Raw genomic sequence first — 57,671 nt, 5'->3', positions numbered from 1 at the left:
ACAACATCCAAGTTCTTGACAAGCAAGGAAATGCTTTAGGGTCGGATTTTGCTATTGGTAATGGCATAAATACAATCGCACTGAGTTTTGAAAGTCAAAGAATTGCCATTGTTAATGCTGACAACCAAATAGAAGTTAGGGACTTTAACGGCGGGTTAATCAATCAACCTTTTGCCCATGAGGGATTTGTCCAAACGATTGCCATTAGTCCAGATGGTCAGCGGCTAGTCACTGCTACCAAATCAGGGATGCCTCAAGGTGGCGGGGATAGCATTATTAGGCTGTGGGATCTCAGTGGTACTTTATTAATGCGAATCAACCAAGCAGATGCTCTATTTCAAAATTGCCCCTATGATAATTGTTTTCTAATGTTTAGTCCAAGTGGCAAGAGTATTTTTAGCTATGACAGCTTAAATTCGACTTCCTTCCAAGTTTTACCAGGTAGATGGGATACTGTTTTAGATATTGCCTGTCGCCGCCTTCGTCATCATCCTATCCTGACTAATCCCCAAGATGAGATTGCCAGAAGTGCCAGGGAAACGTGTCAGAGTTATGCTCCAAGCTGGCAAGCCGAATGATTGAAAGAGGTGTTAATGCTTGGTCAAAGTATTGGTGATTTGGCGTTTGTTCTGTGGGCTAAGAAATAGAGCGATCGCGTCAGCTCGTAGTTGCGCTGTCTTCGCCGACAATTCATCTTATCGCCACACCAAAATACTCTATGCCATGTTTGGCGCTTGACCCAACTAAATCAGGAGCGTTTGTCCATTGCACTTCCTCCAGGAATCCCCCAAGTTGCTCAGGCAAAATACTCCACAGCCACGGTTCCCCATATACCTTGAGAATCCAAACCACAAGTCCCGTCCAAGCACCAGCATCGGGTTGTCCGTCCGCACCTGTGCCAACATAGGTAAAGGCAATCCGACTCCCGACACCTGTCATCGCCGCACATTGGCGAAACAACTCTTGGGGAGCTGGGGGAGACAGATACATCAGCAGACCTTCAGCGATGATCACGGTGGATGCGGTGGTGTCCCATAAACTATTAGTTTTGAGAACATCGACCAGTTTTCGTTGACCGAGATCCTCTGCCAACAAATAAAGATTATCTCTATCACCCATCCGTTCAATTCCCTTTGCCTTCAAGACGGCTGTGCCAGGATGATCAATCTCAAAAAAGTTAACCTCTGTAAATTCCGATGCCAGACGCCAACCCAAGGTATCATATCCGGCTCCCAAGACAAGAACCTGTGACGCCCCAGAACAAATCCCTTCCCTCACCTGACGTTCACAGAACGCTTTTCTCTGTCCAAAGGCTTCAAATTGTCCTTTCATCATCCAGTCAAATGCCTCGTACACCCAAACCATTCTGCGGGAACGAGACCATTGAACGGCAGTGGCACTAACCGCACCCGATGCTACCAGTAAATCTGCGGTCGCGTTGACAATTCCGGCTGGCAGTATCTTTTCCATTCCGGGCTTCGCGCCCAGAGTGACAATGTTCAGTGCTACCTTACGCGCTGTGTTACTGGGTTTGTCTTTGTACATTTATTTGAATTACCTATCAGAAAAATGATGCTCAAGATTGCTACAAGGCTAGTTGTCGAGATTTTTGAACGACCCGTTATTGGGTATAATTCCTCACGATTGTGCTTGTGATAGAGGTTTGATAAGATTGCACCTATATACTTTTACAGTATATTGTGTTGAGAATTATCAACTCTATCTTTTTGATATCCAATGTATCAACATAGGACAAAATCTGTCAAAATAGATGCAGTAGATGTTCCCATCAATGCCGTTATGCCCCCAACCCACATCCGATTTGATTGGGCGATTAAAAAATTACTGAGAAACAAAGCCAATTATGGTGTTTTGGCAGGTTTCTTGAGTGAGTTGTTGAGGAAACCAATTACGATTCAATCAATACTCGAAGGTGAAAGCAATCAACAAGCCGAGGATGACAAGCTAAATCGAGTCGATATTCTCGCGGAAAATGACCGGGGAGAATTAATTCTGATTGAAGTGCAAAACAGTACAGAGCAAGATTATTTTCATCGGATGCTCTACGGCACATCCAGATTAATTACCGACTTTCTGGAAAAAGGAGAACCTTACGGGAACGTCAAAAAAGTCTATTCAGTGAATATCGTCTACTTTTCTTTGGGACAGGGAGATGATTATATTTACCACGGGACATTAGAGTTTCGGGGGCTTCATTTAGATGATAAATTAGGTCTATCAATTAATCAGCGAAAGTTGTTTAATAGTCAAGATGTTTATGAGATTTTCCCGGAGTATTATGTGATTAAAGTCAACAACTTTAATGAGGTGGCTTCCGATACCCTAGATGAATGGATATATTTCCTGAAAAAGAGCCAAATTAAAGAAGAATTTACAGCCCAAGGGTTAGCGGAAGCGAAGGAAAATTTGCTTGTAGATAGCTTGAGTGAAGCAGAAAGAGCCAACTACCTGAGATTTATGGAAAATCGGCGCTACGAAATCAGTCTAATCGAAAGTTCACGCTCAGAGGGAAGATTGGAGGGTCTTGAAGAGGGACTCAAGGAGGGCATGGAGCAAGGTAAACAGCAGGAAAAGGTTAACATAGCCAGACTCTTAAAACAACAAGGGACTGATCTTGATACCATCACAGCAGCAACCGGACTGACTAGGGAAGAGATTGAGGAACTATGAACCAGCCCATCATTCAAGTTGATGCCTTCACCTGTACCCCGTTTACGGGTAATCCAGCCGCTGTCTGTGTTTTGTCGGCTCCCCAACCGGATAGCTGGATGCAGAATGTGGCACAGGAGATGAATCTGTCTGAAACTGCCTTTTTGGTTCCGCAAGAGGATGGGTTTAATCTGCGTTGGTTTACGCCGACAGTAGAAGTCCCCCTTTGTGGTCACGCTACCTTAGCTAGCGCCCATGTTTTGTGGTCAGAGGGTCATCTGTCCCCGGAGAAACCCGCCCGTTTTTATACCAAAAGCGGGATACTCATCGCCCAGCGTCAGGGTGAATGGATTGAGTTAGACTTCCCGGTGAATCATTCCCAACCCACAACAGTCCCCCCAAACCTTGCGTCAGCGTTAGGCGTACCGATTCAGTCCGTTTGGCAGAATTCTTTGGGCTATTTGGTGGAAGTGGAATCGGAAGAGATGGTGCGACATCTACAGCCCAATTTTGGTTTACTCAAAACTTTACCGATATCTGATGTTATTGTTACCAGTCGGACTGATTCGGGTTCGGAGTATGATTTTGTTTCTCGTTTCTTTGCACCGGGGTTAGGGATTGACGAAGATCCGGTGACGGGTGCAGCCCATTGTTGTCTAGCACCGTTCTGGCGCGATCGCATCCGTAAAAATGAGTTCTTAGCCTATCAAGCCTCTCATCGAGGCGGGGTAGTCAAGGTACGTTATACCGGGAGCGTTGGCGGAGCCTGTTCCGAAGGAACGTATCGCGTCATTCTGGGCGGACAAGCGGTTACTGTGATGCGGGGGGAATTGACGGAGTAATGCAGAATCAGTAGCGAGCAAGATGCTATAGCACTACGCACACACGTTAGGACAAAAGAAGAAAAATTTAAATCGCTCAACACCTCGGCTTACCTCGACTTCGCTCGGTAACACGCTCGGTGTTGACCCTGAGCGAAGTCGAAGGGTCAATCCCTTGATGAGTCAGTGTTTTTCTTCACTATTGCCCATTCCCTATTGCCCATTGCCTAGCGCGTAGCGCTATATTGCCTATTGCCTAGCGCTATATAAAGGAGAAGGCGCTTCTGCTTCCTGTTGCACTTGCAAAAAATCGCACAGAATCTTAGCCACTAAATCCGCCACGCCAAATCTCTTTTTATAGACTTCTAAATGAGCGTGGGGAATTGCTTCAAACAGGAAGCGCTGTTGGGGGAATAGAATCCGCTCAAAGTACCAATTGGGAATATCGGTGATCCGAATGATCTGAATCTGTTTACTGGTATTTGTATAGTAGCAGAGAATTCGATTGGTGTATTCAGTCGGTAAGGAATTAAGCATGAGAAGTGATACCACAGGAAGGAACTAATTATCGATGCATTAAGCCACAGTCCACCCCATCGAGGTGTTCAGCATAGGTGGCAAAGGGGGAAATGCCTAAAGGACAAGCTTTCCATTTTCCCTGTACAGCCACGCCTAGCTGTTGGCAGTGACCTCCCCAGCCTTTTTGGGGTTGATAGTGACCACAATGACGACAGATTGATACTGAAAAGTTGATGGTTCTCATGATTTGATTAGAATGGGTTGATTAAAAAATAATTCAATGAAAGCAGAAGGGAAAGAAGAGTATTGCCTATTGCCTATTGCCTATTGCCTATTGCCTATTCCCTATTCCCTATTCCCTATTCCCTATTCTCGAAATTGAAACCGTGGTAGGTATCTGACAATAAACAATTCATGCCTTCACGAATATACGATTCCAGGTGTAATCGCATCTCCAACGAATAATAGGGAAATGTATGCTTACTGCACAGTTTTTTGCCTTGTTTAACCGCAACAGCCTGGGGATCATTCGATAGTTTACACAAAACGTAGCATAGTAAGTCCTGGCGTAGGTTGGCACAGGTAAAAAAAATTCGGCAAAACTTGTTCGGATAAGCGTCTAAGGCGTTTTCAATTTCTTCTTGAATGACTTTCAAGAGGCGGGTTTCAACTGGCAAATTTTTGCTCATGGTTATAATTTCCAAATCAATTTAGGTGTTTAGGTTGTCACACAAGTCAAGGACATCGATTCAGTCGTTGAACTTTAACCCCAAAATTGTCTTGAATAGACACAGCATTTCCTGTCTATAAGTAGTCGGACAAAATTAAGGTTAACGATGGGAGTCGTCATACTCGCTTCCCGAAAAGAAGTAAGCTAAGTCTATCACAGCTTACAGCGTCCAGAATTTATGTCCAGGACTTTACTTACTAGATATCTTGTCATTCCTAACGGTAGTTATCTGAATCAATGGAAGACGTGTTTGGAGAACTTGAGCCAGTTGGTTGGGAATTCGGACAAAAATTGAAATGGGTTAATTAAATGAAAAATGATTTGGTTATAAAAACGGTAAAAGGATACTGTCGTTTTAGCCCTATTACCTCATGTTTAAACAGAAATCAATGCCATAATTCCAGAGACAACTGACTCAGGTTCAGCCAAGGCTCAAGCCATATTATCTTCAGAAATGGTTAGGGTGTGAGGACAAAATTGTTTGATTGTTACGCTCATGGGGTGGGCGCTTTCTTCGAGAAGATCATGCAGATAACCGTGCTGAGATGATTCAGCTTCTTGGATTGTGCCAAAGGGACCAAAGTAGTAAACACACCAAGGATGATCGGTAATGACTTCCAGCCAATAGGCTAATCCCAGTTTGGATAAGATTTCTAAAGACAGTTCTGTTTTTAAGTTCATATCATGATCATCTCCCTCAATGTGATTGGACGGCTGGTTAGCTAAAAGTTAAGCGGTTTCGGCGACAAACTCCTCAATCGCCTCCTGTAAGGCTTGAGTCATCTGGTTTACCGAGTCTTGAATCATTTGCAGATACTCTAACTGTTGATCGTCGCTCAGGTGATCCTGGGAGTCTTCCAGGAGTTTGAGGAAAATCTTGATCAGGAGCATCTGCTCTTCTAGCTCTTGGGAGATTTTATAGGTAAATCCGTACTTTAAGCGACTCAAGTTAGTTTGGCGGGATTCAGTGGCTCTTATCTGTTGTAAAAGTTGCATTTTATGAAAACCTACCTTCTCATTTTTCAAAAGTTTGTAAACTTGTAATCTTTAATCTGTCTTATACAGTACACGATCCCCGGAGATCGTCAAGGTTCTTGTCGATTCTTTTTGACTTTAATGTGTATGATTTAAATCAAAATGGTTTGCGTTTGTGCTTTTTTGCATAACTTAATTATTTGCTTGTTTTTTTTTTAAATGAATATAACAAGGTGATACTTTAGGTAAACTTATGCTAGGCTCTAGTTTGAGAAGCTTTATCCTAGTCTATAGGGTGATATATCAACATCGCGTTGAGATTTATGGTCAATATGTATAAGTTGGTATGATTTGGCGTGTTTTTTCTATATCACCTAAATCGGTAGCGCCAATCAGAGAACCGAATTGAGGTATCATTGAGTACCGATTTAGTCAGTTGAGGAGAACCAGATTGGATGTTGAGATGCACCTTGTCGCGTCCATTCAACATCAACAAAGGGATTATTGTATAGCAGTGTTACCGTTTCTTCAGAACTTCCCCGATCAGGATGCGATCGCTGAATCGGTAGTTAACAAGGGTGGAAGTGTGATATGGGTAAACGATCGCTTTCGGCAAATGCACAGGGTATCGTCCAAGCCAAAGAAGCCATGGCGCGGAAACAGTGGACTCATGAGGTACTGGCGAAAAAGGTAGGTATTAAGACTCGCCTATCCATCGGTAAATTTTTGGGGGGTTGTCCCGTTGAGCGACGGATTTTCATCGAGATTTGCTTGCAACTGGATTTATCCTGGCAAGAGGTGGCGACTCAGGTTCCAGAGGAGAGGCTATCCCCAGGGATGAATCCTTCGGCAAATCAGCCTGTTGAACTCAATGCCTTAGTTGCAGAGGTTCGTGCTTGCTGCCAGGATCAGATTCAGACTCAATTGGATACCGTGCCGTTATGGGATTTGCCGAAACCAATTTCCCTAGGGGATATTTATATTGATGTGGAGGTTTGGCAAAATATCCCCAACCGATGCTGGTTCGACTTGGCAGATTGGCGGCGACATTTTCAGGTGAATCGGGAGAGGGGTTATGAGTTGAGTCCGGATGGAACCTCTCCGGAACGAGAGTTGGCAATGGCGGTATTGGCTAGACAAACCCACCTGATTATAGGGGGGAAACCGGGAACGGGTAAAACTACGTTTTTGCAGTATGTGGCGACTCAGTGTATTCACGGTAAATTTGCGGTGGATCAGGTGCCGATTTATATTGAATTGAGGGATTTGGTGCAAGATGCCAATACTCTAAGCTTACTGGATTATATTTGCCAAGAGTTTAGCGATCGCGGTGTCTCTGGGGAAACGGTGAAAACCTTACTCCAGGAGGGGAAACTGCTGATTTTGCTAGATGGCTGGGATGAAATCTCCCCGTTGAGGCGTTTTTCCCTATTCAACAAACTGCGTTGGTTCTGTAATCGTTATGCTAAAAATCGCTATGTGATCACCTGTCGCACTGGGGTGGAATTGTATCGGTTTGGCGGATTTACTGAGGTGGAACTTGCCGATTGGACGTTGACTCAAATTAGTCATTTTGCCCGGAAGTACTTTGTGGCTTTGGCTGGTGTTAATTGGGAGAGGGGGTTAGCGAAAGCGACTGAGTTTGGGGTACAACTGGAGTATCCGGAAAACCGGACGATTCAGGACATGGCGAAAACCCCTCTATTACTTAGTTTCATCTGCCATGTCTTCCAATCCCAAGCCCGTTTTCCTCGCCAACAGGCTAGATTTTATCAGGAAGGATTGGATATTCTGCTCCAGAAATGGGATCACTCGAAAGGGGTTGAGCGAGATTCCCCTGAACAACCGTTGTCCTTGGTGAATCGGTTAAAGCTGTTGGAGCATCTGGGTTCCGTTACGTTGACTCAACATCAGTATTGCTTGAGCCAATCTCAGGTGGAACACTATATTGGCGACTATCTGCGAACAATCCCAGATTATCAGGAGGTTGATCCGGTTGGCTTACAGATACAGAGTCAAGGGGTTTTAAAAGCGATTGAATGTCACCATGGAGTATTGGTGGAGCGATCGCGGCGAGTTTATTCTTTTGCTAATTTGAGTCTTCAGCAATACTTCACCGCTAGAGAGTTTACCACGAAAACGAATCAGAACCCTGACGCGATCGCGGAATTAGTGACGCACTTGACCGAACAATCCTGGCGAGAGGTATTTTTATTCACCGTCACCCTATTGCGTCACCCTGAACAATTAATCCAGGCGATGAAACAAGGGGTGGATCAGTTATTGATACCGGATCTGCGATTAGGGCAATTCGTGAACTGGATAGATCATCAATCGGAATCTAGCCCATTATCCTACAAGTCAGCCGCCGTGCGTGCCTTTGATTTTGTCCTGGCTTTAATTTTGGATCAGGCGTTAGCCCAGACACTCGATTCCTATCGGCTTGAGCAACCTTTGCAAGCGCCACCGTTACAACAATTACCCTCTTGCTTATCCTTACCCCGAAAGTTGGACGTTGAGTTTATATTACCGGAGGCGTTAGCGTTTAAGGTGGCGGATTATTTGCCCAACAAGTCGTTTCCTGCGCCGTTATACCGATCGTTAATCCTGAACGCTACCTTGAATTATAGTCTCGCATTTAACCTAGCCCTTAACCCTGAGCATCTGGGTCAATTAGTGCGATCGCTCAATACTTTACTCCATCCCATGTTTGAGTGTCAATCTAACCTGGAGATGTTGAACCAATGGTGGTTTAATCATCGTCACTCTTGGATCAGACGAGTTGGCTTTTTAATGGGACAACATGACCAAGGGGAACATGATTGGCAGTTTAGCAGCAACCAGACGCGATCGCTGTGGGATTATTATGACGCTAATCAATTATTAGTGGATTGTCTAACCATCGCTGATGATCTCGATACTCAGGTGCAGCAAAACATTCAGGAGGAGTTATTTGTGTATCGGGAATAGGAAGATGGGGTGATGGGGTGAGGGGTGATGATTTAACCGTGAGTCAGGGCGGGTTTTGTACCAATGTTACTATCAATCGCGATAAGTGATTCCCTAAACCCGCCCCTACTATCTCACGCCTAATAACTGTGCCACAATGGGCAAAACCGCATTCGCGCGATCGCTATCCAATTCCTCCTCCTTTATCCCTGGTGTCTCAACTGAAGTTCCCCGTTTGACTCGTTCCCCCATTTGGCGACGTTCAGCCGTAGAAAAGCTGGCAAAGGTGCGACGTAATAAGGGTAATATCTCGGTAAAGGTGTTTCCTGGAAGCTGAGTAATCCAATCATCAATTATCTGCCACAAGGTATGGTCATGTACGAGTAACAATCCACTCCCCTGCAAAAACCCTTCAATCCAAGCCGCCGCTTGGGGAGGTTCACTAGCTTGAGACAGAGCAAATTCTAACCGACGGGAGGCGTCATTTCCCTTAAATACCCCAGCATCTAATAATAATCGACAACTTCGACCCGCGAGTAACCCATGCAGGTTGGCTTGATCTGCTAGTTGCCATAATACCTGTTGCCAGGATTGTTTATACTCCGAATTATTTAACAGGGAAATCGCATAATTCATTTGTTGGATACGCTGATCGATATGCTGCGCCGCTTCATCATCCAGAGACGCACAAGCTAGAGGTAAACCCAGACAAATCCGCGTCACCAATCCATCCACCACTGAGGTAATCATCCGAGTATCGGTTTGGCGGACATTGCCATAGCGTAATACCTGCGCCAATGGGGGTAACGCCTCCATTAATTGGGCGACATCTCGATTCAGGGTGGCTTCAGTTTGCAGGCGATGCATCACTTCGGGTAACGCATCGGGTAAGTTTGCCAATAAAACAGTTTCGACTAACTGAGTCAAACTGGGTAAAGCTTGAGCCTGTTGTGCCTGATTCCGGGCATAAGCCGTCGCTGCTGCATCAATCGTATTCCCCCAAATTCCGGCTTCGATGAGTTTAACCGCAAATTCTGGATGCCATTGCAGCCGCCATCCTTCTTTAAAGGTTCCTTTTCCCCTTGTCGATTGTCGTATCCCCCAAGGAATACCGAGTAAATTGAGACGATGGAGTAAATGCGATCGCGCTAAGTCATTTGTTTTGCGTAAATCCAGTTCATACTGTTTCTCGGTGGGATTGGCGGGGAGGCGTAAGCGTTTCTGCTGCTGCTGTAAATCTCGTTGTAAGGGAACCATGGGCGTCTCATCGGGAACTTCTCCCAATCGTTCACCCACAATCAGTTGGTCTTGAATTAACCGCATCGGCAGATCACTGCCAAAGCAGAGAACGGTTTGCGTCGCTTCATTTAACTCAAGCAAACCCGGTAACGAGCGATCGCGCAATGCTGCCAAAGATTCCGCTAACCGTACCGTTTCAATCATAAGGGCAGATGAGGCATCTAAATCCTCCTGACGCAATAACTGCGCCACCTTAATCAACCACCGAATCGCGATCGCTGATTGTTGATGGTTGAGTTTTGATATATGTCCTGACGTATCTGTAGGGGCGGGTTTAGGGACTTTCTTGTCGCGATTGATAGTAACGTTTGTACAAAACCCGCCCAAATGACCAAATTTTGATGGTGTAGGGGCGGGTTTAGGGACTCTCTGGTCGCGATTGATAGTAACGTTAGTACAAAACCCGCCCTGACTCAGGGTTGAGTCATCTCCCCCATCTCCCCCATCTCCCCCATCCTGATAACAATCCCACAAATGACCATACCAACCCGGCGATTCAATCCCCGCCCCATAGCCACTCTTAAATGCCAGTCGCCCATACGTCCACGGTATCCAAGTGGCTTCAACTTTAGTTTTCGCCAATCCCTTAAGCAACGCATTATCCGCTTTCGCCGCAGGCATATCCACCAATGCAGGGGCGTGCCATGCACCACAGACAACAGCAATGCGTTGAAATCCTTCTTTTTTCGCCGCCCGAATCTGTTTCCGCATATAGGCTTCCCGTTGCGCTTCCCTAGGATCATCTCTGGGGGGTACATCCTGACGCAACGCCGTCATTGCTTCTAAAATCGCTTCAAATACATCCGTACTCTCCTGGCGATGTTCAACTAACTGTTCCCACCAACGTTCCCCATCACTATACCCAGCAATTCTTGCTAAATAACCCAAAGGATCATAGTAAATCTCATCCTCTTCTCCAGCTCCCTCTGCTCCCTCTGCTCCCTCTGCTCCCTCTGCTCCCTCTGCTCCCTCTGCTCCCCCAGCTTCCCCTGCCAACTGATGCACCAAAGGCAAATCCATAAACCGTACCGGAATCCCTTGAGTTAAGGCATAATCAATCCCTTGCCATTCTGGGGAAAAAATAGCAAAAGGATAATACACTGCTTGTTGGGGTTGGTCGGGTCTATAAACCAATAACGCCACAGGCGGTTGCATCTGGGGATGAGTAACCAAAGGCAGCATCCCATCCCCATCCGGGGGACCTTCAACCAAAAGGATATCCGGGTTGAGACTATGCAGAGAATGATAGAGCGATCGCGCACATCCGGGTCCATGATGACGTATGCCAAAGATATGGATGCTCATTTTTTAGTCTGACTCCCCTGCATATAGCGTTTTTTTTGTCAAATCAGCCACGGATGGCGTTGCCAAAATTATGTCATTGAGATCGGCATGTAATATTTGTAGTGCTTGATCCTTAAAACTGCCCGATTGTTGGCTTAATCAGCTATTGGAGGATTTTTTGACTCAATTTATCGATAAAAGCGAATAAAAACCCAAAGTCTCATGTTTAATTTATCTTCACAAATCATACTACAGTCCCGGTACAACGGCAATATCAGGGTTTTCAGTTGTTTTTTAGGTGTTCACATTCCTTAACAGAAAATGTATCATTTGCGTTACTTGACAGATTTAAAAGGTTAACCGACAGACTATCAAGTTTTACTTATACTGATGTTCGCTAAAAACAGACAAGAAATAAGGGGATGTAGGGGATGTAGGGAATGTAGGGAATGTAGGGAATTTAGGGGATGTAGGGGATGTAGGGGATGTAGGGGATGTAGGGGATGTAGGGGCGAGTCGCTGCATATCGTTACCGGGAAATCCCTCAATTATCTCGACTCGCCCCACTATCGTTACCGGGAAATCCTCAATTATCTCGACTCGCCCCACTATCATTACCGGGAAATCCCTTAATTATCTCGACTCGCTGCATATCATTACCGGGAAATCCCTCAATTATCTCGACTCGCTGCATATCATTACCGGGAAATCCCTTAATTATCTCGACTCGCTGCATATCATTACCGGGAAATCCCTCAATTATCTCGACTCGCCCCACTATCGTTACCGGGAAATCCCTCAATTATCTCGACTCGCCCCACTATCGTTACCGGGAAATCCATTATTTCGTTGAGGAATTCTCATCGTTAGTTCACCCGTTGGCACGAATAACGTGGTGGGTTACGGCGAAGCGCCAATTAAAGGTTTGTGTTGTGAATTAATTACCGCCTAACCCACCCTACGAATTACGGTTGATATGGGTCTATAGGACGGCACATTTTCCCATGATATAAAAGTACCTAAAATCTCCCGAAAAGTCAAGGGCTAATTCGTTTTTTTTTAACTGAGATTAAGATTAAGTTCTGCAAATAGTCTTCAAACGCTGACGAATGATGAATGATGAATGACATAAGACAAATGACCAGTTAACCCTCCCCCTGATCCCGCCGCACTCGGTAGTAAATCGCCTTCACATTAGGACCAAAGACAATTTCCTCTTCATTTTGCAGCTCATAGCTTTGGTGCTTTTGACCATTAATTAACAAGCCATTAGAACTTAATTTCCCTTTGAGATTGCCATCAACAATGCGATAGGCATCATGCCCATCCTCACCCTCTACTCGCATCAACGTGGCGTGGTGACGGGAGACAAACTGTGAGAACAGCCGAATATCACAATCATGTTCTCTGCCAATGGAATAGAGTTCACCGTCTAAAACAAACCGATGTCGTCCTCGGTCATCTTGAACAATGAGAACATGTCCCTCCGGAAAATCAGACGTATCAGAACTTACCGCATCGGTAGATGACTGATCCGATGAGGGTGGGGAATCGGGAGAAGGTTCTATGGGCAACATCTCACTTATGCTCAAGCAATACAGGTAATGGTAGCGACAGGAGTCGCCGACTGAAACAACTTGATCCTAAGATCCAACATCTCGGCAAGCGCGATACAGGTCTGTCCAGTCTTTGCGTTCTTTGACCACAGTTTCGAGATACTCGTTCCACACTAACGTATCTTGGATCGGATCTTTCACCACAGCACCCACCAATCCAGACGCAATATCCTTAGCGCTGAGGTGTCCATCGCCAAAATGGGCGGCTAGGGCTAACCCACTATTCACCACCGAAATTGCCTCGGCTGTACTCAGGGTACTACTGGGAGATTTTAGTTTAGTTTTACCATCGTCGCTGATACCGCTACGCAGTTCGCGGAAAATTGTCACCACCCGGCGGACTTCAGTTAAAGCGGGGGCTTGCACCGGGAGTTCTAAAGCACGTCCTAAGCTTGCAACTCGTTGTTGAACGATACTCACCTCCTCATCAATCGTTTTCGGTAACGGCAAAACAACAGTATTAAAGCGGCGTTTCAGGGCGCTAGACAAATCATTGACCCCCTTGTCGCGATTATTCGCTGTGGCGATAATATTAAAGCCTTTAATCGCTTGCACCTCATCCCCCAATTCGGGAATTGGTAGCATCTTTTCTGAGAGAATCGTAATTAGGGTATCTTGGACATCTGCCGGAATCCGAGTCAACTCTTCCACACGGGCAATTTTCCCCGCTTCCATCGCCACCATCAGCGGACTTGCCACTAACGCCTCCATCGAGGGACCGTCTGCCAGTAATCGGGCATAGTTCCACCCATAGCGAATGGATTCTTCACTGGTTCCGGCTGTCCCTTGAATCAGTAAGGTTGAATCCCCGGAAATAGCAGCAGCTAAATGTTCCGATACCCAAGACTTGGCGGTTCCCGGAACCCCCATCAGTAGTAAAGCACGGTCTGTGGTGAGGGTAGCAACAGCTATTTCTATCAGTCTGCGATCGCCAATATACTTGGGCGATACCACAAACCCGTTCTCTAGTGTACCTCCCAATAGATACGTTGTGACTGCCCAGGGGGATAAATTCCAGTTCGGCGGGCGCTGGCGTTGATCTGCTTTTGCCAATTCCGCTAATTCTTCGGCAAACTGTTGTTCCGCATGTTCACGCAATAAAAAGTTTTGATTGTTTAGCTTTGCACGATTCACAGTTGTTTGTCCTGAAAAAGGCTCTTCCGTACCTGCTATACTAAACTAACTTTCTCCCTATTCGTCATTTGTCTTATGTCATTCGTCCTTTGTCATCCTCATGAAGCGCCAAGCAAGCTACGACCTTTGTCAGCCTTTGAGGACTATTGGCAAAACTTAGTGTCGCCTACAAAATTTATATTCAGGCAATTCAAGCCAATAGCTTAAAAGAGTAATAACTTATGACTAAGAAAAAATTTATTAGCCCAAAAATTGATTATGCCTTCAAAAAAATATTTGGCTCAGACCAAAGTGAAGACATTCTCATCAGCTTCTTAAATGCAATTGTTTATAATGGGAAAAGTGTCATTTCTAGTTTAACCATTGTCAACCCTTACAATCCTGGTCAAGTTGAAACCTTAAAAGATAGTTACTTGGATATCAGGGCTGTTCTAAACAGTGGAGAAATTGTCCTGATTGAAATGCAGGTCGCCCGGATAGCCGCTTTTTATAAACGAGTGACCTACAATCTCTGCAAAGCCTACGCTAATCAGTTGACATCAGGAGATTATTACCTGGAGATTACGCCAGTTATTGCCGTAACAATCACCGATTTTATTCTGTTCAAAGAAAACCCTAAATGTATTCATCATTTTGTATTCAAAGACAAAGAAAGCTCATCGGAATATCCTGAACATGAATTGCAGCTAATTTTTGTAGAATTACCGAGATTTGTGAAAAAATTGCCAGAGTTACAGACATTGGCAGAGAAATGGATTTATTTTATGACGCAAGCTCAAGACTTAGAAGAAATTCCAGAAAGTTTGGCAGAAGTTACGGCAATAGAAAAAGCGTTAACGATAGCCAATCAAGCGAACCTGACACCAGCAGAAGCGGAGGAAGTCAGTCGTCGAGCCATGCAGTTGCGCGACGAGATAGGACGCATCAAATATGCTACTGAAGAAGCATCGAAGGAGGCGCGGGAAGAAGGTCGCCAAGAAGGTCGTCAAGAAGGTCGTCAAGAAGGTCGTCAAGAAGGTCGCATTACAGAAGCACGCGCTTTAGTCCTGCGTCTGCTGAACAAGCGGTTTCCAGACCAGACAGCGGAACTCAATAGCTTAGTAGAAGATTTGTCTTTGTCAGCTTTAGAAGGGTTAAGCGATGCTATGTTTGAGTTGAATAATTGGCAGGATTTGTTAACGTTATTGGCAGAGATAAACCAATAAGTATAGCAACCGCCATAGCGGTTAGGACACATCATTTATGTAGAGACGCGCCATGGCGCGTCTCTACAATGGTGCCGAAAGTCCTAATCGATGTGTCTACTGCTATAATTAAACCAAGAAACCGTTGACGCTCAAATTTCTCTGCCCATTTCATAGCGTAAACTCAAAACTGCCAAGACTTCATCAATCACCTCCGTCCAATAGGAGGCTAAAGCTAACCGTTCGGGTACAATATTGCTGAAACGAGTCGAGAGTTCGGGGACAATATCAGGACTCATAAAATAGGCAAACTCTTTTAGTCCAGTAGACAGCGACCAATCGTAAGGATTATCCGTCTTCTTCAGATAGCGGCGCACACCGTCTAAAACAATCTCGGTTAGTTCTATACTCCAAGGAACATGGCAATGGGTTAATAGACTAAACGCCGGATGTTGGCTATTAAAGGGAACCTTACTGGATGGGAATAAATTCAGAAAAAAACAATCCCGTTGTTCAGCAGAGAGAACATTAATTAATCCAGAAATTAATTGATTCTGCCGGATTAAATAGCCCTTAAACGTACCATAAAACGGCAGTAAAGCCTCTGCCCAGTCCGGATTCTGTTGGCGCATCGTCGCCACCGCCCACCCTTCAACCAAGGAATGATCCCATTCACTCCGTTTTGCAGCTTGTATCCATTCAGCCGGGGATTCTTTCTGAAGGTCTGACCACAGAGAAAGGGGAGTCGCGGCGACAATTTGTAAAATTATCCAGGCTTTATTACCTAATAACTGAGGTGGCTGTTTGCTATCAATACCATCTCTGGTTATCTCTTGGTCATTATCATCAGGGAGGATAAAATCTAGATGCAAACGGTTACGCTTGCGTCGAAATGTAATAGCGGATTGGATGCGTTGCTTCATCCGCTGACATAAAGCCGATTCCGGTAACTGTGCTAATAAATGAGCCGCTTGGCGTCGCACCTCTTGACGACGGTCATCCAGTGCAACCTCTAAAAATGCTTCATCCTCCAGGTTTAAGCCAATTTGCAGGGTGTCTAACAAGGCAATTCTGGCATCTGATGATGCTTGTTGCCACACAGTTACAAGTCGTTCCCGTGCTGAGGCGGGATGTTCATGCCGTAGATGTTGCAATAGAAGTCTGCGGGCGTCTAGACTTCCAGTTGTCCACGTTTGTTCGATATCCTCATCTCCCAGATAATGCCAATCCGGATTATGGGCGGCTAACCACCGTCCCCGTTGACCTAAAACCGGGAGAATGGCAGGGCGTAACTGGGGTGAGGTGCGTCCCACTTCCAGTAACTCTGGCAAATAATAGTCGGGCACACGGTATCCGGCTGTAGCGGCGCTGGCTAACCATTCCGGTAACAGTTTTACCCGCTCTTTTTGTAGCATCAATTTCAGATAGTGGGCGGCGCGGGGACTACAGGGGGGTTTATCGTCAGGTGGACAGGGTTCGGGTAAAGGTTGATTATCGGTAATCGGGCGTTGTCCGGCGCGGTGATAGAGAGAAATTGCCCCAGCCGCGCTGAGTAATGTGGCTTCTGGGTCAGTAGAATTAAGTTGGCATAAAAGTTGACTGAGTGGGTTAGTGGCTGGAGTAAGGGTGAGAGTTCGTCTCTCTGTGCCAACTAAGGCGGTGGTGATTACGTCTTGCCAGAGACTCATTGAGGCTTTACCGAAGATAGGATATTAAACCGATTTTAATCGAACAGGTTCTTCTGAATTGATTACTCTATTACTGTTAGTTAACCCTTCTACCCTTTTACTCTAAAATTCCCACTAAAATATTTACTAACTCTCTCAAATCATCCCGCTTCGCTTCAATAACAATTAATCCCATCTCCGACTCAATAAAATAATCTAAATTCCCCTGAAGTTGCTCATTAACCTTCAACGGGTACTCAATGCGTAGCAAACGGCGGCACATTACCGCCACTCGCGCCAACACTGGCGCAATCAAAATTTCCCGCTTGGCTGTTTCACTACTGAGAGTGACATAAGGAATCGTGTCTTCTAACTGCTGCTGTAACTCCGCAAGATACTCAATCTCACGAGTGGTTTTGGGTAAGTGAAGGCGCTGGCGTTCAAACTTATAGCCAAACTCTGCCAGGATTTCATCGGTATCATTGGGTAGCTCAAAGTAGGAACGAAAACTATAGCTGGTTCCCTCTTGCAAAATTTTGGGCTTAGACATAAATACTCCTGAGTTTTAGGTATTGTAGGTTGGGTAGAGCGATAGCAAAACCCAAGAGGATTTAGGTTGAAGCCAGCAAACCTAACAAAATATAAGGCTAAAGCCTTTACTACGAACGTTATCGAAACGCAATAAACTGATCTTGGGAAAAAGCACTTAAGGGGAAAAAGTCATCCCCATTCCATTCGCCAAAAACGGTGATGGGATGTCCCCCACTCAGGGCAAATAACTGCCAACCCTCTGTAAATCTGGGGGTGAGGCGTAATACCTGGTTAGCATCGTCGCGCAATGCCCATCCTTGGTTATATTTCTGGGGAATAACTCCTTGTAAGCTGAGGGGAAATTGGTCTAACCAAGGTTGACAAGCTAACGCATTTGTGTATAGAGTCAGTGCCGTTGCGATCGCGCTTTCCCCTTCCATTTCTGTAAACGGTATGGCTGGGGCGTTACGGGTTTTGACAATTGCCCGCAACGGATAAGCGCTGGCAAAGAATCCCAAATCGGCGTCGAGGAGAGTACCGGGGATGAGACTGGTGTCTAGGGGTTGAGTATGATGGGCAAAGGTCAGGATTAGGGCGAATCGATGCGTCTGTTGTCCTTGTAACCATATCCGTTGCGCTTTCAGGTTATCTTGGTCTTCGATACACTGTCCTAAGACTAACCAGCGATCGCGGATAATCGAGGTAGCGGTTTCTTCTTTTTGCCCCCACCCAATCGCCGTGCGGATATCGGCTTGCCTGTCTGGGGGTAATGTTTCTAGGCGTTGAAATCCTTGCAGTAACAAATACAAGCGTCCCAACCGTTGCAAGAGGCGTTCTTGCCAACCCACCCCCGTATACGGAATCCCGGACATCTCCTGTAACTGACGCGCCAATCCTGGGGCTTGAGCATCAATCATCCGGGCGGCTACCGTATCCCAAAAACTATAGTCTTTTTCCGGTAAGTTGGCTAATCCCTGACGGACTAAATCACGCAACCAACGGTCTAATTCTTGCACCCCGGCGGTAACATTTTCCTCCCGTTTGGCGGCGCGTTTGGCTTTAGCTGCGGGATCAGCAACGTTTTCTGATTTTTCTACCTTTTTCGCCTGTTTTTGACGGCGAGTGCTAATCCAATCGTTTACCCAATCAGGGGATTGATTTGGGTTAAACCTATCGGGTTGATTGGCAAAGAGTAATAAGAGTCCGAGTCCATGTTTGCAGGGAAATTTACGACTCGGACAACTGCATTTAAACGCCGTTTCACCTAAATCGATTTGGGTTTGATAGGGGTTACTTCCACTTCCTTGGCATTCTCCCCACACCGCCTCCTGATTTCGTCCCAATCCTTGCCATTTCGATAAACGTGCCAAGCCTTGACCATTTTGGGCAGACTTAGCATCGGGGGCGAGTGCGAGGATTTGTTCCGGAGTCCAGGTAATAGGCATATTAATCGGATTGATTCTGGGTTAAATCAAGATTGCGAATAGTCCGATTGATCAAGCTGAGATAGTCAAACTCTACGGCAAAACCCTTTTATCCTTCCACTGATTCCGCCACGGGTAAGATTATCGTAAACGTGGTTCCTGCGCCAACTTCACTCTCAACCTCCACTCTACCTTGATGCAATTCTACACATTCTTTCACAATCACTAATCCCAAGCCCACACCAGGAGTAATGCCGATATTACTGGCGCGATAGAATGCTTTGAATAATTTTCCCTGATCATCCGGGGGAATACCAATGCCTTGATCAGCAACCCGCAGCCGTATTTCCTGGGCTTGAGGACTGATTTCTACCTCAATTAATCCTCCCTCTGGAGAATATTTGATCGCATTAGACAATAAGTTATCGAGAATGAGTCGGAGTAGGTTGCCATCTAAAACAACGCGATCGCACTCACTTGGGCAGATCAGATTCAGGGTATGTTTTCCGGCGGATTTGGGACGCACCGCTTCAATCACCTCGCCCACAATTTCCTCAATATTAACCAAAGTGGGATTAAATTCTAGGGCTTGCGTTTCGGCTTGCTCAATGAAAATCATATCGTTGACTAGATTCGTCAGATGCTCAACCGACTGTTTCACCCGTTGGAAATGGGTTTGTTTTTTCTCCGGCGTCAAGCGATCGCTATATCTTTGTAACATTTCCGTAGACGACAAAATCGTTGTCAGGGGAGTCCGGTACTCATGAGACACGGTAGCAACAATTCGAGATTTTAATTGGCTCAATTCTCGTTCTCTAGCTAGCGCTACCCGTAACTCTTCTTCTAGCTGCTGGCGTCGGGCAATTTCGGCTTCTAGTTGTTGGTTCTGCTGTCTTAATTGGGCTGTACTTTCAGCGACTCTTTGTTCTAAGTCGGCATTAGTCCGCTTGAGCAAAGCTTGGATTTGTCGTTGCTCGATGACATCATGAAACACCAATACAGCTCCCAGAATCTTTTCGCTATCATTCTTAATGGGAGCCGCACTATCATCAATGGGAATTTCCTCACCCTCTTTATCAATCAGCAGTGTATGGTTTTCTATAGTTACAGTTTTACCTGTTTGTAGAGACACAGTGACTGGGTTCGGAATGGCTTCTCGTGTCGTTTCATTAATAGTTAGAAAGATTTGATTCAAATCTTGACCTAAGGCGTCTTGTTGCGTCCATTTGGTTAGCGCCTCAGCAACTGGATTCATAAACGTGATCGCCCGTTGCGGATCAGTGGTAATAACTGCATCACCGATACTTTTTAGCGTCGTAGCTAACCATTGCTCTCGCTCCCGAAGCTGTTGCTCCATTTTATGTTTGTAGAGCGCTACTTCAATCGTGGTTGCTAAATCTTTGGATTCAAAAGGCTTGAGCAAATAACCATAGGGTTCGGTGAGTTTAGCCCGCTCCAGCGTCTCCTCATCATTATAGGCAGTCAGATAGACAACGGGGAGTTGAAACTGCTGGCGCATTTGAGCCGCCGCTTCAATTCCATCGATTTTACCTTTGAGCCGAATATCCATCAACACCAAGTCGGGAGGATTTTGAGAAATTCCCGCGATCGCGGCTTCGGCAGATGTCACATTGGCGGTTACAGTATATCCGAGGGCTTCCAATCGATTTTGAATGCTGAGGGCGACAACTCGCTCATCTTCAACAACTAAAATTTTCGCTTTAACCATTTGTTTAATTTAGAAATAAAAATACACAATAAAAGAAAGTCCAATGATTAAGACAGACGTGCTAGGGCAAGAAGGCAGAAATAACTGAACAGCTAATATCTCCCCTCGCTTCCCCTGCTCCCTCTGCTCCCCCTGCTTCATCGTATCTACGAAGCTGCTCAAGTATTTTTGCCAAGCTGCACTAGGGCATGTCTTTACAGTTTAGTTCAAACTTTCGATCGGAAAACTAATATTCACTTCGGTTCCCTTATCCAGATTAAAGCTGAGATCACCCTCCAATTGTTCAGTCAGAACCTTAATTAACTGTAAGCCTAATGACTTAGGATTAGCAAATTCCATATCCGGTGGAAATCCAACGCCGTTATCTTTGACCGTTAGGTGACATCGATCCTCAGATTCTGCGGTCAGGATCACCTCAATCGTCCCTTCTTGACCATTTGGAAAGGCATATTTGAGCGCGTTAGACACTAATTCACTAATAATTAAACCACAGGGAATAGCAGCATCAATCGTTAAATCAACCTCATGAATATGAAATTCCAAATTAACTTGGTTATATTCAAAAATATAGATCTGAAACAAATAACTGGTCAAATTCTCAATGTACTCGGCAAAATTAATCCGGGCAAAATCTTGAGACTGATACAATTTCTCATGCACCAACGCCATTGACTTAACCCGATTCTGACTTTCCTGGAACAGTTCCACTGTCGTTTGATCGGTAATGTACTGAGATTGTAAATCCAAAAGACTGGAAATCACCTGCAAATTATTTTTCACCCGATGGTGAATTTCCTGGAGCAAGACTTCTTTTTCCCGCAAAGAGGCTTGAATTTGGATTTCAGCCTGCTTGCGCTCCGTGATATCCAGATTAATTCCCATCATCCGCACAGGCTGACTGGTTTCATCATAAAATACTTGAGATTTGCTTTCCACCCAACGCAGGTTCCCATCGGTTCTGATAATCCGAAATTCAATATCATAGCAATCTTCCTGCTCATCAATCGCTCGTCGATCCGCTTGGTGAACGCGATCGCGATCCTCAGGATGAACCATTTCCAGAAACGTTTTGTAGCTAATCTGTGTAGTTTTGGCATCTAACCCATACAGGTGTTGCAGGTGATAGGAACAGCTAATTTGTTCCGTCTCCAGATTTCTATCCCAGAATCCCATACGCGCCGCATCTAGGGCTAACCGTAATTGTTCTTCACGCTGGCGTAACTGTTCTTCAGCCAGCTTACGTTCTGTCACATCTAGGTTCAATCCAATTGTCCAGATAGGCTGATCAGTTTTGTCATAAATAATCTGACCTTTGCTTTGAATCCAGCGCACAATCTGATCGGGCCAAATAATCCGATATTCAAGGTCATAATCCTCCCCCGTTTGAATCGCCCATTCCATGCTTTGCTTAACCAGTTCTTGGTCTTCCGGGTGAACCTTTTCTAAAAAGGTTTTGTAGGGAATTTCTGGACGATCAAATGCCAATCCATAGAGTTGTTCCAAGCGATAAGACCAAGTAATCATTCCGGTTTGCAAATTCCAATCCCACTTTGCCATCTGTGCGGCATCGAGGGCTAGACGTAAGCGGGCTTCACTTTGTTGTAAGAGATCCTCTGCCAGTTTACGGGCGGTGATATCGGTACTCACACCGAGGACTTGAGTCACCTGTCCATCTGGAGCCACCAACGGAGTTTTAATGGTTTGATACCAGCGAATTTTACCGTTTTGATCCCAGGAAAACTCTTCAGGAATGAATTTCGGCTGTAAGGTGGTCAATATCTCTTGATCTTCAGCCAGAAAGCGTTCCACATCTGCTGCATCATGATGGAGTTGGGCGGTTGTTTTTCCCAACACTTCCTCAACAGGAATCCCCCGATGTTCGGCAAACCTGCGATTGGCTAAAATATACTGACCGTCTTGGTCTTTGACATAAATTATATTGGGGTTGGTGTCAATGATGGTTTGCAGGAAGTCTTTTTGGTTCTGCAAGGCTTGCTGGGCTTTTTGGCTCTGAGTGACATCAATCCCCACACAAACAATATTGGTTCCTTGCTGATATTTTTGAGCGGCAATTAGATGATAGTGATGGGAACCCTTGATGTTAATTTCCAGGATATTTTGGTCAGTTTGAGCCGCACTCGCGATAAACTGTTCAATATAGTTGACAAACGTCGGATTACTATTGAGAAAACCGAGGGGTTGACCGACAAAGTCGTCCGGTGACAGGTTGAACATATCTGCCAAAAATTGATTAACTCCCAGATATCGTCCTTGGCGACTCATCCAGGAGACGCAACCGGGTACTGCATCCAAAACTGCTTGCAGTTGCTCCTTGGCTTGTTGTAATTGTATCTCTATGGTTTGACGGTGAGTAATTTCGTGCTGGAGGCGGGTATTCGTTTGTTCGAGTTCGGCGGTGCGTTCACTAACCCGTTGTTCCAAATGGAGATGAGCCTGTTGCAACAGGACTTCTGCTTGTTTGCGATCGCTAATATCTTGAATCAGAGCGATCGTGTACTCAGATAACCCATTCGCGCCACGAACGGCTGACGCCGACACATGCACCCAGACTACATGACCTTGCTGATGAATATAGCGTTTTTCGGTGTTTATGTGAGTGATTTCCCCGGTGATCAGTTTATGTAAGTCTTGATAGCACTGGGTTATCTCATCGGGATGGATAAACAGATGGAACGGCTGATTTAATAATTGGTTAGCCCTGTAACCGAGGATATCTTGCAGCGCCTGATTGGTATGCAGAACCCGCCCTTGAGTATTGGCGATCGCCATCCCAATGGGTGCTAACTCAAATACCGTGCGGAAACGGGCTTCACTCTCCCGCACCGCTTGTTGAGCCTGGTGAATGTCGGTAATATCGCGGCACACGCTGAGGACAAATTCAACGGAACCATCCGGGGCAAATTCGGGAACCAGACGCGATTGATAATACCGTTGTCCATGGGGAGTCAAGAACGTGAATTCACTCTCATTTTCCTCACCCGTTTGGAACACTGTTTGTAAGGATTCCTCCCAGATGGGAATAAGAGTTTTTGGTAATCCTAATTCCCGGTGGGTTTTGCCTAAAAACTCTTGATAGGGAATACCCGTTTCCTGTTCAATGACGGGGTTGACGTAAACATGACGCAGATGGCGATCAAATCGAGCGACAATATCTGGAGAATGATCCAGTAGAACTCGAAATTCCTGTTCTCGCTGATTGAGCGTGTCCTTAACCTGTTTGTCTTCGGTAATATCTTCAGTGATCGTGGCGAGGAGAGTTTGAGGAGCATCTCTCTGGCTTTCCCCCCAGGGATTCGGGATACTAAAAGAGCGCGATCGCACCCATCGGATTGAGCGATCGGATTTGATAATGCGATACTCTTGTGGCGATTCACTGGTGGGGTGTTGCGTCCAAGCCATCGCCACTCGCTCTCGATCCCGGCGATCGATTACATCCAGGATACACTGCATATACCCTCCCGGATGACTGGATAATTGGTCAGGGGTGTGACCCCACATCTGCTCAGTCGCTGCATTAGCGTATAATAATTGATGCCGATTTACCGAGGTCAACCAAAAGACATCCGCAAAAGGTTCTGTCATCCCACTGTATTCCTAGATCGCACTAAATAAAGATCGAGCTAAAAAAATTATAAAGACAACTCCTCTGGTTGTCTGAGAGTCGGCGCTATTTAAAAAAATACGATTTTACGGAATCAGGTACGGGATTGTCAATCCAAAATTAACCCTTCGGCTTCGAGCAGGGTTAAGTGTAGGGGCACGGCATTGCCCATTGGTGTCAACTTAAGGTAGAAAACCAATGCTGGCAAGGTTTTAAGCTGCATCTATCTACTCCTCGACATTTTCCCCCTCATCCCCTAACCCCAACTCCGGACCCCCCTCGTTCCCCCCTACAAGAGCTGACAGGTGTAGGTTTTTTACTTTAGGGTGGGGACAAGACAAGGAGGACAAGGGAGGAAAGTAGACAAGGGGGGAAAACCGTACAGCATTTTGTTCGGTCAAGCTAACTTCTAAAAGCCGAAACGCCCTATTTTTCGTTCTCACTCTTCCTTGTCTACGGTCGCTGAGCGAAGTCGAAGTGATGGTCTACCTGTCTACCTTGTCTTATCTCAACCCCAATCTTAAAAAACCTACCCTTGTGAGGGGGGGAGCAGGGGGAGCTGGGGGAGCTGGGGGAGCTGGGGAAGCTGGGGGAGCAATGTAGAGACGCGATGCGAGAAGCGTTTGGGAACTCTTTGAGCCGGGACACCGAGCAAAGTCGAGGTGTTCCCTGTTCCCTAATCTCAACCGTTAACTTTAATTGTGTCCACCCACTTATACAGGAGATTACAGATAAATATGGCAACTTATTTAGTAACAGGCGCAAACCGAGGTATCGGCTTAGAGTATTGCCGACAGCTAATCGAACGAGGAGAAACGGCGATCGCAGTTTGTCGAAAAACGTCTGAAGCCCTCGATAGCTTGGGCATCCGGGTGGAGACGGGGATTGATATCACCTCAGATGACTCTGTTGCTGAGTTAGCATCCCGTTTAAAGAATACTCCTCTCGATGTATTGATTAACAATGCCGGAATTTTGCGGAAAAATACCCTCCCCCAGCTTGACTTTGATGCCATTCGGCAGCAATTTGAGGTTAATGCGTTGGGCGCGTTGCGTGTCACCCAAGCGTTACTCCCCAATTTGGGTACGGGTGCTAAGATTGCGATCATGACTAGCCGCATGGGTTCGATTGAAGACAACACCTCAGGTAATTCTTACGGCTACCGCATGTCGAAAGTTGCCGTTTCCATGGCGGGTAAGTCTCTGTCAATTGATTTAAAACCTCGTCAAATTGCCGTGGCTATTCTCCATCCGGGTATGGTGAGTACAGACATGACAGGTCATAATGGTATTCCTACCCAGGAAGCAGTTCAGGGACTTTTAGCCCGAATCGATCAGCTTAACTTGGAAAATTCTGGTACGTTTTGGCACGCGAAGGGGGAAGTACTACCGTGGTAAGTTAAGGGGGGTGCATGTAGAGACGTAGCCTGCTACGTCTGGGGACAATAAAAATAGGGGTATATATATAAGGAAGGATGCGATCGCGTGACAAAAATTCCTGTCCTTTGGTGATTGCTCACCGAGGCGCAAGTGGCTATCGTCCCGAACATACCCTCGCGGCTTATGAATTAGCGATTCAGATGGGGGCGGATTATATTGAGCCCGATTTGGTGATGACGCAGGATGGGGTATTGGTGGCGCGTCACGAGAACGAAATTTCGGGTACTACCGATGTGGCGACTCGTCCAGAATTTCGCGATCGCCAAACCACTAAAATGATTGATGGGCAAACTGTCACGGGTTGGTTTACTGAGGACTTTACTCTGGCTGAACTAAAAACCCTACGAGTCAAAGAACGATTACCTCACCTGCGTTCGACAGAATTCGATGGGTTGTTTGATATCCCTACTCTGGTTGATATTATTGAGCTAGTTCAACGCCAAAGTGCTGCAACTGGACGCATGATTGGCATTTATCCAGAAACCAAGCATCCCACCTACTTTACCGCGATCGGACTCTCGTTAGAAGAACCGTTGGTAAATATCCTCAACCAGTACGGATTATGCGATCGCACTTCCCCTGTATTCATCCAATCCTTTGAAACAGCGAACTTGAAAGCGCTCAAGCAAATCACCGATGTATCCTTGGTACAGTTAGTGAATGACATTGGTCAACCCTACGATTTTATTGCTCATCCTCAACACCATGACAATAACAATCGGACGTATCAAGATCTGGTAACGCCTCAGGGGTTACGGGAAATTGCTGATTATGCAGATGCGATCGGAGTCAACAAACGTTTAATTGTACCCACGGGAGCGGATGGTTACTTATTACCCCCCACCTCGTTACTCGATGACGCTCATGCTCAGGGTTTGCAGGTTCATGGCTGGACATTCCGCAATGAAGAGGTTTTTCTCGCCCCCGACTATCAAGGTAATCCTGAGTTGGAGTATCAGCAATTCTATCGGCTGGGAATTGATGGACTTTTCAGCGATTTTCCAGATACGGCGCTTCAGGTAGAAAAAAATTAGGGTCTGCTGAATAAGTCTTGTGGGGAGGTAGGGAGCAGGGGAAGCTGGGGGAGCTGGGGAAGCTGGGGAAGCAATGATACATTTTCTTTGATAGTGGTGCAAGGGTATGAAAGGGTTTTACCTTATGTCCTTGAAAATGAGCCAATGTCCATGCTGCTCAAAGCATTGATAGCTAAGGGTTTCGGCTTTGTGCAGCAAGCCCGAAATAGTCTCTTGAGATGGCTGCACACCTGATCAGATGAGACTGAGTTGACTTCCCTTTCACCGAATTTTCACGATTGAGATCTTTAATGCGGGTGGATGTGAGTTCAAGGTAAGCGTGTTGCTCAATCAAGGCAATGGAGTTAAGTATCTTTCCGCCCAAAATAAACTTAAAGGCAAGATTCATGGGAATTTCCCGCTATACAGAGGTGAGGGGTATGTCTGGAACAACCTGCGAGAGAAAGAGTTCTATCTTCAGGAGGCTGAGTAAAATTACTTACTTGTAACTCAGTGTTGTGGGAGATGTGAAGCGAAACCATGTCAGTAATTCTATAGTAAGTTTAATATTACGAATTATTGCGTCATAATCCTTAATATAAGCAAATCTTACATTACAACTCTTAACATAAACTTACTTTGTTAAAAAACTCTGACAAAAGAATAAAAAGCAACCCTTGCACCATAAGGATTTGACTATTGAAACCCTCCAGCGAAAAATCGAGATATTTCACTTGGACGGAAAAGGGAAGTCCCATCCGGCTCGACGAATAATTTAATCTGATTCAACGGATAACCGTAACTCAAACACCACTAAACCCAGGATGTATTTCAAATGTATTTCGGTTCAACTACAGTTATAGCCTATAGTCTACAGTTTTGGGTATTACGTTTAATTGCCTCTAACGCCGTAATTTCGGTGTACTCCTTACTCCAGAACTTCTGTAAAGAAAACTTAAGCCATAAGATGCGCTTATTAAGCGTGTATGAACTCTAAATGAAGCTTTGGTAAAGTTCATTGATTTAGGATTTTCTCTTGCTATAGTTTAATTATAGAGCAGTGACAGAAAAAGATTTCTCTCAAATTTCGACTAATCGGGTGCGTCACTGACAGGGTAACTCCAACAACTGAATAAAAAGTCTCTAATAAGAGCAATTTATCTCTCAAAATTTTAGGGCTAGGTTAATCACACCAAGCTCACAGGTTCGTACATCTACTCGGAGAAAAGAAAAATGAAACTCGTTGCATCTACCGCGATCGCTCTCAGCTTAACATTTTCTACTCAAGTTGGCGCAGCTCCTGTTTCCGCCAATGCCACCATGGAGAATAGAATTAGGCAAGACCAGCCTGTGAGTCCTCAACAGCAGATAGAGGATACGACTCAGCCAGATTTCTGTAGGAGATTTTTTGGTTATCCAATGTGTTTCTAACTCAGATGAAGCGTCTCAAAGGAAATTTACTCTGATGACAGGCAGTTAGATGAAGTATCCTTGGGTTTTGTGAATACTATTTTCCCTTGACAAGGATTGCTACTCGACGAACAAAGCCTACTAGAACAAATAATGCTGAGAAAGGTGTCTACTCAGAGTTCAGAGCAACTCCCAAACTTCATAGAAGAGAAGTTGTTAGACTCGTGTTAGGGAACCTTGAGGTATTCGTATGAAAGGACGCTACTCTCCATTCTGGCTACTGCCGATCATTTCCTGTTGCTTTCTCATTCCAGTTCGCTCGGCTCAAGCACAAATTTCTTCAGATGGGAGATTACCAACTCCCACGAAGGTTAATACCACTGATAATCTTACATTCACCATTACTGAAGGCACGCGACTCGGGGATAATCTCTTCCATAGCTTTGATAAGTTTTCTGTGCCAACGGATGGACAGGCTATATTTAACAATGCTTTAGATGTTCAGAACATCATCAGCCGGGTGACCGGTGGCTCAATCTCAACTATTGATGGCTTACTCGTAGCTGAAGGTAGTACCAATCTATTTCTCCTCAATCCCAATGGAATTATCTTTGGTTCTAGTGCGTCGCTAAATTTGGGTGGTTCCTTGATTGCCACTACAGCGAATAGCATAAAGTTTGCCGATGGCACAGAATTCAGCGCGACTAACCCCTCAGCCTCTCTGCTCACCGTTAGTGTGCCAGTCGGACTCCAATTTGGAACCTTCCCAGGGCGTATTGTCAACCGCTCTCAAGTTGGTCAGAATCTAGCAACTCAAAGACCAGCCGGTCTGGAAGTGAAGTCTGGGAAAACTTTAGCTCTTGTTGGTGGTGAAGTCCTGTTAGAGGGGGGCAATCTGACTGCACCAGGAGGACGAGTTGAGCTGGGAAGTGTTTCTAGCAACAGTTTAGTCAGTCTGCAATCCACAAACCGAGGTTTGGCTCTCAACTATGAGAACGTTCAGAATTTCCAAGATATTCACCTGTCGCAAGCGGCTACCATTGATGTCAGTGATCTAGGTTCTTTACCACCCCCTATAGGAACGGGTATTGATATCGGAAGTGGTGATATTCAAATACAAGGTAGGCAGGTCACACTCACTGATGGCTCACTACTAGCCTCTACCACTACAGGCAAAGAATCGGCTGGAACTATAGCAGTGACAGCTTCAGACTTGATTGAGTTGATTGGGACTTCAACCAATGGTCAGGAATCTACTAGCTTTAATACTGGCACAGTCAGTCCTGGGAATGCAGGGAATTTGAGTATTACGACTGGGCGATTGATCATCCGAGATGGGGCAGGAGTAACGACTAGCTCTTTCTCTATTCCAATCGTGATCACACCCACCCATGGTCGCAGTGGGAACTTAACTGTCCATGCCTCGGAGTCTGTAGAAATCATTGGCAGTTCTCCCACATTGGGTTCGAGTGGATTAGGTGTTGGAACATTCACTGACGGAAATGCTGGCAACTTGCAAATTACGACTAGAGAACTCATTATCCGAGATGGCGCTACGGTAACTGCTGCTAGTGAAGGAACAGGCGATGCGGGCAATTTAACAATTGCAACCGATAACTTGAGACTCCGAGACGGAGGCGAGATCAGGGCGACCTCAACTCAAGCTGGAGGAGGTGACATCGATATCACGGCTGAAGATATTCGTCTCCGCGACGGTAGTTTAATCAGTACCAGTGTTTTTGAGAGTATCGGTGGCGGCGGCAATATTACGATTAACTCTGAAGTTTTTATCGCGCTAGAAGATAGTGATATTCTGGCAAATGCCTTTGATGGCAGGGGCGGCAATATCACCATTATCTCTCCCGTGTTTCTGGCAGACTTTTTCTCCAGTGGTCAAGGGACAGCCGTAGGTCGGAACCCAGGTTCGTTCGAGCCATTTCGGGGTAATGATCGAGTGGATATTTCAGTAGAAGCATTGGGTAGCGGTGATACGGGTAATTTATTCATATCTTCTCTGAATTTGAATCAAGATTCCCTCTCGCCACTATCAACCAATTTTTTGCCACCAGATCAAGTGATTGCCGATAGTTGTCTCACCCACCGCAACAAGGAGCAAGGTAGCTTTATCGTTACAGGTACGGGTGGTTTACCGAATAATCCCTATGATCCGTTACAGGGTAACTATTCCGTTACTCAGGTTCAGGGAATTACTGGCGATGCTGGACAACAAGCTACTGCGCTAACCGTCAATCCTCAATCCTCAACCCCCAGTTTCTGGAAACCGGGCGACCCAATTCAAGAAGCTCAGGGTATGATGGTAACGTCTGATGGACGTGTCGTCGTGGGTACAGCTCCGGAACTGGTGGCGATCGCGAATGCTGATGATTTAATCTGCTATCAGGCTGCATCGCAAGAGGAATAGGCTGCGCGATCGTTTTACCCAACCGACTTGAACTTATGGGCAAAACTGACAGGCTCCCGGAATCAGGGCGGGTTTAATCAAGTTATCGGTTTGTGAAAAAATGTTATCGGTAAAACCCGCCCCTACACCCTTTGCTTTCAGCGTAAGTTGACACCAATGATAGCGATGCGCCTTGATCAGGGATAATTTTTCAAAAATGGTATTCCAGAGAGCGCAAATTTAAAGTTTTAGTGAAAATTGATTCCTTTAAACCTAATCTTTCGGTTCCAATTACTTTCCCCTTGAATAAGGTAGAGAGAACTAGCTTTCTAACCATCGAGGAGCGCTAAAAAATAAGATGTGGAAAGACCTTAAACAAAAAATTTGGGCAGGGCGAGGCGTCTGGACGGTTGCTCCTGGTGTGGCTGGACTCGTTATTCTATTGCGACTTTTCGGCTTTTTACAGACTTGGGAATGGGCAGCTCTAGACCAATATTTTCGTTGGCGTCCTCAAGAACCTGTGGATGAACGAATTCTGATTGTGGGAATTAGTGAGGCGGATCTAAAAAAAGTCGGACAGTGGCCCATTCCGGATAATGTCCTGGCTGAACTCCTCAAAAAAATTAAAGCGCAAAACCCGAGAGTGATTGGTCTTGACCTGTATCGAGATTTACCAGTTTTGCCCGGTCATGACGAATTAATCAATGTTTTTGAAGCAACTCCCAATTTAATCGGGATAGAAAAAATTAATCAGCAAGATCCTAGCGCTAGTGTAGCTCCTCCACCCGTGCTAGATCAACGCGAACAAGTTGGGTTTAATAACGTGGTGATTGATGCGGATGGTAAACTGCGTCGATCATTGCTTTATATGCTAGACAACAATCAAGTCAGCTTCTCTTTTAGTATGAGACTGGCATTGATGTATTTAGCAGAGCAAGACATCATATCTCAACCTTCCCAAACGAATCCCCTAATTTTTCATTTAGGAAAGGGGACGTTTCAACCTTTTTCAGCAAATGATGGTGGTTATGTGAGTGCTGATGACGGGGGATACCAGATTTTGTTAAACTATAAGGGTCCGGCTCGTACCTTTCCCAGGGTGTCATTGACAGAGGTACTCGAAGACCGGATACCACCAGACTTAATGCGCGATCGCCTCGTTTTAATTGGGGCAACGGCAACTAGCCTGAATGATTTCTTCTATACCCCCTATAGTGGTGATAAAATTGCCACCCAAGAGCGTACACCTGGGATAGAAGTTCAGGCTAACATGATTAGTCACTTGCTGAGTTCAGCCCTAGAGGGGCGTTCTGGACTGAAAACTTGGTCGGAACCAATCGAAGGGATCTGGATTTTTCTCTGGTCTTTGACGGGTGCAACCCTGTGTTGGGTGTTGCGAGATGCAGGAGGTTTAGCAAAATTACTCCCTCGTTGGACAGTAATTAGCCTTTTGTTCGCACTTGTCGGTCTGGTCGGGAGCAGCTACTTAGCCTTTATCATCAGCAGTTGGTGGATTCCTGTGATTCCCCCAGCTTTGGCGTTATTGGGTGCCGCTACAGCAACGACAGGGTACATCGGTAACTTCGAGCGTGAAGAGCGACACACCGTTATGAATTTATTCGGTCGCCATGTCACCAAGCAAATCGCCGAAGCAATTTGGCGCGATCGCGAACAACTTCTCAAAGAAGGGCGTCTACGTGGTCAGAAGATGACTGCCACAGTTCTGTTCTCAGACCTGAAAGGGTTTAGTACAGTAGCAGAAAATATGAGTTCGGAAGTGCTGATGGCTTGGCTGAATCAATATATGGATGCCATGGCGGGAACGGTGCTAGATCATGGCGGTGTTGTGGATAAGTTTATTGGAGATGCAGTTATGGCGGTGTTTGGTGTACCAATTAAACGCACGACATCCGCCGAAATTGACCAGGATGCGATCGCAGCGGTAAACTGTGCTTTAGCCATGGCACAAAAACTGCAAACCCTCAATCAAGAATGGCAACGTCAAGGCTATCCGCAAACAGCAATGCGCGTGGGAATTGCCACAGGGGATGTCGTCACAGGTAGCTTGGGGAATGCTCAACGGCTTGACTACACCACCCTAGGAGATAGCGTAAATGTAGCGGCTCGATTAGAAAGTTACGATAAAACTCTCGATGGAGGAATTTGCCGGATTTTAATCAATGAAGAAACATACCAGCATCTACACAATCAATTCCCCACGAAACAAATCGGTCAGGTGAGACTCAAAGGGCGCGAACAGTTAACTGCCGTTTATCAAATTTTGCTGTAGTTGTTCAAAATGCCATGTATAATGATTTAGATTTTGTCAGCCAATAGCGCTATTGAGTCCAAAAGTCTTCAGGCAAAATTTTTCAATAGCTGGAGTAGGTGCATCACAACCCTTTGTAAAAAGACCCTTATGAAACGAAGGACTTAATCTCATGAACACCACTCGGCAAAAATTAATAACCATCATTGCCGGGACAGCTTCAATTGTTTCCCTGCAAATGTTCGGCTTCTTAGACCTACCTGAACCCCGGATTTTTTCGTCATCGAAGAATTTAGAAATTCTGACCTCGATTTGGAACGATCTACCTGCCAACGCAGAGTTAAACAAAACGTCAACCCATCGTTCGTCTAAACAATATATACCACCCGTGGCAAGTAATCCACGGCGCACCATAGGCTCGGGTTCACGCGGCTGTCGCCAATCGTTAACCAATGATTTAGTCACATTGTTGATCCCATCCGAGGAGTATGCTGGACAAACCACATCCGGTCATCCTACCTTGTTCTGGTACTTATCACAGCCTGTCTCTGTACCGATGCGGTTTGCTCTCGTGGAACCCGGAGTTCCGGAACCGCTCTTTGAGAAACAAATCGACTCTCCCCAAGCCGGGATGATCCAGTTGCAACTTCCCAAAGACCGACCAGAATTGCAAACTGGACGAACCTACAAATGGTCAGTCACTCTGGTTTGTAATACCAAGCATCCATCGGCTAATCCCGTATTCATTAGCTGGATTGAGCGGGTATCCACACCAGCCGCTTTAGAACCACAACGGCTATCTACTCCTCCGGCTAAGAACAATGTGCCAACACAGGTGTGGCGCGATCGCGCTTGGAGTTATGCTGAGGCTGGGCTTTGGTACGATGCCTTAGCCGCAATGTCCAAAGTTGAAACCGCGAATTCTAATGAGCTAGCCACTAACGATGATTTCCTGGCTCTGCTGGAGCAAGTTGGCTTGACTCAAGTGACGCAGCAAGAACGGCTTAACATTGCCAAAAGACCGTGACTGTCGAAGAGAAAGCGGTGTAAAGTGTGAACATTAGTGCAATACCGGGAGTAGGGATACATCATGTAACCCTGCTCCCTATTTTAGGGGCTACTTAACTAACTCCAATTGCCAATCAGAATAAACGGCGACCAAACGGCTGGATGATTATAATTGACATTAGAAATCATCTTCAGCTGCGCCTGTCTTAACGCTTCTGCCCGGGTGATATCCGGTTGGCGCAGTTGGCGATAAAATTCGGCAATCAGCGGTACAGTTGCTTCATCATTGATATACCACAACGTCGCTACAGCACTCTCAACACCCGCTCGAACAGCGACACCCGCAATTCCTAAAGCGGAACGATTGTTACCCGTCGCGGTTTGGCAAGCACTCAAGGTGAGAAGTTTGACCGCTTCTCGACGACCGCGAGACCGCAATAGATTGTCGAGTTCTTCAATACTAATTTGTTGATCATAACCCAGGATAAAGGTACTCTGGGAATCAACACCAAATTTGCCATGGGTTGCCATGTGAACCACGGGAAAATTTTTGCGTCGTAGTTTGTCTTGCAAGTTCGAGAATGTAAATTCCTGATCAATTAACTCTGTCCCGCCTAAGATTTCTTCAACCACATTTAACTCAGCTTCTACATTCGTCAGGGGGGCAAAGGGAGGTTTGGCAATAGTTAAACCCAGACTCAGCGCTCTTAACTGATTGTGATCTAACGGTTGGCTGGTGGTTAATGACAGACTGGGAGTAATCGCAATGGGATATTTCTCGATCAAAAAGTTTTGACCATCGTGCAGCGCACTCATGGGTATCTGACGCAAGACGCCATCGTTGATGAAGACTAACGTCTTGGGTTGCATGACGGCTAAATCAGCTTCCATGGGACGAATCAGCCGATTATAAATTTTCTGCGCTTGAGGGATATACTGCTCTGTGGTGCGTAGTTCCAGAAAGTAGCGTAACTGCTCGATCTCGGCTTCCATCTCTTCCTTGCTGATCGGGATAGGATAGTTTTTCAGGGAACCATTGGGCGATCGCAGGATCATTTCGGTGCGATCGTTCAAAATGATTGAATAGATAACAGCAGCATTGGCATCGGCTAACCCCTGCTCATTTTGAGCTTTATCTTTGGCGACTTGCACGCATTCATCGCCGAAAAAGTTTTCCAATTCTGCCAGTTTGAGCAGTTCGACGATATCGAGCACCTCTTTGAGGGGTGAAACCGTTTCCTGGGAGTTGACTTCGCTCAAATCGCGACTGGAAGCATTGAGGAGCAAATCAATTAATTCTCGATAAATGGGTTCAACCTGTTCCCGGAAATCTAGTTGTAGCTCTTTATTGGTGACTAAATCGCCGCGAATATTTTGCAACGTCGCGATCGCACCTTCATAAGCAGAAATGGCTGAGGCGATGTTACCTCTGGCTTTCAGCATCCGCCCCGCTTGCCATTGCCAGCGATATAAACTATCAGAGGATTGAATTTGCTGGGCGCTAAATTCAGCTTGGCGGGTTAAATTCATCGCCGTGCTGTAGTCTCCGGCTGATTCATACACCTGTCCTAAGCTCCCTAGGGCAAAGGATTGGGCTTTGGCATCGCCTATTTTTTGGGCTACTGTTAACGCTTGGGTTAAAAGCTGGATCGACTCCTGAATTGAAGCCTCTGACTCGATCTGTTGGAAACTTTCGGCTAGGTGAATCAGGGTATAGGCTTTCTGTCGTGAATCAGGTATTCCAGGGAGGAGTTCTCTGACTCGTTGCCAATTGCTCTGGAGAAATGCCCGATCGCCCTCACTCAAGGGTTCGGCTGAGTTATCGGCGACAGTGGCGGAATGACGACTAATCAGCCAGCGATTTAAATTCATTAAAGCTTTAATTTCGGTCAAACTTCCTATAGCTTGCGCCGTTTCCAGACTTTGCTCAAAGAATAGTCTGGCTTGCGTCCAATCCTGAAGCGCCTCTTGGGTTAAGCGCGTCGCCTGTTCAACATCTCCTTCTAACTCAGCCACCTGCGCCTGATAACTGGATCGGCTGGCTCTGCTGACATAAACATTCCCCACGTTATTTAAAGCCGTAGCGATAAAACTGTTATTATTCAATGCGCGGGCAATTTTGAGGCTCTGTTTGTGGGCAGAAATCGCCTGATCATAGTTGCCTAAACTCCAGTGGGCATTGCCTAAAGCGCCTTGAGCGGCAGCTTCTGCTAAGGAATCTTGGTATTTAGTGGCGAGTTCAATGGCTGACTCTAAGAGGGTAATCGCTCGCGGATGTTGTCCCAAATCATTGTAAGCTTGGGCTTGTTCGGTTAATAGCCCAGCGATCCGTTTTTGGTTTTCGGCATCCGGTGAAGCCTGGTAAATTTGGATCGCCTTTTCCCAGTGTGCGATCGCCTGAGCCAATTCTCCCGTTTGCCGATAGGCTAAAGCCAGGTTATTGTGAACAATTGCTCGATCATTTTCGTCGGTAATTTGAGGTAAGGCTTGTTCCCATAAGTTAATGGCTTGGGAAAATTCTCCGATTTGATAGGATGCAATTCCCTTGGACACGAGCTGTTTTTCAGAAGCCGGTGTGAGCAATTGCTGCTGTTGAATTTCTGTGGCGGGTTCGGCTTGCCCAGTGGACCAGGGATGAAAGCTGATACAAAAGACAAGGCTGGCTAAGGATAATCCAATAAATCGACGCCAAAACTGCCAACCGTGGGACATTTTTCGGAACAATGATAACAATTAACTCTATTTTATAAAATTTTGATCGGAACTGGGGAGTCTGAATTTAAGGGTTTTTGGGTTTCTCAACGGATAAAAACAGGGGACAAAGCGTCTCCTAAGCTGCTACTATATTGTATTTCTTCCGGTCACTGATGCTGAAAGTAGAACAAGAAATAAAAGAATATTACCGAGTATGAATGCTATGGGGGATCAATTGAGGTTTTGGCTCACTAAATGCTTGATAGCGATCGTCAGAATAATTAGGACAGGATTAACGACTCTGACAACCCGATACTCGAATCAACCGTTTATTCTCTGCTGCTTACCCTCTCCCTTTTGCGATCAACAGTCCGGGGTTTCTCTACATCCTTGTCAACTGATGAGCTGGGCGCTACTGTTTTATGTTTAAATGCTTTATTTGGGCTTTAAATTTGGTGTATTTGAGCTGGAGTTGTACTACCTTAGCTCAAGACTTGCCATCGATGAGCCAAACGACTCCAGAGATTCCACCGGGTATCCTGGAACCCACTCGTCCCAATCTGCCTTCTTTACCGACGACGCCCCCAGAGACACCCCCACCTCTTCCCCCCCTCACACCCACCCCAGAACCCTTTCTGACGCCATCACCCGATGTGGAGGTTAATGTCACGGTTGAACGAGTTGAGGTATTAGGGAGTACGGTTTTTTCTTCAGAACAATTGCAAGATGCTGTTGCGCCCTTTATTGGTCAAAATGCTTCCTTTGAAGAACTCTTAGCGATTCGCACGGCGATTACCGATTTATATACAGACAATGGCTACACTACCTCAGGTGCTTTTCTTCCGTCTCAGGATATTACCGATGGTGTGGTGAGCATTCAGGTGGTTGAAGGGAGCCTTGAACGCATTGATATTCAAGGATTAGAGCGTTTGCGGGATGATTACGTGCGATCGCGGATTCAGTTGGCGACGCAAACCCCGGTGAATATTCGTCGCTTGGAGGAAGCGTTGCAACTGCTGCAACTTGATCCGGTACTCGATCAAATTCAAGCCGAGTTATCGGCGGGAACCATGGCTGGAACCAGTGTGTTAACCCTAGAGATAGAAGAGGCAAAACCTTGGATGAGTTCTGTGACTATAGAGAATCGAGACTCTCCCAGTGTTGGTTCCTTGGGGGGAACGGTGAGGGTAGAGAATCGGAATCTCTTGGGATTAGGCGATCGCATCAGTGCCGATTATGGCATAACCGAAGGGGTGGATCAGTATAGTCTGAGCTATGAAATTCCCCTCAATCCCAGGGATGGTGCGTTAAGTCTCAGCTACAACCGTAGCGATAGTGATATTGTTGAAGATCCGTTTTCGGTTTTAGATATTAACTCCAACTCAGAAACCTTTTCGGTTGAGTTTCGCCAACCGATTGTCCATACGCCAACAAGTGACTTTGCTTTGTCCTTGTCCCTGGATTTGCGTCAAAGCCAAACCTTTGTCCTAGATGATATCCCCTTTTCCTTTTCCCTGGGACCCGAAGACGGGGAATCGAAAGTCACTGTGGTGCGATTTAGTCAAGACTGGCTCAACCGTTCTACCGATCGCGTCTTAGCCGCGCGATCGCAGTTTAGTTTTGGCTTGGATGCGTTTGACGCCACCATCAATGATACGGGTACGGATGGACGATTTATGAGTTGGGTGGGACAGTTTCAGTGGGTGCAGGCTTTAGGCGCTGATAGTATCATTATTGCTCGTGCGGGAGCGCAACTGTCGAATGATTCCCTCTTACCGCTAGAACAGTTCAGTATTGGTGGAATTGATACCGTGCGAGGGTATCGCCAAAATCAGCGCGTGGCTGACAATGGGATTATTGGTTCTGTGGAAGTTCGTTTGCCGATTATCAGCCAACCTGAGGGAATTGGAACTGTGCAAATTGCTCCTTTTTTCGATATTGGCACGGTTTGGAATAATGGGGATGAGGTGACTAATCCTAACACCTTAGCCAGTCTTGGGTTAGGACTGTTGTGGCAACGTGATCCCTCGTGGTCAGCACAACTGTATTGGGGAATTCCTCTCAATAACGTTGAGGATGAAGGCGGTTCTCTACAAGATAATGGAATTACCTTTTCTATTCTTTTTCAGCCTTTTTAGGCGATCGATAACAGTAGAATATAATATCCGGACAGTAACTTCTGGATTGGTCTTTATGGATTGACTTGGACTATTGGATGTGATTTTTGGACACGACTCAAATAGGATTGCTATATTACTGTTCAATACATTATGATATGTCTCTAAGCCACTTCCATTTTACATCCCTCTTGCTCCCCTCTCCCCAGAGTGGGAGAGGGGCTGGGGGTGAGGGGTTTTAGTTAACATCAATATCACGAATACCCTTGGCGTATTTTAACAATTCAATCAGTTTGAGTAAAGGGCGACCCGATACAATTGAGTGGATGGGTGGCGTTCATTGATGCAGGCGGGTCGCCCCTACAGCATCGTAGGTTTGTGTTTGTTCAATCCTGTTTAATATTTGCCGAATGTAGGCTGAAATCCCCTCCAACTAAAAAATATATTCCGCCATCTCCCTCATCTCCCGCTCACCTCACCACTGATTCAGCAACCCCTATTGATGTCGGATCATGTCATAGATTTTCACATACTTAGATGCCGAAGCACTCCACGAGTAATCATACGCCATACCTTGAATCGCCAGTTTCTGGAACTCTTCCGGATAGTCATACCACAATCCTAATGCCCGATCCATCGTAGATTCCAACGCATAATAATCGGTGTGATTGAATACATAGCCATTGCGTTTTTCCATGGGGTGATTCGGGTGGTGATCGCGGTCAAACACCGTATTAACCAGTCCCCCCACGCTCCGCACAATTGGCACGGTTCCGTACTTTAAGCCAATAATTTGAGTCAGTCCGCAGGGTTCATAATTACTCGGCACCAGAATAAAATCGGCTCCGGCATAAATCAAATGAGATAATTCCTCATTAAAGCCCAGTTCCAAATGGACATCAGGGTTATCATTTAAGTAGTATTTCTCGTGCCAGAACCAGGAATTAATTGCCGCCGCTGTCGCTGACCCTAATAAAACGAATTGAGCGCCCTTATGCAGGGAGTAATAGATAGCATGATGCACAAGATGAACACCTTTTTGATCATCTAAACGACCAATAAATGCCACAATTGGTTTATCGACATCCTGAAGCCAAAGCTGTTCCCGCAACGCTTTTTTATTTTTCGCTTTATCTTCAAAACTATCCGGGGCGTAGTGATAGGGAATATAGCGGTCTTGTTCCGGATTCCAAAAATCATCGTTAATGCCATTGAGAATCCCAGTAAACTTATCCTGATGTAAATGTAACGTATGACCTAAGCCACATCCGATGGGTGTGAAACGAGCTTCCCAGGCATGATGAGGGGAAACAGTCGTTATCGCATTGGCGTAAACAATACCGCCTTTCATAAAGTTTAAGGCAAAAGGATTAAAATTATCTTTCAGGCGATCATCCTGAAAATAATAGCCTTCTCGATTCAACCCAGTTGCCCACAGGATTTCACTTCCCCCCATTCCTTGGTGTTTAAAGTTGTGGATGGTGTAGCATATCCGTTGATTTTCCATGCCATGATATTTGTAGACCTCAAACAACATGACTGGGAGTAAACCCGTCTGCCAATCGTGACAGTGGATCACATCAGGACGCTTATTACTCTGAAGTATAAACTCTAAAGCGGCTTTACAAAAGAAAGCAAACCGTATGTTATCGTCATCACAACCGTAGTAGCAGCCCCGATTAAAGAAATTATCCTGGGAATGAGGTTCGATAAAGAAACAGACTCGTCCATGAACCCAACCACAATAGACGGAACAGTGAATCGCCGCACCGTACCAGGGTACCCAGAGATTAATATAGGCATCATGGAGTCCCCAGATGTGGTCATAGCGCATGTTGTCGTATTTGGGCAGAATCAGTTCGACGCAATGCCCCTGAATCTCTAATTCCCGACTCAAACCATAAACCACATCCCCTAAGCCGCCGGCTTTGATCACAGGGGCGCATTCAGAGGCAACCTGGATAATGTACATTCCGCTTCCTCACTTAATCATCCCGTTTATTTAAACTAAGATGTTGTACCATTTTTAGTTAGCCTCTGTCATCCGCTAGGCTGGGGAAGATGGGGGAGCTGGGGGAGCTGGGGGAGCTGGGGAAGCTGGGGGAGCTGGGGAAGCTGGGGGAGCTGGGGAAGCTGGGGGAGCTGGGGGAGCAGAGGGAGCTGGGGGAGCAGAGGGAGCTGGGGGAGCTGGGAAAGTTAACTCAAAACTCTACCTTACCTATTACCTATTACCTATTGCCTATTGCCTATTGCCTATTGCCTATTGCCTATTGCCTATTGCCTATTCCCTGACAAATGACAAATGACAAATGACAAAGGAATCATGTACGTATTAATCGGCGGCGCGGGATTAGTGGGGTTAAGTTTAGCCCAGCAGTTAGTGGAATTAGGACATACGATCGCGATTATTGATAAAGACCCTGCGGCTTGTCGGTATGCTCGCGAACAAGTGGGGGTTATGGCATTTGAAGGGAGTGCTGTCACCACCCAAGTGTTACTCGAAGCCGGGATTCGCAAAGCCGATGCGATGGCGGCGGTGCTGCGAGATGATGCCTTGAATCTGGCGATGGTTACCCTGGCTAAACACTATGGCGTTACCCATATTATTACTCGCATCCGCCAACGGGATTTTAAGGAGCCTCTACGCATTGCTGGCGCTCATCATATCATTAGCACTGTTGACTTAGCTGTCAATCGCATGGTCAACGCGATCGAATATCCAGAAGTGGAATCGATTATGCACTATGAACAGGGTCAGGTGGAAGTATTTAAACTGGGAGTACCAGGGGAATCGGATGTTGCTGGGCGTACTGTGGCTCAAGTGATTCAGGATTCTCGGTTTCCAGAGGGTTCTTTAATTATTGGTTATCAATCCCATCCCCATGCAGATTTAGTCATTCCTAATGACAATACGGTACTTGAACCCGGATCAACGATACTTGTGGTGACAAAAGCAGACTTGTTGCACCAAGTCATCAACTTTTTAGGGGTTGGTTCAAAACTTGCGCCACTCTAATAAAATTATATCTATGACTCAAGCTCAAGTAAGATTTTTCAGCTTTGATGACTATCTGTCCTATAATGACGGGACAGACAAGCTATATGAATTGTATAACGGAAAGCTGATCGAAGTGCCACCAGAATCAGGAGAAAACGTTAGCATCGCGACTTTTTTACTCTTGCAGTTTGTTCCTCTCGTCGGTTACTGGCGGGTGAGAAGTCACGGATTGGAACTGGAAGTGCGCGGAGAACCCAGAAATCGCTACCCAGATTTAACAATTATTCGAGAAGAACATATCCCCCAACTACAGCGCCGCAATACAATCCGGCTCTCTATGCTTCCCCCTTTGTTGGTGATTGAAGTCGTTAGTCCTGGTGAACTCCAGCGCGATCGCGACTACATTGCCAAGCGGCGACAGTACGAAGATCTGGGCATTCCTGAATATTGGATTGTAGACCCTCAAGTTCAATCCGTGATCGTGCTAAATCTACAGGATCAAGTTTACCAGGAGGTGGGCATATTTCAGGGAAATAGCCGAATTGTCTCACCCACGTTTCCCGAACTGAATCTCACCGCTGAAACTCTGTTGAACGCAGGTCATTGAATCAGCGGTAGGTAACTCTTAACCAAGAATAGGAAATTCAATTTAAGCTCAGTTCTCTAGCCTAATGTATCTAATAGAACAACTTACCCGTGGTAAAATACGTTATAGTAAGATAATATTTACAACATCATAATGGATTTAGAATCAATGCAGCCAATAACTACAAAAATTTTTGAACTTGAAGATACACTCAAGTCTTGGGATGCTCACTATTATCAACCCCTTGCCCAGCACTATTACGATCAAGCTATTCCCACAATGCTAAAGTTAATGGAAGTGGAACCAGGGGCAACAGTACTCGACGCTGGGTGTGGACCTGGAGTACACAGTATTCGAGTAGCTAAAGAAGGCTACCGTGTTTGTGCGATCGATACTAATCATCTTCCAATTTTAACAACAGCTCATCAATCCGTTTAATTCGCTCTTGTACTACGGCTTCAGACAAAATCCGCTTACGCAAGGCGTCTGTTAACGCTCCTTTTTCTGCCAAAAGTAATTGCCGACGAATCGTTTCTAGTTTCGTGCGATCGCTCCGATTTTCTGGTGAGTCTTCTGAACGCTGATTATAGATTTCCCGCAAGGTTCTATCAGCCGTGGCGACTCGCAGTTGATAGGATGCTCGCATTTCTTCATAAATCGATTTAGGTAATACCCCAGCTTTCAGGAGACTGTCTAATTCATCTTGTGCAGCTTTAGCCGTCATCAATTGAGCTTGCAATTCTTCAATTTGCTGATAGGATTTTGAACGATAAGATAACTTCAAATGCCGTACCACCCACGGTAAACTTAATCCCTGTCCCACCAGAGAGAACAAAACAATTCCTAGAACGATAGCCAGCAGCGTCTCCCGCCCGGGCAAATCAGCAGGTAGACTCAAGGCGAGGGCGGTGGAAAGGGAACCTTTAATATTACCAGCGAAGAGAATATGTCGCCAACGTATTGGAATCGGTTTATCAAAAAAACGGACGAAGGCTAACAACGGATAAACCGTGAGCAAACGCCCAACTTGATAGGCAATAAAGGCTAAAAGTATAGCGGGTAAAGTTTGCCATAGGGTAATGATGTTTATCTCTAAGCCAATCAGCAAGAAAATAAACGTATTCACCCCAAACCCAGCATATTCCCAGAAGCTAAATAAGGTCACTTGATTCGAGGCGGATGTTACCTGAGAATGCTCAAAATTTCCTACAATAAGTCCGGCGATTACCACAGCAACCACACCCGAAACATGTAGCAACTCTCCAGCTTGGAATGCGCCTAAAGCTAGAGCCACGGTGAGCAAAAGTCCGCCCAATGGATCATCGGTTTGGCTCAATAATCCAATACTTAGATATCCTAACGCCGCGCCGACTAAAGCACCGCCAATTAACACGAATAAAAATTCTTGAACCACATCCAGCGCGGATAAGGCTCCTGTTTCATGAATTGTCAAAATTAGGCTAAATAAGACCAACGCGACATCATCGTTGAGTAGGCTTTCTCCCTCAACCAGAGTCACCAGTCGGTGGGGAACCGAAACCTCTTTAAATACAGCAATGACTAAAGCTGTATCGGTAATGGATAAAATCACACCTACCATCGTGGCGGGTATCCAATCAAGACCTAATTCAACTTTCAATAAAACCGAGGTAATCCCTGAACAGAGTAAAACACCGGGTCCGGCGAGTAAAGCAATCGGCTTAATCGTGCTGCGGAGGCGGGAAATATCGGTATTAATTGCCGCTTCAAACAGGAGAATCGGTAAAAAGAGATTAAAAATCAGCGCCGAATCCAAGCCGATACGACTGGGTAAGAGTTCCGTAATTGCTAATCCGGCTAACACTAACCCTGTAATGTAAGGGATACGGAATCGCCGCGAAACCAGAGCCACGGCTGTAGCGACGAGTAACAGAATAATCAGGAAACTGACGACTTCTGCCACATTCCCTTTATCCTCACTGACGGGAACAGCCAGGAGGATGCGATCGCTAAACCATTGCCCAGGGTTTGTGAGTGTTAAGCTGGTGATGCTATTCGTGATCAATAAATTCACTCTTGGCTCAATCCCGTATCTTTCATGTAACTTAACAACCAATTCGCCATCGTAGCTCGACGAGTCTGTCTCGGACCAAATTCGCCGATTTTATAGCCTTTAAATCCTAACTGTTCTTTCAATAACTGTTTATTTTCCTTGGGAATCGAACGAGTGAGTTTAGTGGTGGCGGGACGACTCTCGATAAAGTTGGGGGGTTCTGGATACTTTTCATACCATTCTGGAGGTACGTTGGTACAATCCCATTGGCTTGTTTCTGGGTCATAGCGATACCCCAAATAATGCCAGACAAGCTGATTGACGGTATCATCATCCAGTTCTTCGTTCAAGATTTGCCAAAGGGTTTCGGTATTGAGTGGAGGAATTTGAGCCATCAGTTTAACAGTTTTGAGTTTTGGGTTTTGAATGTGTAGGGGCGGGTTTGACGACTATCCTTTCTGGGCTTACCCAAATGCGACTAAACCCGCCCCGACTTGACCCTTCGCTTTTCGGGCATAGTTTTGAGCGGCTATTTGGCGCTAACCATTGATGATAATGTTACCTCAAAACCTGTTCTTCTGGAGTCGGATAGTGTTGAGTGTAGAGAAATAACCGGGTACGTCTGGTGGTGAGTTGCTCCTAAGCAGAAGGCTTGACTAACAGGACTGGTGTGTGCCTAATACCGATTTTGCCAACAAATTAGAGTACAATAGATGCACTTACATTGATGTATAATCATATCAGCAATATTGTCTCTTTTGCAAACTTGTTACTTTTCCCTAAAATGGCTAACTCAGAAAATGCAATTATTGAGAATTATTTAAACTGTCGCCAGCAGGTTCTCTCTGAACTGTCTTCTCAGGAGTTATGGAATGCTTGCAACACTGATAGCGAGGATAATCCTCTGTTTTTTGTGGCTCCCACTAGATCTTCATATTTTGCTTGGGGAGATATATCTTTAAAGCAATTTAATAAAACCACGAATAGCTTTACTCTTTTGAAAACTGAAATTCTATACTTAATCCCCTTACCCCCAGCTTTTCGTGTCAACTCTTATGAAGCTGGTTGTCCTGAGCCACTAACTGGCTATCAACCTACTCAATTGGAAAGATATGAGTGGACTTTAGAATTAGCAAAGGTTATAGATTCATGGCTAATGGCTGCTGTTGTGTATGAATCAAATTTGCTTGCAACAGAAGCTCGATTAGATGTTATGCATAAAATTTTTGAGAAAGAGAGTTTATTTGAATTATGTAGCACATTAAAATTTAGCAATTTAGATTGTGAATTAACCTGGAGTAACAGAATTGAATATTCTTCGCTGACAACAGAAATATTGAGTAAAATCCCAAAAAAAAAATCCAGACAAAATTTTTATTGATGAAGGCGAAATCCCCAATAAACCAATTGAATTAATAAATGGCATAAGCCAAGTCTTGGAAAGTTATGATTTATGGAACACCTGTAATACTTATGAAAGAGGGGAAGACTTGTTTTTTATACCAACTATAGAAGATAGCAGTGCTTTTAACTGGTATTTACTTGACATAGAGCAAGATATTACTATTCTTCAGGAACTCACAGAAATGCTGCCCGGGTTTATAGAAGTTCCATGCCCTCCTGCATTTAAACCTAATCAAGAGCAAAGCAATCCTTATCCCACAGTAGGTTATCAACCGAGTGTAAAAGAAAGATATGACTGGACGCTCGATTTAGCTAAAAGACTTGATGCTTGGCTGTTGGCAACTATATTCTATGGCATAAATTCCCTTTCCAGAGAAGATAAGCTTAAAACAATAAATCAAATCAATACTATAGGAACAATAGTAGAACTTAGCCTTTCTGGAGAATTTGATGAAGCCGAATGTAGATTAAATTGGTAATATTGGCAATGAATTTAAAATAAATTTTTATGACGAAATATATTTTGTTGATAAACTCTTTTAAGCTTCTTAGAATTTAAAAATATAATACCCCCTTTAGGGTACAATAGTACTGTTAGAGATTATTAGTTGTGAACAGCAAAAAATGGCATCGACAAATAAGGGAAAAAATAAATCAAAAAAGCTAGTAAAACCTTTCTTAAAGTGGGCGGGAGGGAAAAGACAGCTAGTTCCAGTAATTCGAGAAAACCATTTACCTAAGAATTACAACCCAAATCGGCATACCTACTATGAGCCTTTTGTGGGTGGAGGAGCGCTCCTCTTTGCCCTGCAACCCAAAAAAGCTGTGATTAATGATTGTAATGCAGAACTAATGAATTGTTATAAAGTAGTGAGAGACTCGTTGGATGAACTCATTGATGATTTAAATTATCATAGAAATGAAAAGAATTACTATTATGCGGTTAGAAGTTGGGATCGTGATCAAAGTTTTGACAATAAGACTTCAGTCCAACGAGCTTCAAGAATTATATTCCTGAACAAAACCTGTTATAATGGTCTATTCAGAGTGAACTCTCAAGGTCAGTTCAACGTACCTTTTGGTAGATACAAAAAACCGAATATTTTAGAAGAAGCTGTGTTAAGAGCTGTCAGCCAATATTTAAATAATAACCAAGTTAAACTGTCAAATATAGATTTTGAAGAAGCTGTTCAAGGAGCAAATAAAGGAGATTTTATTTACTTCGATCCACCTTATGATCCCATTTCCGATAGCGCTTCATTTACAGGCTATGATGTCAATAAATTTAATCGAGATGAACAAAAAAGATTAAAAGAAACAGTTGATGAGTTAAACCATCGAGGTTGTAAAGTTTTACTCAGTAATGCTTACACGGATTTTATTGTCGATTTGTACCGTGACTACAACCACACTCAAGTATCTGCGATTAGAGCGATAAACTCAAATCCCAGTAAAAGAGGTAGAGTGGATGAAATTTTAGTAAAAAATTATGAATAACTCACGCGAAGAAACCGAAAAAACGAAGAATGATGTAGCTTGGGAGAAAATATTTCAAGACTATTCAGTTTTGGACAGACTCTCTCAAGACGGTTTCTTTGAAATAGACTCTGCTACAATAAATCAGTTTAGAGAAAGTCGGTTAATGGCAAAGTTTGACCACTCTATTAACCGACCGAAGATTTTTAAAGACAACAATCTCTCTATACTACCTGTTTCTAGGAATAAATACAAAATTGGATATTTTGATGCCTATTTAAAAGTTAAGTATGAATCGAGTTTAGAGCCAATTGGGGTTGAACCAACCGAACTAGAAACTATAGACTATACAAATTTATCTTCAGAAAGCTCGGTGCTAAGTTGTGCTTTTAATACAGGTATTATAGCTGATTTACTAGATGACGGAGAAGTCCATTATACAGTTTCAGGTAGAATGTCCACAGGTAATTTTTGTTTTTTTGTCAAAAATACTTTAAATGAAGATGCCTATAATATTTCTGTTTCAAATTCTCAATGTGAAATAGATGCAGGATTTGAAAGTAATAATTATTTTTTAATAGTAGAAGCCAAAATGGGTGAAGTTAAAGATTTTTTGATTAGACAACTTTATTATCCATATAGGCTTTGGTCAAACAAGATTAATAAAAAAGTAGTACCCGCTTTAATAACTTATTCTAATTTAACTAGCATATTTAGTTGCTTTATATATGAATTTACTGATGATTTAAGATATAATTCTATAACGTTAGTAGAAAAAAAGGACTATATTATGACACCTGAACGCATAACATCAGAAGATATATCAGAGATTTTTAAGTGTATTGTTTTAGTTCCTGAACCCCCAAAGATACCCTTTCCACAAGCCGATGAGTTTGATAGAATAATAGATTTACTTTCCCTTTTACTAAACAGGGAATTAACTAAAGACGAAATTACAGTAAATTATGAATTCGATGCAAGACAGACTAATTACTACACAGATGCTGCCAGATATCTGGGACTAGCTGATAAATATAGAGATCCCACTACCAAAGAAGTAACGTTTTGCTTGACTTCGGAAGGAACAGACATTCTGAATAAAAGCTATAAAGTGAAAATATGTGCGTTAATTAGAAAAATATTAGAGCATGAAGCTTTCTATAAAACCTTTGAGTCTACTATGAGCAATGGAGAGATTCCTGAAAAAAATGAGGTTTGTGAAATTATGTCAACTTGTGATTTAGGTATAAGTCAAACAACTATAGAAAGACGCTCTAGTACTGTTCGTGGATGGATAGCTTGGATATTGAAATTGACATCTGATGTTTGACAGGGCGAAGAATTCGCGACGGCAATTTAGCCGTCGAACCGAAAAATCTGGGCGCAAATGCGAGAGTCCCTACGAATGTTGCGAATGCGTGAATTTTTGCGATCGCTAACTGCTTTTTATGGCTTTGTGTTGACAAAAATTTTAATGTTATTCATAAAAATAGGGTGGGCATTGCCCACCCTACAAAGATGCGATCGCGGATTGGATGGCTTACTGCCAGACAAACACTTTGGCTTCGTATCCGCCAAGGTCAAGGGTTAAAGTGTTATTGCTGGCTTCCACCTCATAGTTACCTGTCCATTCGTGCCAAATTCCATTCTCCGGAAAGTTGGAAAGAGTATATCCAGTGAGGAAATTATCAGAAAAATTGACAACGACAGCAACACGAGAGCCTTCACCATTCCAGCGCACATACGCCATAACTTTGGTGTCTGCATCTTCAAAGAAGAAATTAATGTTCTCTGCATAGAGAGCCTGATTGTTTTTTCGCAGTCCGATTAACCCTTTATAGTAGTCGCACAACCCGCGATTATAATCATTACTCAGTAGTTGCCAATTAATCTTTCTCGATTCCATAGATTTCGGCTTATATTCCCCGAACTCTTCACCCATCCAGAGTAAGGGAATACCGACTGCTGTCATTAACAAAACTGCCCCTAACTTGAGCCGTTTGAAAGCTTCTTCATCAAAGATTTCCCGATTGGCTAACTCAACCATCAGGCGTTCGTGATCGTGGTTAGTTAGGTAATTTACAACATTAGTCGCTCCCAGGTAGCCTTGACGCTTACAATCAATCACATCCTTAAGAGATTCTAAATCAAACCTGTCACCACAGATATGAGGTTTGACCGTGTGATAAAAGCTATCATGCCAGCAACCATCCATCGGTCCATCAACATTGGTGATGCTGGGATTGTCGGGAATATATTCAGCAATGTTGTAAAATGGCTTTGCCTCTGCTGTTTTTTTAGTCTCTTGAACAATCCAATGCATAAATTCGTAGTTGGCAATTTGCCGCGCTGCGTCGTAACGGATGCCATCAATATGATATTCAGTGATCCAGAAACGAACCACATCACCGATAAACTTCCGCGCTGGGTAAGTCTCTAGATTTTTGTCGTAATGTTCGTAGTTAAACTCTGGTCCCCAGTTGTTATCTGGGTCACGGGGAGCGTGATGATACCAGTAATCATGGTCAATTTGAGTGAGAGGGTTTTCCGCTTCTGAGTGATTGTAGATCCCGTCCATAATCACCCGAATTCCTCTGGCATGACACTCATCGATCAGATGTTTCAATTCATCTGTAGAACCATAACTGGACTCAGTAGCAAAGAAGTAGCGAGGATTGTACCCCCAACTGTAGTCACCGGGATATTCTTTGATAGGCATTAACTCAATGGCGTTAATTCCCAATTCCACCAGATAATCTAATTTTTCAATAACATGCTGGTAATTCCCCCGTGGATAAGCATCATCTTCGCCACCAGAAAAGTCACCGACATGCATTTCATAGATGACTAATTCATGGTCAGGAGGTAGGGGTTTATCATCATGCATCCAAACGTAAGTATCGACGATGCGTTCTCCATCCTTGATCCGCACGACGCAGTTTTGAGTCGGATCTTCAATATCGGTAGCGTAGGGATCATTGACATCTACCCATTGATCGGCTTCAAAAAACCAAGATTTGGATTGAACCCGGAATTTGTATTTATAAATACCATCTTCAAGTTCAACGGACGTGCGAAAATACCCCTGCTTATCTTTCTCCATGGGAATTTCTTCCCAATTTGAGAAACAGCTAACCAATGAGGCTCCTTCGTTGTAAGGAGCAAATAAAGCAAATTCAATAGGAGCAGCCATTTATTTGACCCCCTTAGGGTAAAATAAGGATTGTTTAAACATGATGCTTATCGTAAGCGGTATTTTACAGGGATAGCTATCTAGCGGAAGATAGATATTGCAATCCATATCTGGTTATTTCGATCATGCAGGCAAGCAAGCTGCACGAAACATTAAACACAAAGCCGTTGTTGAATACGGTCAAAATTAATCAAGGTACCCACGGACTGTGGGGAATCCAAACGCCATCGGTTTGGTAACCAAACCCCTCGATACACCCGACTGGAGGATATACTTTGTTCAAGTCTTAAGTAATATAAACAAGTGAGGACAAGTTTACCCCTCCGGGGATGGCATTGCCTGACAGTTCTCACCATCTGAACCCACAATCTAACGATGGACTGTCGCTTACAATTCGAGTTACTTCCATCATCAGAACACAACTATGGCATCCTCCGACTCCCAAACCTCTATTCCTGAACCTTCAAACCAAGAGTGGGAATCCTCGGATTCTATTATCTCTGAGGCAGACCAACCCATACGAAAATCATCACCCACGCCGAAATTATGGCTAGGGTTGTTACTCACCCTGTTAGTTTTCGGCGGTGGTGGTTGGGCGGCTTGGCGTTTTTTACTGCAAAATAACTCACCCCCAACTGCTCAGCAACCTCAAGCCACCCCGGTAAAACTGGAGCAAGTCGAATCAAGTACCCTGGAAGACAGTTCTCAGTTTGTGAGTACCTTAGAGGCGGAACAAAAGGTGGAATTGCGACCTGAAACGGCGGGTCGAATTACCCGAATTGTCGCTTCATCGGGCGATCGCGTGCAAGCTGGAGATATAATTCTACAACTGAAGCCAGAACGAAGTGAAGCTGAACTCAGAAGTGCGATCGCGGATGTTAATGCCCAAACGGCTACCCTGAATAATGCTCAAGCCGAAGTCAGAGCCGCTCAAGCCGATATTGCCCGTCTCAAAGCGGAAGTGGGACGCCAAGCGGCTGAAGTGCAAAGCCGAGAAGCCGATTTAGAACTGGCGCGGGTGAACTATCAACGGGCTGAACAGTTGGTAGATCAAGGGGTTCAACCCAGACAAGAACTCGATGATAAAAAACGCGATCGCAATCAAGCCATCGCCGCCCGTGACGCCTCCGCCCAAGCCTTATCCGCCTCTAAGGAAGCCCTGAATGTGGCACAACAACGAGTCCAAGCCGCCCAAGCCACGGAAGCCAGAGTCGCCGCGAACCTGTCTAGCGCCAGGGCGGATGTGGAGGTTAAGCAGGAAGAATTGCAATTTAATCGCGTTGTCGCTCCCATTAATGGGGTGGTTGGGGATATTCTCGTCAAAGTGGGAGACTATGCAAACGTGGGTGATACCCTCACCACCATTACTCAAAACCAAACCTTAGAAGTCGAAATTCCCATTGACGAACAGCAAAAAGAGAGGATACGCCCGGGACTCACCGTTGAACTACGGAATCAAGGTATCCCAGATACTGAACCACCCATTGCCACAGGGCAGATTAGCTTTATTTCACCACAAGTGACTAAAAATTCCCAAACCCTCTTGACAAAAGCCACATTTTCTAATCCAAATGGTAGCCTGTACGATCAGCAGAAAGTGGATGCACGAGTCATCTGGGAAAAACGTCCGGGTGTGTTAATTCCCGTCAATGCTGTATCGCGTCTGGCGGGGAAACCTTTTGTCTTTGTCGCCCAACCGCCAGAGGAAGCCAAACCGGGCGCACCTGAACTCATCGCCAAGCAACGCCCTGTGACGTTGGGTAATATTCAAGGGAATCGATACCAAGTTATCGAGGGGATTGAACCTGGCGATAGAATCGTTGTCTCCGGTATCCTTAATTTGTCCGATGGTGCTGCGATTATTCCAGATTCTTAGTTATTTGTCTTATGTCATTGGTCATCTGTCATTCGTCATTTGTCTTATGGAAACTGTAGGGGCGACCCGCTTGCTCTAATTTCCAACACCAATCCTTCAATTAGGTCGGGTCGCCCTTTACTATTACCTATTCCCCATTCCCTATGACACACCGAGCGAAGCCGAGGTGTTCCCCATTCCCTCTTCCCTATTCCCTAAAAAATGTTTGTTGAATTTTTCATTAAACGACCTGTATTTACAACGGTTTGCTCCCTGATCATCCTGCTAATTGGAGCAATTAGTATTCCCACGCTACCTGTTGCCCAATATCCTGATATTAGTCCCAAACAAGTCAGCGTCCAAGCCAACTATAACGGTGCCGATGCTCAAACCGTGGAAAATGCGGTGACGACTATCTTGGAACGGGCAATTAATGGTGTTGATGGGATGCGCTACATGACATCTAGTAGTAGCAATGATGGCACCAGTTCGATCAATATCACCTTTGCCCCAGACAAAGATCAAGATATTGCAGCCGTTGATGTCCAAAATCGTGTCTCTTTAGCTGAACCCCAATTGCCAGAATCTGTACTCCAAACTGGAGTCACAGTAAATAAGGAATCGGCTAACTTCCTGATGGCATTTGGTTTGTACTCAGAAAATGGTGAGTACGATAATCTCTTTTTAAGTAACTATGCAAACTTGTATTTGGTAGACGCCCTAAAACGAGTGAATGGGGTGGGAAATGTGCAAATTTTTGGCGAACGTACTTATGCGATGCGGCTTTGGCTTGATCCCCTGCGTCTGGCTAGTCGGAATCTGACGGCTCAAGATGTGGTGGATGCATTGCGGGAACAGAATATCCAGGTGGGTGCAGGGCGTATTGGTCAACCCCCCGCGCCAGAGGGACAGCAATATCAAATTGATTTACGGGCAATTAGTCGCTTGGAAACGGTTTCAGACTTTGAGGAACTGATTTTAGCCACTGATGAAGATGGCACCCTGATTAAACTTAACGATGTTGGACGTGTGGAATTAGGGGCGCAAAATTATGGCACATTCCTGCGATTTCGGGCAAATGAAGCAGTCGGGTTGGGGATTAATACCGTTCCTGGGAGTAACGCTTTAGAAGTCGCTGATGCGGTGAAAGCGGAAATGGCAAAACTGGCGGCGGATTTCCCACCGGGGATGACTTATGATATTGGCTTTGATACGACCGATTATGTAAACCAGTCCCTCTCGGAAGTGGTGTTCACCCTGCTAAAAGCGGTGGGATTAGTGGTGTTGGTTATTTTTGTCTTTTTACAGGATTGGCGTACTACGATTATTCCGGCGATTACGATTCCGGTGTCTCTAATTGGTACGTTTGCCTTTGTCAAGATTTTTGATTTTTCGATTAATAGTTTGACCTTATTTGGGTTGACTCTAGCCACGGGGATGGTGGTGGATGATGCGATTGTGGTGGTTGAAGATATCACCACCAAGATTCAACGCGGAGGTATTAAATCTCGACAAGCGGCGATTATTTCCATGCGGGAATTGGTGGGGGCGGTTATTGCTACATCCTTGGTGTTAATGGCGGTATTTATTCCCGTGGCTTTCTTTCCCGGAACAACGGGGGCGTTATACCGACAATTTGCGTTAACCATTGCCTTTTCAATTGCCGTCTCCACGTTTATGGCGCTGACCCTGACGCCAACCCTGTCTGGCTTAATCTTACGGCAAAAGCCAGAGGCGACAGGGTTGTGGGGTCACTTATTTGATGGATTTAATCGGTTCTTAGAGGGGATGCAGCAGCGATATCGGCGATTTCTGATTATCCTGACTCGCGTGAAAACTCTGGTGATTGTGGTGTTTATTGGTTTATTGGCACTAACGGTGTGGGTTTACGATAGTGTGCCATCCGCGTTTCTCCCGGATGAAGACCAAGGCTATTTTATGACGATTGTCCAAGGACCGGAAGGTTCGTCGCTCAACTACACCCATGACGTGATTGAGCAGATTGAAGATATTATTTTACCCCTGGATGAAGTGCGAGCCACGTTTGCGGTGGGCGGTTTTGGTTTTAGTGGGAATACGGCGAATAGCGCGATCGTTTTTACCACGCTGAAGCCTTGGTCAGAACGAACTGATCCCTCTCAGTCTGCTGAAGCTGTGATTAATAAAGTCCAGGGTGCTTTGTTTGGGATTAAAGAAGCCAGAGTGTTTCCGGTGAATCCTCCCTCAATTCCAGGCTTGGGGAGTTTCGGTGGGTTTCAATTTCAACTGCAAGACCGCCGAGGTAATTTTAGCTTAGATTCACTAATTGAAAATATGGGAAAATTGCTCGGTGCTGGTAATCAGAATCCCCAGTTACAGGCGGTGTTTAGTACTTATGCGGCGAATACCCCCCAGTTGCAGATTGAGGTGAACCGTAACCGGGCGAAGGCGTTGGAGGTGGATATTGATGATATCTTTGAGACGTTGCAGACCTATTTGGGGTCGCGTTATGTGAATGACTTTACTCTAGAACGACGTACCTATCGGGTTTATGTCCAAGCTGACGCCCAATTCCGCTCAAATCCAGAGGATATTAATCAACTTTATGTGCGTTCAGCACGGGATGAGATGATTCCTTTGGGGAATTTGGTCACGGTGACGCAAACCACAGGGGCGCAAACCATTAATCACTATAACTTGTTCCGCTCAATTGAAATTAATGGGTCAGCCGCGCAAGGAGTCAGTTCGGGAGACGCGATTCAAGCCATGGAAGAAGTCGCTGCTGAGGTATTACCGCCAGGATTAGGCTATGAATGGTCTGGGTTATCCCTGGAAGAAATCCAGTCTGGCGGTCAAGCGACGATTATTTTCGGCTTTGGTTTGGTCTTTGTGTTCTTGGTGTTGGCGGCTCAATATGAAAGTTATATCGACCCGATTATTATTCTCTTGGCGGTTCCCTTGGCGATTTTGGGAGCGCTAATGGCGCAATCGTTGCGAGGTTTACCGAATGATGTCTATTGTCAGATTGGCTTGGTGATGTTGATTGGTTTAGCCAGTAAGAACTCGATTCTGATTGTAGAATTTGCCAACCAGCTACGCGACCAAGGAATGACGCTGAGGAAAGCGGCGATTGAGGCGGCGCAGCAGCGTTTGCGACCGATTTTGATGACGGCGATTTCTACATTGTTCGGAATTTTTCCCCTGGTGATTGCGACAGGTGCAGGGTCAGGAAGCCGTCAATCCCTGGGAACGGCGGTGTTCGGGGGAATGTTCATCGCCACGTTCCTGAGTCTGTTTGTGGTTCCTATCCTCTATATTGTGATCAAATCGGGGAGCGATCGCTTGTTTAATTCCCCTGGCAAAAACCAGAAGACACCGGAGTCACAAGAGCTTGAGCCGAAACCTGAAGTAACAATGCGGTAATATTTGTTAAAGGAATGCCGCCAAATGTATCAAAAACGATGAACAAAAATTATCTAATGTTAACAAAGCCATAATTTTGTTGCAAAAATTGACTTTAGTTACCCAGTTTCCCTAATCTTTGGTAAATGTAAACGTAGAATACAGCAAATTACTACAGTTTTTTCAGTTTAGGTTAGGGAAAATGAATAGTAAGCGAATTATTTTTTCCAGCGTTATCACAGGTATTGCGGGTGTAATCTTAGGCATCGGCGTGGCTGAAATTAATCATGCTGATCAGCGACCCAATGCCATGTCTCAATATGCCACAATTGGCGGTGTGATGGGATTAGCCGTGGGTGCAGGTCAACAGGCGCTGCGAGAATTAGAGCAAGTGTCGGAAGAGTCATAAGTAGGTGGGAACAATTAAAGTTAACGGCTGAGATCGTCATTCGTCATTTGTCATTTGTCATTCGTCATACTCGCTACCCTTGAGAAGCAAGCTACGCCCTTTGTAAGGGTTTGAGGCTTGTTTACATAACTCCATAAGGTTGAATTTATTTCCGCAAACCTGCTTAATAGACGCGCTATATAGCGATCCTCGTATAACCAAGTAAATTTTAGCTGGCAATTTAAGACTTTGAACCCGTTTTAACGGGTTTTAGCTTTTAGCCAGAACTTTAGTTCTCGGCTATTTCGGTCTACATACTTAATTCTTGAGTGAGTGCGGTAGAGACGTTGCACCGAACATCTCTACTCATTCATTAGTCAAAAAATGCAACAATGTCAAGAATTATTTAGAAAACTCATAGACGACCAAAAGTCCATGGGCAGTTCCCAAACCTTGCTGGAAGTTCCACTCTAGATTCCGCAACAAATAGGCAAGTTGGGGTTCAACTAAATTGGCTCTAGGGTCTTCAAAACACAGTGTCGGTGCAGTGCGTACCACGTTGCGAATTGTACGGATCGCGTCTTGGACAACAGGGGGATAACCCGCTTGCGGTTCAGCTAATAACTTATGGGGGTTGCGCCACTGACCAAGAGCATCAATACAGGCATAAACGACTGCATTCCAAGCATCTTGAAAATTGGAGAAGAAGCGATTGATGTGAGGATGATCCGGATGAGGATTGTACTGAAAAATTAACTGAGACAAATCGGTGCGACAGTTAATTTCATGTAGAGAGTTAATCGCCGCTCGAATTGGAGGCGCTTCCGGATTAAATTCACGGGTATTCATGTGGCGACCCACCAAAATCGAGCGATCGCACAATCGTCGTCGGGAAATCTTTACCCCTTTACTCTCCGCTACGGCGTGGATAAACTGATCGAACTCCTCGCCACCCCAATACCGAATCTCGAATCGTTCCACCTCAATTTCGCCCCTAGCATCTGGGGGATAGATGTAGGACATCGAGTAGGTATTCATCGTGGATTGTTTCCCAGCCGATTCGCCCCAATAACGGGGCCACTCATAGGAATAGCGACCCAGAAAATCGCCCACAAAAATGGCTTTGTCTCCTATATGGTCGCAAATATCGCCAATCACTCTGGCTAATGAGCGATCGTTGAGGTGTGACAATGCCCCATAAGAAGAAAAGTAGATATCGTAGGCAGGTTCCCCCGCAGCAATGGGTAGCCCTTCATTCAAATCCGCGACTTCAAACTTGGTTTGCGGGTGGTCAGCATGGAGAGTTGCGGCTTTCTCAATCATCGCTGGACTGATATCCACACCCTTGTAGTGACCAATATCCTGATAATCCAGCACAGTCTTAATCTGAGCATCGAGTGTTGGCGGAGTTTGAGGTAAACTCGTCAGAATACCTAAGCCTTCTCCTGCACCACAACCCAAATCCATCACCCGCAGATCAGTTCCTTCGTCTTGCTTCTGGATAACGAGGGGACTGAGAAAATGACTCATGACATTACGGTTAAAGCGGTCTTCCCATAACCGTCTCACATTGTCATGTTTACCAAATAGACCGGGAGAATGATGGTCATAAGCACCAATCGCTACAGCTTTAGCGTAATTTTTAAGAACGTCGAGTTGCTTCATGCGGTTGAGATTGTTGCTAATTAGGGACATTCATCAATGCCTGATTCTGTGACATACTCCTACACCAACCTGAGTACAGGTATGGTGTAGGCTTCCAAGACAATCCGACTATTGTTTAGGAGACTCTTGGCTTTATTAACGACACGGGATGCCCCTCCGCGCCGGAACAATACAAAAGTCTGTTCGTG

Annotated in this window: 44 protein-coding genes (1 of these 44 running past the window's edge); 22 read left to right on the top strand and 22 right to left on the bottom strand. The window is 45.1% G+C overall.

Annotation, left to right across the window (positions count from 1 at the left end; all coding sequences use genetic code 11):
• A protein-coding gene (locus tag RH949_RS16890; protein WP_446354711.1) for an NACHT and WD repeat domain-containing protein crosses the window boundary here: on the top strand, positions 1 to 578 show its end. 3,082 nt of this gene lie to the left of the window's left edge; only the last 578 of its 3,660 coding nucleotides appear in the window; its start codon lies beyond the left edge, outside the window; it ends in the stop codon at positions 576 to 578.
• A gap of 112 nt (positions 579 to 690) precedes the next feature.
• Here the strand turns inward: RH949_RS16890 and RH949_RS16885 are convergent, their stop codons facing one another.
• Positions 691 to 1,545, bottom strand: coding sequence for a class I SAM-dependent methyltransferase (locus RH949_RS16885; RefSeq protein ID WP_446354709.1), 855 nt, complete (start codon positions 1,543 to 1,545; stop codon positions 691 to 693).
• Positions 1,546 to 1,800: 255 nt separating this feature from the next.
• Between RH949_RS16885 and RH949_RS16880 the strand changes: the two genes are divergently transcribed.
• Together RH949_RS16880 and RH949_RS16875 are read left to right on the top strand one after the other, a co-directional pair.
• Positions 1,801 to 2,691 carry an Rpn family recombination-promoting nuclease/putative transposase gene (locus tag RH949_RS16880; RefSeq protein ID WP_006099515.1) on the top strand — a complete coding sequence of 297 codons (891 nt, stop codon included), beginning with the start codon at positions 1,801 to 1,803 and terminating at the stop codon, positions 2,689 to 2,691.
• Positions 2,688 to 3,512, top strand: coding sequence for a PhzF family phenazine biosynthesis protein (locus RH949_RS16875; protein ID WP_006099213.1), 825 nt, complete (start codon positions 2,688 to 2,690; stop codon positions 3,510 to 3,512). Before RH949_RS16880 ends, RH949_RS16875 begins: the two co-directional genes overlap by 4 nt.
• Positions 3,513 to 3,740: 228 nt before the next feature.
• Here the strand turns inward: RH949_RS16875 and RH949_RS16870 are convergent, their stop codons facing one another.
• From RH949_RS16870 to RH949_RS16850, 5 genes are all read right to left on the bottom strand, one after another.
• Positions 3,741 to 4,028, bottom strand: a complete 288-nt coding sequence (locus tag RH949_RS16870) for a DUF1830 domain-containing protein (RefSeq protein ID WP_446354706.1) — start codon at positions 4,026 to 4,028, stop codon at positions 3,741 to 3,743.
• Between the two features lie 28 nt (positions 4,029 to 4,056).
• Positions 4,057 to 4,254 (bottom strand): hypothetical protein, encoded by a 198-nt coding sequence (locus tag RH949_RS16865; protein WP_006099598.1) that lies wholly within the window; start codon positions 4,252 to 4,254, stop codon positions 4,057 to 4,059.
• A gap of 115 nt (positions 4,255 to 4,369) precedes the next feature.
• Positions 4,370 to 4,699, bottom strand: a complete 330-nt coding sequence (locus RH949_RS16860) for a hypothetical protein (protein WP_006099217.1) — start codon at positions 4,697 to 4,699, stop codon at positions 4,370 to 4,372.
• A 473-nt stretch (positions 4,700 to 5,172) separates the two neighbouring features.
• Positions 5,173 to 5,421, bottom strand: a complete 249-nt coding sequence (locus tag RH949_RS16855; RefSeq protein ID WP_446354704.1) for a DUF1816 domain-containing protein — start codon at positions 5,419 to 5,421, stop codon at positions 5,173 to 5,175.
• Positions 5,422 to 5,469: 48 nt separating this feature from the next.
• Positions 5,470 to 5,736, bottom strand: a complete 267-nt coding sequence (locus RH949_RS16850; protein ID WP_446354702.1) for a hypothetical protein — start codon at positions 5,734 to 5,736, stop codon at positions 5,470 to 5,472.
• Between the two features lie 570 nt (positions 5,737 to 6,306).
• Between RH949_RS16850 and RH949_RS16845 the strand changes: the two genes are divergently transcribed.
• A complete protein-coding gene (locus tag RH949_RS16845) occupies positions 6,307 to 8,685 on the top strand; it encodes an NACHT domain-containing protein (RefSeq protein WP_446354700.1) in 2,379 nt (792 codons plus the stop codon).
• A gap of 108 nt (positions 8,686 to 8,793) precedes the next feature.
• Here RH949_RS16845 and RH949_RS16840 read toward each other — a convergent pair whose 3' ends face one another.
• The 4 genes from RH949_RS16840 to RH949_RS16825 all read right to left on the bottom strand — a co-directional run bounded on the left by RH949_RS16840 (position 8,794) and on the right by RH949_RS16825 (position 13,997).
• Positions 8,794 to 11,268 (bottom strand): DUF5682 family protein, encoded by a 2,475-nt coding sequence (locus RH949_RS16840; protein WP_446354698.1) that lies wholly within the window; start codon positions 11,266 to 11,268, stop codon positions 8,794 to 8,796.
• 565 nt (positions 11,269 to 11,833) lie between these two features.
• Positions 11,834 to 12,049 carry a hypothetical protein gene (locus tag RH949_RS16835; RefSeq protein WP_446354696.1) on the bottom strand — a complete coding sequence of 72 codons (216 nt, stop codon included), beginning with the start codon at positions 12,047 to 12,049 and terminating at the stop codon, positions 11,834 to 11,836.
• A 343-nt stretch (positions 12,050 to 12,392) separates the two neighbouring features.
• Positions 12,393 to 12,824, bottom strand: a complete 432-nt coding sequence (locus RH949_RS16830) for an FHA domain-containing protein (protein WP_006099480.1) — start codon at positions 12,822 to 12,824, stop codon at positions 12,393 to 12,395.
• 66 nt (positions 12,825 to 12,890) lie between these two features.
• Positions 12,891 to 13,997 (bottom strand): ATP-binding protein, encoded by a 1,107-nt coding sequence (locus RH949_RS16825; protein ID WP_446354694.1) that lies wholly within the window; start codon positions 13,995 to 13,997, stop codon positions 12,891 to 12,893.
• A 221-nt stretch (positions 13,998 to 14,218) separates the two neighbouring features.
• Between RH949_RS16825 and RH949_RS16820 the strand changes: the two genes are divergently transcribed.
• On the top strand, positions 14,219 to 15,202 hold the full coding sequence (locus tag RH949_RS16820; protein ID WP_446354692.1) for an Rpn family recombination-promoting nuclease/putative transposase: 984 nt from the start codon (positions 14,219 to 14,221) through the stop codon (positions 15,200 to 15,202).
• 131 nt (positions 15,203 to 15,333) lie between these two features.
• Here the strand turns inward: RH949_RS16820 and RH949_RS16815 are convergent, their stop codons facing one another.
• From RH949_RS16815 to RH949_RS16795, 5 genes are all read right to left on the bottom strand, one after another.
• Complete coding sequence (locus tag RH949_RS16815) at positions 15,334 to 16,869, bottom strand: DUF5691 domain-containing protein (RefSeq protein ID WP_446354690.1); 1,536 nt, start codon at positions 16,867 to 16,869, stop codon at positions 15,334 to 15,336.
• 97 nt (positions 16,870 to 16,966) lie between these two features.
• On the bottom strand, positions 16,967 to 17,398 hold the full coding sequence (locus RH949_RS16810; protein WP_446354688.1) for a hypothetical protein: 432 nt from the start codon (positions 17,396 to 17,398) through the stop codon (positions 16,967 to 16,969).
• 118 nt (positions 17,399 to 17,516) lie between these two features.
• Entirely contained in the window at positions 17,517 to 18,824 is a 1,308-nt protein-coding gene (locus tag RH949_RS16805; protein WP_446354686.1) for an SWIM zinc finger family protein, read from the bottom strand.
• An 88-nt stretch (positions 18,825 to 18,912) separates the two neighbouring features.
• Positions 18,913 to 20,532 carry an ATP-binding protein gene (locus RH949_RS16800; RefSeq protein WP_446354684.1) on the bottom strand — a complete coding sequence of 540 codons (1,620 nt, stop codon included), beginning with the start codon at positions 20,530 to 20,532 and terminating at the stop codon, positions 18,913 to 18,915.
• 201 nt (positions 20,533 to 20,733) lie between these two features.
• Positions 20,734 to 24,135 (bottom strand): PAS domain S-box protein, encoded by a 3,402-nt coding sequence (locus RH949_RS16795; protein WP_446354682.1) that lies wholly within the window; start codon positions 24,133 to 24,135, stop codon positions 20,734 to 20,736.
• 756 nt (positions 24,136 to 24,891) lie between these two features.
• Here RH949_RS16795 and RH949_RS16790 point away from each other — a divergent pair.
• Together RH949_RS16790 and RH949_RS16785 are read left to right on the top strand one after the other, a co-directional pair.
• Positions 24,892 to 25,551, top strand: coding sequence for an SDR family oxidoreductase (locus tag RH949_RS16790; RefSeq protein WP_446354680.1), 660 nt, complete (start codon positions 24,892 to 24,894; stop codon positions 25,549 to 25,551).
• Between the two features lie 77 nt (positions 25,552 to 25,628).
• Positions 25,629 to 26,627 (top strand): glycerophosphodiester phosphodiesterase, encoded by a 999-nt coding sequence (locus RH949_RS16785; protein WP_446354678.1) that lies wholly within the window; start codon positions 25,629 to 25,631, stop codon positions 26,625 to 26,627.
• Positions 26,628 to 26,799: 172 nt separating this feature from the next.
• On the opposite strand, the gene RH949_RS16780 is transcribed toward RH949_RS16785, so the two are convergent.
• Positions 26,800 to 27,015 carry a hypothetical protein gene (locus tag RH949_RS16780; RefSeq protein ID WP_446354676.1) on the bottom strand — a complete coding sequence of 72 codons (216 nt, stop codon included), beginning with the start codon at positions 27,013 to 27,015 and terminating at the stop codon, positions 26,800 to 26,802.
• Positions 27,016 to 27,839: 824 nt separating this feature from the next.
• Between RH949_RS16780 and RH949_RS16775 the strand changes: the two genes are divergently transcribed.
• The 4 genes from RH949_RS16775 (at position 27,840) to RH949_RS16760 (ending at position 33,713) form a co-directional block, all read left to right on the top strand.
• A complete protein-coding gene (locus RH949_RS16775) occupies positions 27,840 to 28,037 on the top strand; it encodes a hypothetical protein (RefSeq protein WP_446354674.1) in 198 nt (65 codons plus the stop codon).
• Positions 28,038 to 28,266: 229 nt separating this feature from the next.
• A complete protein-coding gene (locus RH949_RS16770) occupies positions 28,267 to 30,438 on the top strand; it encodes a two-partner secretion domain-containing protein (protein WP_446354672.1) in 2,172 nt (723 codons plus the stop codon).
• 337 nt (positions 30,439 to 30,775) lie between these two features.
• Positions 30,776 to 32,707, top strand: a complete 1,932-nt coding sequence (locus tag RH949_RS16765) for a CHASE2 domain-containing protein (protein WP_446354670.1) — start codon at positions 30,776 to 30,778, stop codon at positions 32,705 to 32,707.
• 151 nt (positions 32,708 to 32,858) lie between these two features.
• Positions 32,859 to 33,713: a DUF928 domain-containing protein gene (locus RH949_RS16760; protein WP_006099096.1), complete on the top strand. Its 855-nt coding sequence runs from the start codon at positions 32,859 to 32,861 to the stop codon at positions 33,711 to 33,713.
• Between the two features lie 98 nt (positions 33,714 to 33,811).
• Here RH949_RS16760 and RH949_RS16755 read toward each other — a convergent pair whose 3' ends face one another.
• Positions 33,812 to 36,406 (bottom strand): CHAT domain-containing protein, encoded by a 2,595-nt coding sequence (locus tag RH949_RS16755; RefSeq protein ID WP_446354667.1) that lies wholly within the window; start codon positions 36,404 to 36,406, stop codon positions 33,812 to 33,814.
• A gap of 404 nt (positions 36,407 to 36,810) precedes the next feature.
• Here RH949_RS16755 and RH949_RS16750 point away from each other — a divergent pair, with 404 nt between their 5' ends.
• Positions 36,811 to 38,526: a ShlB/FhaC/HecB family hemolysin secretion/activation protein gene (locus RH949_RS16750; protein ID WP_446354665.1), complete on the top strand. Its 1,716-nt coding sequence runs from the start codon at positions 36,811 to 36,813 to the stop codon at positions 38,524 to 38,526.
• A 475-nt stretch (positions 38,527 to 39,001) separates the two neighbouring features.
• On the opposite strand, the gene glgA is transcribed toward RH949_RS16750, so the two are convergent.
• Positions 39,002 to 40,477, bottom strand: coding sequence for a glycogen synthase GlgA (glgA, locus tag RH949_RS16745; protein WP_446354663.1), 1,476 nt, complete (start codon positions 40,475 to 40,477; stop codon positions 39,002 to 39,004).
• A gap of 351 nt (positions 40,478 to 40,828) precedes the next feature.
• Between glgA and RH949_RS16740 the strand changes: the two genes are divergently transcribed.
• From RH949_RS16740 to RH949_RS16730, 3 genes are all read left to right on the top strand, one after another.
• On the top strand, positions 40,829 to 41,521 hold the full coding sequence (locus RH949_RS16740) for a potassium channel family protein (protein WP_006099009.1): 693 nt from the start codon (positions 40,829 to 40,831) through the stop codon (positions 41,519 to 41,521).
• 13 nt (positions 41,522 to 41,534) lie between these two features.
• Positions 41,535 to 42,110 (top strand): Uma2 family endonuclease, encoded by a 576-nt coding sequence (locus RH949_RS16735; protein WP_006099074.1) that lies wholly within the window; start codon positions 41,535 to 41,537, stop codon positions 42,108 to 42,110.
• 147 nt (positions 42,111 to 42,257) lie between these two features.
• Positions 42,258 to 42,527, top strand: coding sequence for a class I SAM-dependent methyltransferase (locus RH949_RS16730; RefSeq protein WP_198016373.1), 270 nt, complete (start codon positions 42,258 to 42,260; stop codon positions 42,525 to 42,527).
• Here the strand turns inward: RH949_RS16730 and RH949_RS16725 are convergent.
• Together RH949_RS16725 and RH949_RS16720 are read right to left on the bottom strand one after the other, a co-directional pair.
• A complete protein-coding gene (locus tag RH949_RS16725) occupies positions 42,484 to 44,070 on the bottom strand; it encodes a cation:proton antiporter (RefSeq protein WP_232231647.1) in 1,587 nt (528 codons plus the stop codon). The genes RH949_RS16730 and RH949_RS16725 overlap by 44 nt on opposite strands.
• A 68-nt stretch (positions 44,071 to 44,138) precedes the next feature.
• Positions 44,139 to 44,516 (bottom strand): DUF1823 family protein, encoded by a 378-nt coding sequence (locus RH949_RS16720; RefSeq protein ID WP_006098847.1) that lies wholly within the window; start codon positions 44,514 to 44,516, stop codon positions 44,139 to 44,141.
• Between the two features lie 332 nt (positions 44,517 to 44,848).
• Between RH949_RS16720 and RH949_RS16715 the strand changes: the two genes are divergently transcribed.
• The 4 genes from RH949_RS16715 (at position 44,849) to RH949_RS16700 (ending at position 48,331) form a co-directional block, all read left to right on the top strand.
• A complete protein-coding gene (locus tag RH949_RS16715) occupies positions 44,849 to 45,502 on the top strand; it encodes a hypothetical protein (RefSeq protein WP_446354660.1) in 654 nt (217 codons plus the stop codon).
• A 55-nt stretch (positions 45,503 to 45,557) separates the two neighbouring features.
• Positions 45,558 to 46,004 (top strand): alfin, encoded by a 447-nt coding sequence (locus tag RH949_RS16710; RefSeq protein ID WP_446354658.1) that lies wholly within the window; start codon positions 45,558 to 45,560, stop codon positions 46,002 to 46,004.
• A 145-nt stretch (positions 46,005 to 46,149) separates the two neighbouring features.
• Positions 46,150 to 47,022: a DNA adenine methylase gene (locus RH949_RS16705; protein ID WP_446354656.1), complete on the top strand. Its 873-nt coding sequence runs from the start codon at positions 46,150 to 46,152 to the stop codon at positions 47,020 to 47,022.
• Positions 47,015 to 48,331: a type II restriction enzyme gene (locus RH949_RS16700; protein ID WP_446354654.1), complete on the top strand. Its 1,317-nt coding sequence runs from the start codon at positions 47,015 to 47,017 to the stop codon at positions 48,329 to 48,331. Before RH949_RS16705 ends, RH949_RS16700 begins: the two co-directional genes overlap by 8 nt.
• Before the next feature lie 210 nt (positions 48,332 to 48,541).
• On the opposite strand, the gene RH949_RS16695 is transcribed toward RH949_RS16700, so the two are convergent.
• On the bottom strand, positions 48,542 to 50,194 hold the full coding sequence (locus tag RH949_RS16695; RefSeq protein ID WP_446354652.1) for an alpha-amylase family glycosyl hydrolase: 1,653 nt from the start codon (positions 50,192 to 50,194) through the stop codon (positions 48,542 to 48,544).
• 424 nt (positions 50,195 to 50,618) lie between these two features.
• On the opposite strand from RH949_RS16695, the gene RH949_RS16690 reads away from it, so the two are divergent.
• The 3 genes from RH949_RS16690 to RH949_RS16680 all read left to right on the top strand — a co-directional run bounded on the left by RH949_RS16690 (position 50,619) and on the right by RH949_RS16680 (position 55,839).
• Positions 50,619 to 52,070 carry an efflux RND transporter periplasmic adaptor subunit gene (locus RH949_RS16690; protein WP_446354650.1) on the top strand — a complete coding sequence of 484 codons (1,452 nt, stop codon included), beginning with the start codon at positions 50,619 to 50,621 and terminating at the stop codon, positions 52,068 to 52,070.
• A 201-nt stretch (positions 52,071 to 52,271) separates the two neighbouring features.
• Entirely contained in the window at positions 52,272 to 55,451 is a 3,180-nt protein-coding gene (locus tag RH949_RS16685) for an efflux RND transporter permease subunit (protein WP_446354648.1), read from the top strand.
• Positions 55,452 to 55,632: 181 nt separating this feature from the next.
• Positions 55,633 to 55,839 carry a hypothetical protein gene (locus tag RH949_RS16680; protein WP_446354646.1) on the top strand — a complete coding sequence of 69 codons (207 nt, stop codon included), beginning with the start codon at positions 55,633 to 55,635 and terminating at the stop codon, positions 55,837 to 55,839.
• Between the two features lie 381 nt (positions 55,840 to 56,220).
• Here the strand turns inward: RH949_RS16680 and RH949_RS16675 are convergent, their stop codons facing one another.
• Positions 56,221 to 57,513, bottom strand: a complete 1,293-nt coding sequence (locus RH949_RS16675; RefSeq protein ID WP_157453039.1) for a class I SAM-dependent methyltransferase — start codon at positions 57,511 to 57,513, stop codon at positions 56,221 to 56,223.
• Between the last annotated feature and the right edge of the window lie 158 nt (positions 57,514 to 57,671).

This window comes from Coleofasciculus sp. A1-SPW-01 (genome assembly GCF_040217205.1).
GTDB lineage: Bacteria > Cyanobacteriota > Cyanobacteriia > Cyanobacteriales > Coleofasciculaceae > Coleofasciculus > Coleofasciculus chthonoplastes_A.
This window is presented reverse-complemented; position numbering and strand designations above follow the sequence as displayed.

Bases quoted from the DNA above. Each gene is read 5' to 3' on its own strand.
- RH949_RS16680 (WP_446354646.1), top strand. From the start codon at position 55,633: ATGAATAGTAAGCGAATTATTTTTTCCAGCGTTATCACAGGTATTGCG.
- RH949_RS16800 (WP_446354684.1), bottom strand. From the start codon at position 20,532: ATGGTTAAAGCGAAAATTTTAGTTGTTGAAGATGAGCGAGTTGTCGCC.
- RH949_RS16770 (WP_446354672.1), top strand. From the start codon at position 28,267: ATGAAAGGACGCTACTCTCCATTCTGGCTACTGCCGATCATTTCCTGT.
- RH949_RS16885 (WP_446354709.1), bottom strand. From the start codon at position 1,545: ATGTACAAAGACAAACCCAGTAACACAGCGCGTAAGGTAGCACTGAAC.
- RH949_RS16700 (WP_446354654.1), top strand. From the start codon at position 47,015: ATGAATAACTCACGCGAAGAAACCGAAAAAACGAAGAATGATGTAGCT.
- RH949_RS16775 (WP_446354674.1), top strand. From the start codon at position 27,840: ATGAAACTCGTTGCATCTACCGCGATCGCTCTCAGCTTAACATTTTCT.
- RH949_RS16830 (WP_006099480.1), bottom strand. From the start codon at position 12,824: ATGTTGCCCATAGAACCTTCTCCCGATTCCCCACCCTCATCGGATCAG.
- RH949_RS16880 (WP_006099515.1), top strand. From the start codon at position 1,801: ATGCCCCCAACCCACATCCGATTTGATTGGGCGATTAAAAAATTACTG.
- RH949_RS16685 (WP_446354648.1), top strand. From the start codon at position 52,272: ATGTTTGTTGAATTTTTCATTAAACGACCTGTATTTACAACGGTTTGC.
- RH949_RS16805 (WP_446354686.1), bottom strand. From the start codon at position 18,824: ATGCCTATTACCTGGACTCCGGAACAAATCCTCGCACTCGCCCCCGAT.
- RH949_RS16810 (WP_446354688.1), bottom strand. From the start codon at position 17,398: ATGTCTAAGCCCAAAATTTTGCAAGAGGGAACCAGCTATAGTTTTCGT.
- RH949_RS16870 (WP_446354706.1), bottom strand. From the start codon at position 4,028: ATGCTTAATTCCTTACCGACTGAATACACCAATCGAATTCTCTGCTAC.
- RH949_RS16865 (WP_006099598.1), bottom strand. From the start codon at position 4,254: ATGAGAACCATCAACTTTTCAGTATCAATCTGTCGTCATTGTGGTCAC.
- RH949_RS16735 (WP_006099074.1), top strand. From the start codon at position 41,535: ATGACTCAAGCTCAAGTAAGATTTTTCAGCTTTGATGACTATCTGTCC.
- RH949_RS16795 (WP_446354682.1), bottom strand. From the start codon at position 24,135: ATGACAGAACCTTTTGCGGATGTCTTTTGGTTGACCTCGGTAAATCGG.
- RH949_RS16780 (WP_446354676.1), bottom strand. From the start codon at position 27,015: ATGAATCTTGCCTTTAAGTTTATTTTGGGCGGAAAGATACTTAACTCC.
- RH949_RS16730 (WP_198016373.1), top strand. From the start codon at position 42,258: ATGCAGCCAATAACTACAAAAATTTTTGAACTTGAAGATACACTCAAG.
- RH949_RS16845 (WP_446354700.1), top strand. From the start codon at position 6,307: ATGGGTAAACGATCGCTTTCGGCAAATGCACAGGGTATCGTCCAAGCC.
- RH949_RS16715 (WP_446354660.1), top strand. From the start codon at position 44,849: ATGTATAATCATATCAGCAATATTGTCTCTTTTGCAAACTTGTTACTT.
- RH949_RS16860 (WP_006099217.1), bottom strand. From the start codon at position 4,699: ATGAGCAAAAATTTGCCAGTTGAAACCCGCCTCTTGAAAGTCATTCAA.
- RH949_RS16840 (WP_446354698.1), bottom strand. From the start codon at position 11,268: ATGAGCATCCATATCTTTGGCATACGTCATCATGGACCCGGATGTGCG.
- RH949_RS16675 (WP_157453039.1), bottom strand. From the start codon at position 57,513: ATGTCCCTAATTAGCAACAATCTCAACCGCATGAAGCAACTCGACGTT.
- RH949_RS16785 (WP_446354678.1), top strand. From the start codon at position 25,629: ATGCGATCGCGTGACAAAAATTCCTGTCCTTTGGTGATTGCTCACCGA.
- glgA (WP_446354663.1), bottom strand. From the start codon at position 40,477: ATGTACATTATCCAGGTTGCCTCTGAATGCGCCCCTGTGATCAAAGCC.
- RH949_RS16790 (WP_446354680.1), top strand. From the start codon at position 24,892: ATGGCAACTTATTTAGTAACAGGCGCAAACCGAGGTATCGGCTTAGAG.
- RH949_RS16815 (WP_446354690.1), bottom strand. From the start codon at position 16,869: ATGAGTCTCTGGCAAGACGTAATCACCACCGCCTTAGTTGGCACAGAG.
- RH949_RS16695 (WP_446354652.1), bottom strand. From the start codon at position 50,194: ATGGCTGCTCCTATTGAATTTGCTTTATTTGCTCCTTACAACGAAGGA.
- RH949_RS16875 (WP_006099213.1), top strand. From the start codon at position 2,688: ATGAACCAGCCCATCATTCAAGTTGATGCCTTCACCTGTACCCCGTTT.
- RH949_RS16765 (WP_446354670.1), top strand. From the start codon at position 30,776: ATGTGGAAAGACCTTAAACAAAAAATTTGGGCAGGGCGAGGCGTCTGG.
- RH949_RS16720 (WP_006098847.1), bottom strand. From the start codon at position 44,516: ATGGCTCAAATTCCTCCACTCAATACCGAAACCCTTTGGCAAATCTTG.
- RH949_RS16855 (WP_446354704.1), bottom strand. From the start codon at position 5,421: ATGAACTTAAAAACAGAACTGTCTTTAGAAATCTTATCCAAACTGGGA.
- RH949_RS16755 (WP_446354667.1), bottom strand. From the start codon at position 36,406: ATGTCCCACGGTTGGCAGTTTTGGCGTCGATTTATTGGATTATCCTTA.
- RH949_RS16760 (WP_006099096.1), top strand. From the start codon at position 32,859: ATGAACACCACTCGGCAAAAATTAATAACCATCATTGCCGGGACAGCT.
- RH949_RS16820 (WP_446354692.1), top strand. From the start codon at position 14,219: ATGACTAAGAAAAAATTTATTAGCCCAAAAATTGATTATGCCTTCAAA.
- RH949_RS16740 (WP_006099009.1), top strand. From the start codon at position 40,829: ATGTACGTATTAATCGGCGGCGCGGGATTAGTGGGGTTAAGTTTAGCC.
- RH949_RS16705 (WP_446354656.1), top strand. From the start codon at position 46,150: ATGGCATCGACAAATAAGGGAAAAAATAAATCAAAAAAGCTAGTAAAA.
- RH949_RS16690 (WP_446354650.1), top strand. From the start codon at position 50,619: ATGGCATCCTCCGACTCCCAAACCTCTATTCCTGAACCTTCAAACCAA.
- RH949_RS16850 (WP_446354702.1), bottom strand. From the start codon at position 5,736: ATGCAACTTTTACAACAGATAAGAGCCACTGAATCCCGCCAAACTAAC.
- RH949_RS16750 (WP_446354665.1), top strand. From the start codon at position 36,811: ATGTTTAAATGCTTTATTTGGGCTTTAAATTTGGTGTATTTGAGCTGG.